At 64.8% G+C, this 56766-nt stretch carries 54 protein-coding genes (1 of these 54 cut by a window edge); 45 read left to right on the top strand and 9 right to left on the bottom strand.

Annotated features, from left to right (window positions below; translation table 11 throughout):
* The 6 genes from NNJEOMEG_RS13695 to NNJEOMEG_RS13670 all read left to right on the top strand — a co-directional run.
* Window positions 1–195 (top strand): 4Fe-4S dicluster domain-containing protein (locus NNJEOMEG_RS13695; RefSeq protein ID WP_173085394.1); only part of this gene is annotated, 195 nt, incomplete at its 5' end.
* A gap of 10 nt (window positions 196–205) precedes the next feature.
* Complete coding sequence (locus NNJEOMEG_RS13690; RefSeq protein ID WP_173085392.1) at window positions 206–1039, top strand: FAD/NAD(P)-binding protein; 834 nt, start codon at window positions 206–208, stop codon at window positions 1037–1039.
* A 233-nt stretch (window positions 1040–1272) separates the two neighbouring features.
* The gene (locus tag NNJEOMEG_RS13685) at window positions 1273–3324 is read left to right on the top strand and encodes a methyl-accepting chemotaxis protein (RefSeq protein WP_173085390.1); all 2052 of its coding nucleotides are present in this window, start codon (window positions 1273–1275) and stop codon (window positions 3322–3324) included.
* 202 nt (window positions 3325–3526) lie between these two features.
* On the top strand, window positions 3527–4282 hold the full coding sequence (locus NNJEOMEG_RS13680) for a hypothetical protein (RefSeq protein ID WP_173085388.1): 756 nt from the start codon (window positions 3527–3529) through the stop codon (window positions 4280–4282).
* A 131-nt stretch (window positions 4283–4413) separates the two neighbouring features.
* Window positions 4414–5916, top strand: a complete 1503-nt coding sequence (locus NNJEOMEG_RS13675) for a hypothetical protein (protein WP_173085386.1) — start codon at window positions 4414–4416, stop codon at window positions 5914–5916.
* A 17-nt stretch (window positions 5917–5933) separates the two neighbouring features.
* Window positions 5934–6953 (top strand): hypothetical protein, encoded by a 1020-nt coding sequence (locus tag NNJEOMEG_RS13670; RefSeq protein WP_173085384.1) that lies wholly within the window; start codon window positions 5934–5936, stop codon window positions 6951–6953.
* Between the two features lie 305 nt (window positions 6954–7258).
* Here NNJEOMEG_RS13670 and NNJEOMEG_RS13665 read toward each other — a convergent pair whose 3' ends face one another.
* From NNJEOMEG_RS13665 to NNJEOMEG_RS13640, 6 genes are all read right to left on the bottom strand, one after another.
* Complete coding sequence (locus NNJEOMEG_RS13665) at window positions 7259–8404, bottom strand: S1C family serine protease (protein ID WP_173085382.1); 1146 nt, start codon at window positions 8402–8404, stop codon at window positions 7259–7261.
* Window positions 8405–8645: 241 nt separating this feature from the next.
* Window positions 8646–9356 (bottom strand): DNA alkylation repair protein, encoded by a 711-nt coding sequence (locus tag NNJEOMEG_RS13660; RefSeq protein WP_173085380.1) that lies wholly within the window; start codon window positions 9354–9356, stop codon window positions 8646–8648.
* A gap of 176 nt (window positions 9357–9532) precedes the next feature.
* Window positions 9533–10483 (bottom strand): hypothetical protein, encoded by a 951-nt coding sequence (locus tag NNJEOMEG_RS13655; protein ID WP_173085378.1) that lies wholly within the window; start codon window positions 10481–10483, stop codon window positions 9533–9535.
* A 187-nt stretch (window positions 10484–10670) separates the two neighbouring features.
* Window positions 10671–11153, bottom strand: a complete 483-nt coding sequence (locus tag NNJEOMEG_RS13650; RefSeq protein WP_173085376.1) for a DUF3124 domain-containing protein — start codon at window positions 11151–11153, stop codon at window positions 10671–10673.
* 16 nt (window positions 11154–11169) lie between these two features.
* Window positions 11170–11760 carry a peptidylprolyl isomerase gene (locus NNJEOMEG_RS13645; protein ID WP_173085374.1) on the bottom strand — a complete coding sequence of 197 codons (591 nt, stop codon included), beginning with the start codon at window positions 11758–11760 and terminating at the stop codon, window positions 11170–11172.
* 92 nt (window positions 11761–11852) lie between these two features.
* The gene (locus NNJEOMEG_RS13640) at window positions 11853–12950 is read right to left on the bottom strand and encodes a glycosyltransferase family 2 protein (protein ID WP_173085358.1); all 1098 of its coding nucleotides are present in this window, start codon (window positions 12948–12950) and stop codon (window positions 11853–11855) included.
* Window positions 12951–13125: 175 nt separating this feature from the next.
* On the opposite strand from NNJEOMEG_RS13640, the gene NNJEOMEG_RS13635 reads away from it, so the two are divergent.
* The 15 genes from NNJEOMEG_RS13635 to hisF all read left to right on the top strand — a co-directional run bounded on the left by NNJEOMEG_RS13635 (window position 13126) and on the right by hisF (window position 29083).
* Window positions 13126–14004 carry a class I SAM-dependent methyltransferase gene (locus NNJEOMEG_RS13635; protein ID WP_173085356.1) on the top strand — a complete coding sequence of 293 codons (879 nt, stop codon included), beginning with the start codon at window positions 13126–13128 and terminating at the stop codon, window positions 14002–14004.
* A gap of 64 nt (window positions 14005–14068) precedes the next feature.
* The gene (locus tag NNJEOMEG_RS13630) at window positions 14069–15166 is read left to right on the top strand and encodes a radical SAM protein (protein WP_173085354.1); all 1098 of its coding nucleotides are present in this window, start codon (window positions 14069–14071) and stop codon (window positions 15164–15166) included.
* On the top strand, window positions 15150–16103 hold the full coding sequence (locus tag NNJEOMEG_RS20995; protein WP_173085352.1) for a hypothetical protein: 954 nt from the start codon (window positions 15150–15152) through the stop codon (window positions 16101–16103). Before NNJEOMEG_RS13630 ends, NNJEOMEG_RS20995 begins: the two co-directional genes overlap by 17 nt.
* A gap of 24 nt (window positions 16104–16127) precedes the next feature.
* Window positions 16128–16346, top strand: a complete 219-nt coding sequence (locus NNJEOMEG_RS13620) for a hypothetical protein (RefSeq protein ID WP_173085350.1) — start codon at window positions 16128–16130, stop codon at window positions 16344–16346.
* Window positions 16339–17808, top strand: coding sequence for a B12-binding domain-containing radical SAM protein (locus NNJEOMEG_RS13615; RefSeq protein WP_173085348.1), 1470 nt, complete (start codon window positions 16339–16341; stop codon window positions 17806–17808). Before NNJEOMEG_RS13620 ends, NNJEOMEG_RS13615 begins: the two co-directional genes overlap by 8 nt.
* 12 nt (window positions 17809–17820) lie before the next feature.
* Window positions 17821–18699: a glycosyltransferase family 2 protein gene (locus NNJEOMEG_RS13610; RefSeq protein ID WP_173085346.1), complete on the top strand. Its 879-nt coding sequence runs from the start codon at window positions 17821–17823 to the stop codon at window positions 18697–18699.
* Between the two features lie 41 nt (window positions 18700–18740).
* Window positions 18741–19721, top strand: a complete 981-nt coding sequence (gene pseB / locus NNJEOMEG_RS13605; RefSeq protein WP_173085344.1) for a UDP-N-acetylglucosamine 4,6-dehydratase (inverting) — start codon at window positions 18741–18743, stop codon at window positions 19719–19721.
* The gene (pseC, locus tag NNJEOMEG_RS13600) at window positions 19718–20842 is read left to right on the top strand and encodes a UDP-4-amino-4,6-dideoxy-N-acetyl-beta-L-altrosamine transaminase (protein WP_173085342.1); all 1125 of its coding nucleotides are present in this window, start codon (window positions 19718–19720) and stop codon (window positions 20840–20842) included. Before pseB ends, pseC begins: the two co-directional genes overlap by 4 nt.
* On the top strand, window positions 20832–22352 hold the full coding sequence (gene pseG, locus NNJEOMEG_RS13595) for a UDP-2,4-diacetamido-2,4,6-trideoxy-beta-L-altropyranose hydrolase (RefSeq protein ID WP_173085341.1): 1521 nt from the start codon (window positions 20832–20834) through the stop codon (window positions 22350–22352). Before pseC ends, pseG begins: the two co-directional genes overlap by 11 nt.
* Window positions 22353–22381: 29 nt before the next feature.
* Complete coding sequence (pseI, locus tag NNJEOMEG_RS13590; protein WP_235956961.1) at window positions 22382–23410, top strand: pseudaminic acid synthase; 1029 nt, start codon at window positions 22382–22384, stop codon at window positions 23408–23410.
* Window positions 23407–24384: a Gfo/Idh/MocA family protein gene (locus NNJEOMEG_RS13585; protein ID WP_173085337.1), complete on the top strand. Its 978-nt coding sequence runs from the start codon at window positions 23407–23409 to the stop codon at window positions 24382–24384. The genes pseI and NNJEOMEG_RS13585 overlap by 4 nt, the downstream gene beginning before the upstream one ends.
* Window positions 24381–26429 (top strand): aminotransferase class III-fold pyridoxal phosphate-dependent enzyme, encoded by a 2049-nt coding sequence (locus NNJEOMEG_RS13580; RefSeq protein ID WP_173085335.1) that lies wholly within the window; start codon window positions 24381–24383, stop codon window positions 26427–26429. Before NNJEOMEG_RS13585 ends, NNJEOMEG_RS13580 begins: the two co-directional genes overlap by 4 nt.
* A gap of 25 nt (window positions 26430–26454) precedes the next feature.
* The gene (locus NNJEOMEG_RS13575) at window positions 26455–27672 is read left to right on the top strand and encodes an N-acetyl sugar amidotransferase (protein WP_217270540.1); all 1218 of its coding nucleotides are present in this window, start codon (window positions 26455–26457) and stop codon (window positions 27670–27672) included.
* A 3-nt stretch (window positions 27673–27675) separates the two neighbouring features.
* Window positions 27676–28293 (top strand): imidazole glycerol phosphate synthase subunit HisH, encoded by a 618-nt coding sequence (hisH, locus tag NNJEOMEG_RS13570; protein ID WP_173085333.1) that lies wholly within the window; start codon window positions 27676–27678, stop codon window positions 28291–28293.
* 1 nt (window position 28294) lies between these two features.
* Window positions 28295–29083 carry an imidazole glycerol phosphate synthase subunit HisF gene (gene hisF, locus NNJEOMEG_RS13565; protein WP_173085331.1) on the top strand — a complete coding sequence of 263 codons (789 nt, stop codon included), beginning with the start codon at window positions 28295–28297 and terminating at the stop codon, window positions 29081–29083.
* Here hisF and NNJEOMEG_RS13560 read toward each other — a convergent pair.
* The 3 genes from NNJEOMEG_RS13560 to NNJEOMEG_RS13550 are packed head-to-tail and all read right to left on the bottom strand — an operon-like array spanning window position 29080 to window position 31985.
* Complete coding sequence (locus NNJEOMEG_RS13560) at window positions 29080–29637, bottom strand: GNAT family N-acetyltransferase (protein WP_173085329.1); 558 nt, start codon at window positions 29635–29637, stop codon at window positions 29080–29082. The genes hisF and NNJEOMEG_RS13560 overlap by 4 nt on opposite strands.
* Before the next feature lie 9 nt (window positions 29638–29646).
* Window positions 29647–30687 (bottom strand): hypothetical protein, encoded by a 1041-nt coding sequence (locus NNJEOMEG_RS13555; protein WP_173085327.1) that lies wholly within the window; start codon window positions 30685–30687, stop codon window positions 29647–29649.
* Window positions 30684–31985 (bottom strand): DUF4910 domain-containing protein, encoded by a 1302-nt coding sequence (locus tag NNJEOMEG_RS13550; RefSeq protein WP_173085325.1) that lies wholly within the window; start codon window positions 31983–31985, stop codon window positions 30684–30686. The genes NNJEOMEG_RS13555 and NNJEOMEG_RS13550 overlap by 4 nt, the downstream gene beginning before the upstream one ends.
* A gap of 207 nt (window positions 31986–32192) precedes the next feature.
* Here NNJEOMEG_RS13550 and NNJEOMEG_RS13545 point away from each other — a divergent pair, with 207 nt between their 5' ends.
* The 24 genes from NNJEOMEG_RS13545 to NNJEOMEG_RS13430 all read left to right on the top strand — a co-directional run.
* Window positions 32193–32954, top strand: coding sequence for a cytidylyltransferase domain-containing protein (locus NNJEOMEG_RS13545; RefSeq protein ID WP_173085323.1), 762 nt, complete (start codon window positions 32193–32195; stop codon window positions 32952–32954).
* Window positions 32869–33924 carry a Gfo/Idh/MocA family protein gene (locus tag NNJEOMEG_RS13540; RefSeq protein ID WP_308464643.1) on the top strand — a complete coding sequence of 352 codons (1056 nt, stop codon included), beginning with the start codon at window positions 32869–32871 and terminating at the stop codon, window positions 33922–33924. The genes NNJEOMEG_RS13545 and NNJEOMEG_RS13540 overlap by 86 nt, the downstream gene beginning before the upstream one ends.
* The gene (locus NNJEOMEG_RS13535; RefSeq protein WP_173085320.1) at window positions 33893–34837 is read left to right on the top strand and encodes a hypothetical protein; all 945 of its coding nucleotides are present in this window, start codon (window positions 33893–33895) and stop codon (window positions 34835–34837) included. The genes NNJEOMEG_RS13540 and NNJEOMEG_RS13535 overlap by 32 nt, the downstream gene beginning before the upstream one ends.
* A gap of 59 nt (window positions 34838–34896) precedes the next feature.
* Window positions 34897–36132 carry a DegT/DnrJ/EryC1/StrS family aminotransferase gene (locus NNJEOMEG_RS13530; RefSeq protein WP_235956959.1) on the top strand — a complete coding sequence of 412 codons (1236 nt, stop codon included), beginning with the start codon at window positions 34897–34899 and terminating at the stop codon, window positions 36130–36132.
* A gap of 55 nt (window positions 36133–36187) precedes the next feature.
* Entirely contained in the window at window positions 36188–37117 is a 930-nt protein-coding gene (locus NNJEOMEG_RS13525) for a GNAT family N-acetyltransferase (protein ID WP_173085318.1), read from the top strand.
* A gap of 19 nt (window positions 37118–37136) precedes the next feature.
* Complete coding sequence (locus NNJEOMEG_RS13520) at window positions 37137–38420, top strand: hypothetical protein (RefSeq protein ID WP_173085316.1); 1284 nt, start codon at window positions 37137–37139, stop codon at window positions 38418–38420.
* Window positions 38421–38803: 383 nt separating this feature from the next.
* Window positions 38804–39454, top strand: a complete 651-nt coding sequence (locus tag NNJEOMEG_RS13515; RefSeq protein WP_173085314.1) for a class I SAM-dependent methyltransferase — start codon at window positions 38804–38806, stop codon at window positions 39452–39454.
* Between the two features lie 140 nt (window positions 39455–39594).
* Entirely contained in the window at window positions 39595–40515 is a 921-nt protein-coding gene (locus tag NNJEOMEG_RS13510; RefSeq protein ID WP_173085312.1) for a sulfotransferase domain-containing protein, read from the top strand.
* The gene (locus NNJEOMEG_RS13505) at window positions 40512–41237 is read left to right on the top strand and encodes an acylneuraminate cytidylyltransferase family protein (protein WP_173085310.1); all 726 of its coding nucleotides are present in this window, start codon (window positions 40512–40514) and stop codon (window positions 41235–41237) included. The genes NNJEOMEG_RS13510 and NNJEOMEG_RS13505 overlap by 4 nt, the downstream gene beginning before the upstream one ends.
* Window positions 41224–42267, top strand: coding sequence for an N-acetylneuraminate synthase family protein (locus NNJEOMEG_RS13500; RefSeq protein ID WP_173085308.1), 1044 nt, complete (start codon window positions 41224–41226; stop codon window positions 42265–42267). The genes NNJEOMEG_RS13505 and NNJEOMEG_RS13500 overlap by 14 nt, the downstream gene beginning before the upstream one ends.
* Complete coding sequence (locus NNJEOMEG_RS13495; RefSeq protein ID WP_173085306.1) at window positions 42260–42988, top strand: PHP domain-containing protein; 729 nt, start codon at window positions 42260–42262, stop codon at window positions 42986–42988. Before NNJEOMEG_RS13500 ends, NNJEOMEG_RS13495 begins: the two co-directional genes overlap by 8 nt.
* 2 nt (window positions 42989–42990) lie before the next feature.
* A complete protein-coding gene (locus NNJEOMEG_RS13490) occupies window positions 42991–43971 on the top strand; it encodes an ATP-grasp domain-containing protein (RefSeq protein ID WP_173085304.1) in 981 nt (326 codons plus the stop codon).
* On the top strand, window positions 43968–44873 hold the full coding sequence (locus tag NNJEOMEG_RS13485; protein WP_173085303.1) for an NAD-dependent epimerase/dehydratase family protein: 906 nt from the start codon (window positions 43968–43970) through the stop codon (window positions 44871–44873). The genes NNJEOMEG_RS13490 and NNJEOMEG_RS13485 overlap by 4 nt, the downstream gene beginning before the upstream one ends.
* On the top strand, window positions 44870–45925 hold the full coding sequence (locus tag NNJEOMEG_RS20710; protein WP_235956958.1) for an acyltransferase: 1056 nt from the start codon (window positions 44870–44872) through the stop codon (window positions 45923–45925). Before NNJEOMEG_RS13485 ends, NNJEOMEG_RS20710 begins: the two co-directional genes overlap by 4 nt.
* Window positions 45926–45949: 24 nt before the next feature.
* Window positions 45950–47020, top strand: a complete 1071-nt coding sequence (locus NNJEOMEG_RS13475; protein WP_173085301.1) for a radical SAM/SPASM domain-containing protein — start codon at window positions 45950–45952, stop codon at window positions 47018–47020.
* Window positions 47004–47969 (top strand): hypothetical protein, encoded by a 966-nt coding sequence (locus NNJEOMEG_RS13470; RefSeq protein ID WP_173085299.1) that lies wholly within the window; start codon window positions 47004–47006, stop codon window positions 47967–47969. The genes NNJEOMEG_RS13475 and NNJEOMEG_RS13470 overlap by 17 nt, the downstream gene beginning before the upstream one ends.
* Before the next feature lie 28 nt (window positions 47970–47997).
* A complete protein-coding gene (locus tag NNJEOMEG_RS13465; RefSeq protein ID WP_173085297.1) occupies window positions 47998–48855 on the top strand; it encodes a sugar phosphate isomerase/epimerase family protein in 858 nt (285 codons plus the stop codon).
* Window positions 48856–48875: 20 nt separating this feature from the next.
* A complete protein-coding gene (locus tag NNJEOMEG_RS13460) occupies window positions 48876–50552 on the top strand; it encodes a nucleotide sugar dehydrogenase (protein ID WP_173085295.1) in 1677 nt (558 codons plus the stop codon).
* Window positions 50553–50562: 10 nt separating this feature from the next.
* Entirely contained in the window at window positions 50563–51540 is a 978-nt protein-coding gene (locus tag NNJEOMEG_RS13455; RefSeq protein WP_173085293.1) for an NAD-dependent epimerase/dehydratase family protein, read from the top strand.
* A 32-nt stretch (window positions 51541–51572) separates the two neighbouring features.
* On the top strand, window positions 51573–53726 hold the full coding sequence (locus NNJEOMEG_RS13450; protein ID WP_173085291.1) for a hypothetical protein: 2154 nt from the start codon (window positions 51573–51575) through the stop codon (window positions 53724–53726).
* Between the two features lie 6 nt (window positions 53727–53732).
* A complete protein-coding gene (locus NNJEOMEG_RS13445; protein WP_173085289.1) occupies window positions 53733–54836 on the top strand; it encodes a class I SAM-dependent methyltransferase in 1104 nt (367 codons plus the stop codon).
* A 42-nt stretch (window positions 54837–54878) separates the two neighbouring features.
* Complete coding sequence (locus NNJEOMEG_RS13440; protein ID WP_173085287.1) at window positions 54879–55448, top strand: class I SAM-dependent methyltransferase; 570 nt, start codon at window positions 54879–54881, stop codon at window positions 55446–55448.
* A 21-nt stretch (window positions 55449–55469) separates the two neighbouring features.
* Complete coding sequence (locus NNJEOMEG_RS13435; protein ID WP_173085285.1) at window positions 55470–56396, top strand: glycosyltransferase family 2 protein; 927 nt, start codon at window positions 55470–55472, stop codon at window positions 56394–56396.
* A protein-coding gene (locus tag NNJEOMEG_RS13430; RefSeq protein ID WP_173085283.1) for a B12-binding domain-containing radical SAM protein crosses the window boundary here: on the top strand, window positions 56393–56766 show its 5' end (the start). 1147 nt of this gene lie beyond the right edge of the window; 374 of the gene's 1521 nt are visible here — the first part of the coding sequence; its start codon is at window positions 56393–56395; its stop codon lies off the right edge, out of view. Before NNJEOMEG_RS13435 ends, NNJEOMEG_RS13430 begins: the two co-directional genes overlap by 4 nt.

The raw sequence follows: 56766 nt of genomic DNA, 5'->3' as shown, positions 1-56766 counted from the left end.
CCCCGGCCCACCAAGGCCCACCGGCTGAAAAACCGCGTGGGTCACAAGTTCAGCTACTATCCGGACATCCACGGCGGCGTCATCGCCTGCTGCGGCTGCGGGCGCTGCATCAAGTACTGCCCGGCCAGCGTGGACATCCGCGAGATCGTGCGCAAGGGCGTGGAACTCCCCGCCGCCAAGCCGGAAACCAAGTAGGGAGCCCTCCATGACCGCAAGCAATCCCTATCTGCCCGAGATCGCCACCGTGGTGGAGACCGTCCAGGAAACCCCCACCATCAAGACCTTCCGCGTGCGCCTGAACAACCCCGGGCGCATGGCGGCCTTCCGCTACGAACCAGGCCAGGTGGGCCAGCTCTCCGTGTTCGGCGTGGGCGAATCCACCTTCGTGATCAACTCGCCCCCCACGCGCATGGACTACCTCCAGTTCTCCGTGATGATGGCGGGCGAGGTCACGGCCAAGCTGCACACGCTCAAGGCCGGGGACCAGGTGGGCGTGCGCGCCCCCCTGGGCAACGCCTTCCCCTACGAGTCCATGAAGGGCAAGGACATTGTGTTCGTGGGCGGCGGCATCGGCATGGCCCCCCTGCGCACGCTGCTCCTCTTCATGCTGGACAACCGCGAGGACTACGGCAAGATCACCCTGCTCTACGGCGCTCGCAGCCCCGAGGACATGGCCTTCCGCTACGAACTGCCCGAGTGGACCACCCGGAAGGACATGGAAACCGTGCTCACCATCGACCGCGAGGCCCCGGGCTGGGAGCACAAGGTGGGGCTCATCCCCAACGTGCTTCTGGAAATGGCCCCCAAGTCCAAGAACGCCGTGGCCGTCACCTGCGGCCCGCCCATCATGATCAAGTTCACGCTCCAGGCCCTGAAGAAGCTGGGCTTCGAGGACGACCAGATCGTCACCACCCTGGAGAAGCGCATGAAGTGCGGGGTGGGCATCTGCGGGCGCTGCAACATCGGCACCAAGTACGTTTGCATGGACGGGCCGGTTTTCACCTACGCCCAGCTGAAGGAACTGCCCAACGAATTGTAGCGTGCAGGGCGGCCCTTCGGGGCCGCCCTTATCGTCATGATCATGAAATAAGGCAAACTGCTTGAATCCCGGAACATCCTGATCTAGGGTCGATCCGGAATCCACGGGATGCAACGCCTCGGACCGGCAGCCCTCACCCCGGTCAACGCGCGTCCTCAGTTCCGGGGGACAGCCGCTTCGCTGTACAGTCGTACGTCGCCCGTCCACCCCGGGCTCACCATGGAGGTCCCAGCATGAGACTTTCGCTCAAGGCCGCCTTTCTCGCACCGGTTCTATTCGTGGTAACGGCAGGCCTCGGGGGGCTCGTCTGGCTGGGGGCCAGCGCCACGCGCGACTCCGCCGCCACCATGCTGCGCTCCGACATGCCCATCGTGGCCCAGACCATCGTGCGCGACATCGCCTCCTCCATGGCCCTCAAGACCGAGGCCCTGCGCACCTGGACGGACATCGCCGTCACCCGGTCCACGGCCGCCACGGGTGACGGACACGAAGCCTTCCAGAAACGCCTTGCCGCCACGGTGGCCTCCTACAAGAGCCTGGGCATCGACTACGTGAGCCTCTACACCATCAAGGGCGACCTGGCGGGCACGAGCCTCCCCGGCCCGCTGGTCAAGGCCAACATGGCCGACCGCGACTACTTCAAGGCCGTGACCAGCGGCGGCAAGCCCTACTTCATCTCCAAGGCGCTGCTGAGCCGCATCTCCAACAAGAACGTCCTCGTGGTGGCCGTGCCCGTGAAGAACGAGTCCGGCGCGGTCATCGGGGTGCTCACCGCCGCCGTGGGGCTCGACTCCCTCACCGGCGAGGCCTCCGAGATCCGCATCGGCTCCACAGGCCGCGTGCTAATCTTCGAGCCCGACGGCAAGGCCATCGCGCACCCCGACAAGGGGCAGCTCCTCAAGGACGAGGCCGCCAAGGACGAACTCATCCGCAAGGCCCTGGACGTCAAAACCGCCCAGCTCGTCGAGGCCTCCGACGGCCGCCTGGCCGCCGTGCAACGAGACCCCTTCACCGGCTGGGTCTTCGTGGTGGAGGCCCCCATGGATGACCTCAACGCCATGGTGCGCTCCTCCATCAACCAGCAGGCCCTCCTGGCCGCCCTGGTGACCATCGTGCTCACCGGGGCCATTTGGCTGCTCTCCGTGAAGGTGGTCACAAGCCCCCTCACCCGCTGCCTCGACTTCGCCAAGGACGTGGCGGGCGGCAACCTGGACAAACAGCTCGAAACACAGACCAGCTGCGTGGAGCTTCGCGAACTCTCCCAGACCCTCTCCGACATGGTGGCCACACTCAAGGCCAACCTCGCCAGCATCGCCGACAAGGAGGCCCTGGCCCACGCCGAGACGCAACGAGCCCAGGAGGCCCTGCGCCAGGCGGAGGAAGCGGGCTGCCGCGCGGAACGCTCCCGTCTGGAGGGCCTGGCCGAAGCAGCTGGACGCCTGGAAGGCGTGGTCAAGGGCGTCAACGACTCCTCCGGCGTGCTCTCGCGCCAGATGGGCGAGGCCGTCCAGGACGCCCACGCCCAGCAGGACCGCACCATGCAGACCGCCACCGCCATGGAACAGATGACCGCCACCATCCTTGAAGTGGCCAAGGGCGCGCACGACGCCGCCGGTCAGACCGACGCCGCAAGCCAGAAGGCCCTGGAGGGCCGCTCCCTCGTGGACCAGGCCGTCTCCGCCATCGCCGGGGTGGACTCCCTGGCCGGGGAACTCAAACAGGCCATGGACGGCCTCGCCGCGCAGACCAAGGCCGTGGACCAGGTGATGACCACCATCTCCGACATCGCCGACCAGACCAACCTCCTGGCCCTCAACGCCGCCATCGAGGCCGCGCGCGCCGGCGAGCACGGGCGCGGCTTCGCCGTGGTGGCCGACGAGGTGCGCAAGCTCGCCGAAAAGACCATGACCGCCACCAAGGAAGTGGGCTCCACCATCTCCGCCATCCAGAACGGCACCCTGGACAACGCCCGCAAGGTGGTGGGCATGGCCGACGCCGCCACCAAGGCCAGCGAACTGGCCCGCACTTCCGGCGCGGCCCTGGCCGAAATCGTCTCCCTGGTGGAACACGCCCTGGACCAGGTGCGCTCCATCGCCACCGCCAGCGAAGAACAGTCCGCCGCCAGCGAGGAGATCAACCGCTCCGTGGACGAAATCCGCGAACTGGCCGGACGCATCGCCCAGGGCATGACCCGCTCCGAGGAGATCCTCCACGAGCTGGCCCACCAGAGCGACTCTCTGGAAACCATCATCACCTCCCTGCGCGGCAACCAGTTGGAGGCGTAGGCCGACAGAGTAGAGTAGAGAAGAGAAGAGAAGAGAAGAGCCTCCGGCGGCCAGAGAGGGCGCCGCCCTCTCTGGACTCACCCGCCAGGGGGGAGCCCCCCCTGGACCCGGCAATTGCTTCGCGGGTTTCACCGGACGCCCTGGTGCGGCCTGACGCCCCGTGGGCGCGGGGCAACGGCCCGCTACGAGAACAAACACGCCCATGCTGGCCGAAGCCCTCGAACACCTCCTCACGCCCTGCCCCGCCCCGGCCCGCCGGATGGGGCTCCTGCGCGAGTCCGTGGCCATCGGCGCGCGCCACCGCCGCTGCCGCGAGGCCTGGCGGCCCCACCTGGAGCGCTGCCGCGCCCACATCCTCCAGGCCGCCGACGCCTGCCAGGGCGGCGGCACAGCCCTGGTCCTCGGTTCCGGCCGCCTCCTGGACATCCCCCTGGAAGAGCTGGCCGCGCGCTTTCGCCGCGTGGTCCTGGCCGACGCTGTGCATCCGCTCAACGTGCGCTGGCGCGCCCGGTCCCTGCCCGGCGTGCGCCTGGACGCCGTGGACCTCACCGGCACATGGCAGGAGGTCCTCCAGGGACGCCTGCCCCGACCAGCCGACCCCGCCCTCTACCGCGACCTCTCCCCTGACCTGACCGTCTCCGCCAACTGCCTTTCCCAGCTTCCCCTGGCCCCCCTGGCACGCCTGGAAGCCGCTGGGCGTTACGATGCCGACGAGTTGGAAGCCTTCCACCGCGCCGTGCTGGCCGCCCACCTGGACTGGCTGCGCACGCTGCCGGGCGTGCGCCTGCTCCTCACCGACACGGCATGGCCCCCCGGGCCGCGCGGGGATGACCCCCTGCCAGGCCTCCAACTGCCGCCCCCCCTGGACGCCTGGGACTGGACCGTGGCCCCGCGCCCGGAAATCCACGCCGACCGCGACGTGACGCACCGCGTGGCGGCCTTCCTGCTGCGCGGCTGACCCGTCCGCCAGCACATCCCTCCGGCGCGCATCTCCCACGCCATCCCGCACTTTCTGCCCACATAGCGCTATGTGGGTGGATTTCCCAGCGCGTCTGGCGATAATCGCCGCGACCCTGGCAAGGAGCGTCGATGGCGAGATCAAGCGTCAAGCACCGCACCGTGAATTCAACCCCCGTCACCTTCGACGGCGGGCTGGACCTGTCCCAAGGCCCCGAGGCCCTGGCCCCCAACCAGCTCTCGGAAGCCCGCAACATGTACTACGAGGAGACGCGCAACGTCCTCGCCACCCGTCCCGGGCTGGTCTGCGCCGCCGAGCCGCCCCCGGGCGGCCCGGACATCACGGCCCTGCACTGGTACGAAAAGGACACCCTCACCGGTTGCCTCGTGGCCGCCACGGCGGACGGCAAGCTCCACAGCCTGGACGAGTCCGTTTCGCCCCCGGCCTGGAACCACGTGGCCGATCTGGACCAGCAGGGCATCACCCCGGGCTTGTGCACCTTCCACGGCAGGCTGGTGATCGCAGACGGCGGGCCCTGCCTGCGCGCCTGGGACGGGGAGACCGTGGAGGACCTGGAGGGCTCGCCTTCGGCCTCGGCCGTGGCCGAGATCGGCGGACGCCTCGCGGCCAACTCCGCCCAGGACCTGGACGGCGTGGCCCTCTGCGGCCCCTACGACGAAACCGACTGGGACATCGCCGACGGCGGCGCGATCTTCTTGCGCGCGGGCTACGGCGACGGACTGCGGGTGACGGGCTTCGGAGTGATCGGGCAGGACCTGCTGGTCTTCAAGGCCGGGGATTCGGGCAAGCGCATCATGCGCCTCCAGACGGCAGGACCGACCTCGGGCTGGGGCCTCACCCAGCTCTCGCGCAACCTCACGGCCCACTCGGGACACTGCGTGGAGCACGTGGGCAACAACCTGCTCTTCGCCGGGCCCGGCGGCATCTTCGACCTGGCGGGCGTGCAGCAGTACGGCGACCTCCAGGTGGGCGGCGCGGGCCGCCCGGTGAACCCGTCGCTGAACGGCAAGCGCGTGGCCTCCATGCGTTTCCTGCCCCGGCTGGCCGTGCTCCTGGCCTTCGTGGAGGGCGATTCCCAGGTGCTGGTCTACCATCCCCACAACGCGGCCTGGACCCGCCTGGACTTCCAGGGCCTCTTCCTGGGCGCGTGCTGCCAGGCCGGGGAGCGCATCTTCCTGGCGGGCCGAGGCGGACGGCTCTACCGCCTGGGCCTGGGCGAATCGCGCGACGAGGTGCAGCCCGGGGACTTCGCGCCCATCAAGGCCCTGGTGCGCTCCAAGATGTTCACGGCGCCGGGGGGGATGATCCTGCGCTCCGTCCGCCTGGACTTCGAGGCCCTCACGCCAGGCCAGGGCGCGCTCCAGGTGCTGGGCGCGGACCAGGTGAGCCCCGTGACGCTCTACACCTGGCAGGCCGACCCCGGCCTGGGCAGGCTTGCGGACGCCGACGCTCCCCTGGAACAGGCCTCGCAGCCCCTCGGGGCGTCGTCGGAAACCCAGGACGTGGCCCGCGCGCGCGTGCGCGACCGGGCCCTTTCCTTCCAGATCGCCACAACCGCCGGACGCGTCCGGCTCCGGCAGTGCCTGGCCGAGATGGCCCTGGCCGCCGGCTAACCGAAAGGAGAATCCCCATGGACTACAACGGTCCTTCCACCTTCGGCCTCCAGCAGGCCCACATCTTCGCCAACCAGAACAACGTGGACCCCTACGGCAAGGCCTCCTTCCTGAACGACGCCCAATGGTGGGGCAACAAGGCCCAGGCCCCGGCCAACACCCCATGGAGCGCCCCTTCCTACCAGAGCTTCAATTACCAGAAGTACGCTCCCGGCGCCGATCCCTCCTACAAAACCTACGCCCAGGCCGCGCCCGACTACAAGGGTTTCCGGGACGGCGACTACGACCGCTACGAACTCTCGCTCAAGGCCCCCGGCGAGCGCGCGGCCCAGAAGGCCTACGAGACGGCGAAACGCGACCTGGCCGACGCCTACTCCTCCCGGGGCCTCTACGGCTCCAGCCAGTTCACCCGTCAAATGGACGGCCAGGTCACCGAAAGCTACATGGACGCGCTGACCGGCAACGCGGCCAACGCCGCCGCCAAACGCTACGACTTCCAGGCCCAGGACCAGCGCTACGCCCAGGACCAGGCCATGGCCGCCTGGCAGGCGCGCATGCGCGAGAACGACGCGTCCAACCAGATGGCCTACAACGTCTGGCAGAACCGTCTCTCCGAGAACGAGCAGATGCAGAACCTGCTCTTCCAGGACAACTCCCAGGCCAACGACTGGAACTGGAACGCCTCCACCGCCCAGCGCGACTGGAACGACGCCATGGCCCAGCGGCAGGTGAACTACAACAACATGATGGCCCAGAGCCTCCAGGACTGGAACATGCAGCGCCTCTCCTGGGACACGGACCAGAACGAGGCCGCCTGGAACCGCACCTGGGGCATCTGGTCCAACGTGGACCCCGAGGTGGAGCGCTGGCAGAAGAAAATGATGCGCGAGCAGGCCAACCTGTCGTCCCAGAACTCGGCGGGGGGGCTCATCGCCTCGGCGGGCAGCCTGGTGGGCGGCGTGGCGGGCATGTTCAACCCCATCCTGGGCTCGGCCATCACCATTGGCAGCAACTTCGCCGGGCGGCTCATCCGGTAGCCGCGCCGCGAGACGAGGTCCCCGCCGGAGGCCCGCCCCCTTCCCGGGCGGCGCTTCCGCGCGGGAATGCCAAACGCCGTCGCGGACAGGTGTCGCCGCGACGGCGCTTGGCATCTTGATGCATCACCGACAGGGACGCGCCGTTCGGGATGACGGCAAAGAGTTCCGGCCCCGGCAGCGGAGCCGATCCGCTGGACATGGCGAACGCCTCACCCTGCCCGGCCTGGCCGGAGAATCAGCCGGGCGCATGGACCCGGCGTCCGCTTCCTGCCGGAACCGGCCGGACCGGGCCGCACTCCGTCGGACTACTGGGCCGAAAGCCCCATCACCCGCAGGGCGTCGGCGATGGGCACGAAAAAGTTCAAGCCTACCACGTCATCGGCTCTCACACTCCAGGAACACATGCCCACAACACGGCCCTGAGCGTCCACCAGCGGGCCGCCGCTGTTGCCTCCGTTGATGGTCGTGTCGCTTTGCAGCCAGCGCCCTTTCTGGTTGACCCGGTAGTTGCTCACCACGCCCTTGCTCACCGACCCCTGGAGGTTCTTGTCGTACGGCGCGCCTATGGCGTAGACGTCACTCCCCACCGGCAGGTCCTCCAGGCGGACCTTCAAGCCGCCCAGGGACGAAGAATCCACCTGCACGAGGGCCACGTCCTGGCGCGGGTCCGTCTTCAGGACACGCCCCTGAACCCTGGTGCCGTCCGGGTAGACCACCCGGATCTGCTTGCTGTCCTTCACCACGTGGTCGTTGGTCAGGATGAGGCCGGAATCGCCCACCAGGAAGCCCGAACCGTGGCCGCTGCCCTGCTGGAGCATCACCACGCGCTTTTGCACCTCGGGCAGACTCAAAACGCCTCCCTTGGCCAGGGGCACCGTTCCCATGGAAGGGTTGTCGGCGGACACGGGGCCGGGTGAGGCGGACGTGACCGGGCCGGGCACGAAAGTCTCGTCGGCAGGGGTGGCATCGTCGTCGCGCAGCATCAGTTGATGGAATTTCTGGTCGGCCAGCAGCCCCTTGGCGGCGTTGCTGAAGGCCGCCGCGAGGCTCACCTCGGCGTCGTCGCCCGAGAAGTCCACCGAGGCCGCGCCCTTGGTGACCTGGGTGTGGAGCACCTTCTTGTCCAGGGGATCGTAGACCTGCCACTCCACCGTGATGGTGGAGGAGGCGACGCCGTCGGTGTAGATCATGGCCCCGCCCCAGCCCCACATGTTGGGCATGGGGTAGCAGATGTTGTGGGTCACATCCAGGACCTTGGCCCCGAGCACGATCTCGGAGGATTTGCGTTCCTCAAAGAGATTGTCCGGGTCGCCCACCACGGTGTAGTTGGCCGCGCGCATCTCTTCATAGAAGGCGCTGGTCCATTCCTCGTCGCTGATGCCCTTGCGCCCCGCCCGCCAGGTCACGTCGCTCAGCCTGGCGCAGGCCAGGCCGATGCCTTTGCTCCCCACGCGGGTTCCGCGCGAAACTTTGGACACCACCTTGCGCAGGGCGATGGATTTGCTTTTCTTCCCGGCCGGAACGTCGATGGCATGATACTCGATAGGCGAAACTTTTTGAATACCGCATCCACCCAGCAATACGACCAAACAAACCAACAACACGACAAACACTGACCGCCTCATCCTGACACTCCCCTGGAAAACGACGAATGAAACATCGTCTTCCCTCTATCCAAATCACCGTCAGGCGTCAAGAAACAGCGGACACCTTCTTCTCCCGTCGCGAACCGGAGCGCGCGAAGGCAAGCTCGCGCAGGGCGTCCCGGGCAATCCAGCGCGCCGGGGCCGACCCCTGCGCCAGAAGTCGGTCGGCCGTTGCCTCCGCATGCCCGCGAAGAAAGGACGAGCGTTTGCCCAACTGGCGCAGGGCCCAGTTCACGGCCTTCTTCACGAAGTTGCGCGCATCGCACGCGTGGGCCTCGATGAGCGCGAAAAATCGCAGGAACTCCTCGTCCGGGACCTTCTTGTGGTGCACGGCCAGCTGCGCGATCAGCGAAAACCCGGCGCGGCGCACGAACTCCTCCTCCCGAGCTGCCCAGACCGAGGCCAGCTCCCAGGCCAGGGGGGAGCGCGCCACGAGCTTGTTGCAGAGCTGGTCCGTGAGGTCCCAGGAGTCCAAGTCCAGCGCCCAGCGCTCCAGCTGCTCCCTGTCCGCCTGGCGTGGGTCGTCGATCATGCAGGCCAGGATGCGCGCCTCGTGGAGCCCTGCGTCCCAAAGGGCCAGGGCCAGGGCGTGGTCGCCCCGGTGGGCGCGGGCCAGGGGGCGCAGGGGGGCCATGCCCACCCCGGCGGCGCGGGCCGTGTTGATGCCGAAGCGCGCCATGCCCGCGCGATTGCGCTCGCTGCCCATGGACCGGATGCGCCGGGCCAGCTCTTGCGCCTGGATTTCGGCCTGCGTCATCACCGCCTCCCGTTCCCGGGGCAGACTGGCTGCCCGTTGAAAGAGCCATTCTTGCAGCCTGTTCAAAAACTCGCTGGCAAGGCATGGGAAGAAGCCAAGCCCGAAGCGTAACTCACTCGAGTGAGGGTTTGGCTTCCTCCCGGCAACGCAGCCAGAGAGGATTCGCCAACGGGCCGCTAGGCCGCGAGCCAGTAGACCACGCCCACTGCCACCAGGCTCGCGGCCCGGAAGGCCTGGTTGTGCACGATGAGCCGCATGGCCAGGGCCGGGCGGAAGATGCCCGCGTAGTAGGGGAACTGATGGCGGAAGGCCCGCACGGGCGTGGAGAGGATGTTGCCCGCCAGAAGGGCCAGCACCACCTCCTTCACGGGCAGCTCCCCGGCGTTCAGAAGCGCCCCGGCGGCCGCCAGGCCCGCCGTGAACTCCGCCGCCATGCCGAAGACCACGATGGAGGCCGCCTTGGGCGAGAGCCAGTCCAAGAAGGCCAGCCGTTCGCCCACGAAGCGTTCGGCGGCCGCGAAGAAACCCGCCTGGTTGAGCCAGGCCATGGCCGCGTAGATGGGCGCGGTGATCAGGCAGATCTTCACGATGCGCCGCTTGAAACGCCGCCAGCTCTTGGCCAGGGCCTCGCGCCAGGTGGGGCCGCGCTCCGGCAGGCGGCACTCCAGGCAGTCCTCCGGAGGCCTGGGCAGGAGCGCCCGCCCGGCGGCCACGATGCCCGCCGAACGCAACACCGCCGCACCCAGGGTGAGCCCCACGTAGACGAAGGCCGCCGGGCCGATGAACGGCCCCGCCACCAGGAGCATGGTGGGCAGGTGCAGGAAGTAGGTGGGCAGCGAATTGAAGAGGTTGGAGAGAATGAGCTCGCGGTCGCTGAGCGTGCCGTCGCGGTGGGCCTCGGCCAGCATGGTGTTGGCGGCCATGCCCGAGAAGAAGGCCAGGGTGAAGCTGGCCCCGGTCACGTCGCGCATGTGCCCGGCGCGCACCAGGGGGCGGGCGAAGCGGGCCAGGGAGCGGGTCCAGTTGAGGGTTTCCAGGAGGTTGGCCAGGAGAAGGCTCACGCAGAGCCCGGCCAGGAGCTTCGCCAGGGGCCAGGCGTGCTGGGCCGCGAACTGTTCGAGGGTCATGGCCCGGGGAGATACGCCCAAGCGGGCCGCTTGCCAACCCGGGAGCTTGGCCTCCGGTGCGCCGCGGCCGGACCGGACGGCGAGACGCCGGGGCGCAGGGACGCGACGCCCAGGCCCGGACGTGCGGCAGCGGCAGCGTGTGGATTGTTCCGCGCCCGCCCCGGGGCAGGGGCGGCGCGGCGGCCGGTCAGCGCCCGGCCACGGGCAACCCCCGGCTGGTGAAGGAGATGCCCTGCTGGGCCGAGGTGCCGATCATCACGGCCTCCACCAGGAGCGGGCTCACGGGCTCCTCCGCGCTCCAGCGCACCAGGAAGTTGGCCCCCGAGCCGCCGGTCACGTCGGTCTGTCCCACGATGAATTCCGCCGTGGCCAGGGGCTCCAGGACCATGGGCTTCTCCAGGTGGCGTTTCACCAGCTTGCCTGCGGTGTCGTAGTAGTCCACCTCCAGCAGGCGCACGGGGCGCGCGGGGTCGGTGTTGCGCGCGGAGAGGGTGATGGTCAGGTCGATGGGCCGGGTCTTGATGCCGTGGTAGATGTGGGAATAGCACGGCACGTAGAGGGTCTGGCCCTTGGAGGGGCCGCCCGCCAGGGCGGGGGCGGCCAGCAGGGCAAGAGCCAGGACGAGCGCCGCCAGCGCGGCGCGGGGCGCGAAGCCGGAACGCGGGGCCATGGGGCGAGCCTCCGTTTCAGCGTTTGACCGTCTCGGCCTTGAGGATCACCACGGACTCCACGGGCACGTCGGCAAGTCCGGCGCGCATGCCGGTGGGCACGGCCTTGATAGCGTCCACCACCTCGCGGCCCTCCACCACCTTGCCGAACACTGCGTAGCCCCATCCGTTGGGGGTCTTGCCGGAGTGGTCGAGCTGGCGGTTGTCCTTGACGTTGATGAAGAATTGGGAGGTGGCCGAGTCCGGGACCGGAGTGCGGGCCATGGCGATGGTGTAGGCTTCGTTCTTGAGCCCGTTGTCGGCCTCGTTCTTGATGGGCGGGCGTCCCTGCTTGGGCTGGAGGTTCTTGTCCATGCCGCCGCCCTGGATCATGAAGCCATTGATCACGCGGTGGAAGACGAGCCCGTCGTAGAAGCCCTCCTTCACGTAGGACAGGAAGTTGGCCACGGTCTGTGGGGCCTTGTCGGGGTAGAGTTCCAGGACGATGGCGCCCTTGGAGGTGGTCAGGGCCACGTAGTCCCTGTTCTGGGCAGCGGCGGGCCCGGCCCAGGAGAGGGCCAGAAGGGCCGCGAGAAGGATCGTCAGGACCGGAAAGCTCTTGCGCTGCATGATCGAACACCTCGGGAAAGCGGGTTGGGCCGTTCAGGGCGCGACCATAGCCCAGAGCCGACCGGGGCGGAAGCCCCGGAAGGTCTCTCGCGTCATTTGTAGAAGCGGTCGTTGTCCTGCATGTCCATCCACATGGCCGAGAGCAACGACTGGAAGCCGTTGATGGAGAGGAAGGCGAAAATGAGCAGCGACACGCTGGTCCAGGACTGCCCCGCGATGAACTCCCCCAGCAGGCGCATGCCCAGCCCCCCCGCCAGGAAGAGCAGCAGGAAGGAGAGGTGGTAGAGCACGAAGATGGGGTGGAAGTCCTTGAAAAGGTACTTGATCCACAACCGTTTGAAGAAATTCTTGCACAGAAGCCAGGACACGGTGGGGATCACCTTGCCGATCTTCATCTTGGAGCTTTCGCCCACGTCGTACACGGGCTTGATCTCCACCTCGCGCAGGGTGCAGTAGGCGATGTTGAGCTTCACGAGCATGTCGTTGGGCATGCCGTAGCTGGGATAGATCTGGTGGATGCGGATGGCCTCCAGGGCCTTGCGCGAGATGGCGGTGTAGCCCGTCTGGGTGTCGGAGACGCGCCAGTAGCCCGAGGCGATCTTGGTGAGCATGGAGAGCACCGAATTGCCCAGGTAGCGGATCTTGGGGATCACCAGCCAGGCCGAACGGTGGATGAGGCGGTTGCCCTTCACGTAGTCGATGTTCTCGGCCACCACGGGCATGCAGATGCTTTCGAGCTCGTCGGGGTCCATCTGGCCGTCGCCTGCCATGACGGCGGTGCAGTCGATGCGCAGGTCCTTGCAGAACTTGTAGCCGCGTGCGATGGCCGTGCCCACGCCGCCGTTGACCAGGTTGTTGATGAGGATCACCCGGTCGCTCTCCGGGGTCTCGTTGACCACTTCCGAGGGCAGGAAGAAGTTGATCTCCTTCTTGTTCAGGGTGCGCAGAACCTGCTCGGCCTTGTTGTAGGGCGTGGCCGCCAGGGGCTCGCAGCCCTCGCCCTGGCATGCGGTGACCTGGTTGTGCCGGGCCATGTAGTCGCGCACGATCTCCGCCGTACGATCCTTGGAGCAGTCGTTGACCACCACGATGCGGTCCACGAACGCGGGCATGGTCTCCAGGACCTTCAGGATCTGCGTTTCCTCGTTGTAGGCCGGCACGACGACGGCCACGGTCTTGCCGTGCAGCATGGATGCTTCTCCGGATGCCCGCGCGGGCTCAAGGCTGTCCGCGCGCGCCAGGGATTCGATCGACGCGGAAACCTATCCGGTTTCCAGGGCGCTGGCAACGGCGGCCGGTTGACACCGGAGGCCCTTGCCCCTACCTCTGCGCCAGATGCTCGCGCCGATGCGCAGGAGAACAGCCATGGCAGCACAAGCTCAACGGAAGATCAACATCGGAGGAGGCCTCTCCTGGGGCCGCCCCGGCTGGGACGTGCTCGACGGCCAGGCCGGGGTTTACCGCGAACCGTGGCAGCATCACGGCAAGGTCTGGAACACGCGCCTGCCCTCGGGCGTCTACGACGTGGTCTACACCTCCCACACCCTGGAGCACGTCCCCCACTTCAAGATCGAGCAGTCCATGGCCGAGATCAACCGGATCATGCGCCCGGGCGGCCTGCTGCGCATCAGCGTCCCGGACCTGGAGAAGGCCGCCAGGGCCTACCTGGAGAAGGACAAAAGCTACTTCTGCAACGAGGACACCATCCACCCAGCGGACCACCTGGGCTTCGGAAGCATGTTCATGAACCAGGTGATCTCCCCGGGCCACCAGACCCTGGCCTTCGACTCCGCCCTGGAACCTTTGGGCTCCTATGCCCACACCTACAACTACGACTTCGAGATGCTGCGCATCCTCCTGGAAAAGTGGGGCTTCGGCGACGTGGTCCACTCGGCCTACCGGGAATCCTCCCTGGAGGAGTTGCGCGAGCCCTACGCCATCGAGCACGCGGGAACGCGCTACGAAGTCACGGACCCGCACGCCCGGACTCTGACCAAGACCACCCGCGACTTCCGCTTCGTCGGCTTCGACAACAAACCCGCCATCTCGCTCTACGTGGAAGCGCGCAAAGTCCGCGAGGCGCCCTACAGCCTCAAGGCCGAGTTCCCCTACAACCGCAACGCCCGCCTGGACGTCGAACACGCGTGGAAACTCAAGGCCCTGGCCCTGCGCCTGGCGAGCCGCGCCGTGGACGCCCTGCACGAGGCCTACCGCGGGCTCAAGCGCCTGGCCGGCCAAGCCTGAACCGCCGGTTCCGCCGCGCCGCGATTTCCTGCCCGACCCTGGACGCAGCCCGCGACATCACCCCATGCGAAGAAAACACCTCGACGTCCTGAAAAAACGCCTCCTGGCCCTGGACCTGCCCTGGTTCGCCGATCAGGCGCGCAAGCTGCTGGGGGTTCCGGCGTCCTATTACCTGCGCCGCCCCCTGTGCCCTCCGGTGTTCGGCGGCATGGTGGTCACCTACCGCTGCAACGAAACCTGCCCTATGTGCAACGTGCGCAAGAAGGCGGACCCCTCGCGCGAGATGGACACCCCCGCGATGCTCGACCTGGCCGGACAGATGGCCGACCTTGGCGTCTCAGGCGTCTCCATCACCGGCGGCGAGCCCCTGGTGCGCGCCGACGTGTTCGAGATCGTGGAGCGGCTCAAGAACCGGGGCGTGCCCGTGTCCATGTCCACCAACGGCGTGCGCCTGGCCGACCCCGTCACGGCCCGCGCCCTGGTGGAATGCGGCATCGACTCCGTGGCCGTCTCCCTGGACGGCGACACCCCCGAGGAGCACGACCGCTCCCGGGGGCGCAAGGGCGCTTTCGAGAAGACCCTCCAGGGAGTGCGCAATCTCCTGGAGGCCCGCAATGCCCGCCCCGGGGCTCGCCCCCTGCTGGTCACCCTGGCCGTGGTGCTTTCCCGGGCCAACGCCGCGCGCTTCGAAAACATCCTGACCCTGGCCAAGTCCCTGGGCGTGGACAACGTGAGCCTCAACCCCCTCCACGACACCTTCCAAGGTGAGCCCACCGAAGACCCGGGCCTCTACTTCGCCCCCGACGACGCGGACCTGGACGCCCTCCCCGACCGGCTCCTGGAACTGCGCGCACGCCACGGCCTCATGGACAGCTCCCGGGCCTACATCTCCCACCTGGGCCGATTCTTCCGCACCGGGACCATGCCCGGGCGCTGCTACGCCCCCTATTTCTCCCTCTACGTGGACTGCCACGGCGACATCCTGCCCTGCGGCGGCCACTTCTACGAGAACCGAATCGCCTTCAACCTTCAGGGACGCACCCTGGCACAGGCCTGGCGCTCCCCGGAAATGCAGGCCGTCCGTGACCGCCTGCGTAACTGTCGCGCTTGTTACTACTCATGCATGGCGGAATTGAACCTCACCTATGCCCGCTTCCCCTGACCTCCCGGCGCTCCTTCGCGCGCGCTCGCTCATCCTGCTGGAGCGCTTCCTGGGCCTGTGCGACCGCGACCCCGGACGCCCGACCCACGGGCTCTTCGATCGCACGTTCTGGTGCTACAAGCTCCTGGACCTGGCCAACGCCCGCTTCCAGGAGGCCGCCCTGCACCTGGCCCTGGCCGCGCCCCACGCCCGCCCCGGGGCCGCGCCCGCCATCCGGGCCCTGGCCCGCGCCGCCGTGGAGGCCTGGGCGCGCCTGCGCCATCCCGACGGCTCCGTGGACGAGGTCTACCCCTTCGAGCGCTCCTTCTGCGCCACGTCCATGTCCGCCCAGGCGGCGGCCCTGGCCTGGGAGCTGCTGCCCGAAAAGCCCCGCGTGGACTTCGCCCCCACCGCCGACTGGCTCGCCGCGCGCGACAACCCCGAGGTGGCCAACCAGATGGCCGGGGCCTGCGCGGCCCTGGCGCGCATCGGGCGCATCACCGGCCGGGAGCGCTACCTCAAGGCCGCCCGGGACAAGTTCCGGGCCATCGCGGCGCGGCAACTGGCGAGCGGCTGCTACGCCGAATACGGCGGCCCCGACGTGGGCTACGCCACCATCACCATGGCCCTGCTGGCAGGCTACCACGAGATCACGGCCGACCCCGAGGCGCTGGATTCCCTACGCGCCTGCGAGGCCTTCCTCCTGGACGCGGTGGACGAAAACGGCCTCTACGACTGGCGCGCCACCACCCGGCGCACCCAGTTTCTCTATCCCTCGGGCCTGGCCGCCCTGCGAAGCCCCGTGATCGAGCGCCTGGCGTCTGGACTCCGCAAGGATGTTGTCATAAACCCCCTCTGGATGGACGATCGCTACTCCATCCCGCTGGCCGCCGACTACCTGCTCGCCGCGCGTCGGCTGGACGCCCTTTCGACCGATGCCCTCTCACTCGAAGGATGAAGCTCCCCCCGAGGTGACCGCCTAGTGTCTTCCTACGCCCTCATGGCCCTGCGTCTGCTCGCCCTCACCCTGGGCCGCCTTCCGGCGGGCTCGCGGCTCCTGCGCGCCCTGCTCATGACCGCCGTGCGCCGCAAGGGCCGCGTGGCCTACGTGGCCCACGCCGACTTCCTGGACCTGCGGGACTTCCTTCCCGCCCAGGGCGCTCCCGCCGCCCTGGTGGCCCCGGAGCGCCGCCATGGCTGATGCGCGCAGGCTGCGCGCCCTGGTGCTCAATCCCATGACCCAGGCCGCCAAGAACGTGGTGCGCGACGTGCTCTACGGCTGCTGGTGCGCGGGCAAGCGCATCGGAGGGGCCTCGGTGCCGCCGTTCCCGCTCATCCAGCTGGCCACCATCCTCAGGCAGGACGGCCGCGACGCCGTGTTCCTGGACGCCCAGGCCGAGCAGAAAGGCCCCGAGACGGTGGCCGCCCTGGTGCGCGATTTCGACGTGGTGCTCTGCTCCACCTCCACCATGAGCTTCACCGAGGACGCCGCGTACCTCTCGCGCCTCAAGGCCGCCAACCCGGCCCTGACCACCGTGGTCTTCGGCTCGCACCCCACCTTCATGCCCCACTACGCCCTGGCCGCCCCGGGCGTGGACTACATCATCCGCCGCGAGCCCGAATTCGCCGCGCGCGACCTCTGCCGCGCCCTGGCCGGCGAAGGCGACCCCGCCGCCGTCCCCGGCACGGGCCACCGCGACGCCTCCGGCCAACCCGTGGTCAACGAAGACTACCCCTTCATCGAAGACCTGGACGCCCTGCCCTACCCCGACGTGGACTTCCTCCCCCCGGGCATCCACTACTTCAACCCCATCGTGCGCCGCCTGCCCTACATGACGGCCACCACCTCCAAGGGCTGCCCCGGCAAGTGCACCTTCTGCACCGCACCGGTGTTCGACGGCCACAGGGTGCGCTTCCAGTCCGCGGGCTACGTGCTGGGGCTCATGCGCTACCTCGCCTCCAAGGGCTTCCGCGAGGTCTATTTCCGCGACGACACCTTCTTCGTGCACAAGCGCCGCGACCACGAAATCTTCAAGGGCATCCTGGCCGAAAAGCTCGACCTCACCTGGCTGGCCAACGCCCGCGTCTCGGGCATCGACCCCGAAACCATGGAACTGGCCCGCAAGAGCGGCTGCCACACCATCAAGTTCGGCATCGAGTCCGGCAGCCAGGAGATCCTGGACGGCATGCGCAAGGGCTACCGCATCCCCGAGGCCCGGACCATCTTCCAGGCCGCCCGCCGCATGGGCATGAACACCCACGCCCACGTGATGCTCGGCAACCCCGGCGACACCCGCGAAACCATCGAGGCCACCATCGAGTTCGTGAAGGAGCTCTCGCCCACCACGGCCACCTTCGGCATCTGCACGCCCTACCCGGGCACGCCGCTCTTCGAGTCCGTGGCCGCGAAACACCCGGAGATCCGCGACGGCTCCACGTCGGACCTCTCCAAGCTCCACGTGGAGGGCATCTTCAACGAGCTCTACTGCTCCGTGCCCGGCTCGGAGCTCCAGGGTCTGGTGCGCAAGGCCTACAAGCGCTTCTACCTGCGCCCGGGCTACCTGCTGGACCTGACGGCCCGCCAGGTGCGCTCCCTGGACGACCTCAAACGCTGCCTCATCGCCGGAACCCGGGTGCTGGACTTCGTGTTCCGGGGCGCGTAAGGACGGCCAGCCATGCGGGTATCCATCATCATACCGGCCTACAACGAGGCCGAGAACATCGGGGGAGTGGTCTCGCGGATCCTGTCCCTGGAGGCCCTGCGGGGCTACGAGGTCGTGGTCGTGGACGACGGTTCCGCCGACGACACGGCCCGCGCGGCCGAGGCCGCCGGGGCGCGCGTGGTGCGCCACCCCTACAACCTGGGCAACGGCGCCAGCGTGAAGTCCGGCGCGGCCGCCGCCAACGGCGACGTGTTCGTGTTCATGGACGCCGACGGCCAGCACCTGCCCGAGGACATCCCCAAGCTCCTGGAGCACGTGGGCGACTACGACATGGTGGTGGGCGCGCGCACCAGCGAGTCGGACGTGTCGCGCTTCCGGGCCTTCGGCAACCGCGTGCTCATCGCCACGGCGCAGTTTCTCGTGGGGCGCAAGATCGACGACCTCACCAGCGGCTTCCGCGCCGTGAAACGCGCGGCCTTCGAGGACTTCGCGCACCTTTTCCCCCAGGGATATTCCTACCCCACCACCATCACCATGGCCCTGTTCTCGGCCGGGCGCTTCGTGAAGTACGTGCCCCTGCCCACCATCCGCCGCCGCCAGGGGGGAGCGTCCAACATCCAGCCCGTGCGCGACGGCCTGCGTTTTCTTTTCATCATGCTGCGCATGATCATGCTCTTCAATCCCTTCAAGGTGTTCCTGCCCCTGGCCGGACTCTTCCTGACCCTGGGCCTGTTGAACGGACTGCACGACGCCTGGGCGCTCCAGAAGATCACGGCGTCAAGCATGCTCTCGCTGATCCTGGGCTTTTTCCTGCTCTTTTTCGGCATCATGACCGACCAGATCGCGCGGACCAGAAGGGAACTGCACGCCATCCTGCGCAAGATGCGCTGAAGCGCGCCGCATTGCCCCGGAAACCACACAACGGAACCAACATGCTCAACGACAAGACCATCCTCATCACCGGCGGAACCGGCTCTTTCGGGCACAAGTGCACCGAAGTCATCCTTTCCCGCTTCCAGCCGCGCAAGCTCATCATCTTCAGCCGCGACGAATTCAAGCAGTACGAGATGGCGCAGAAGTTCCCCACCGCGAAATATCCCTGCATGCGCTACTTCATCGGAGACGTGCGCGACAAGGAGCGCCTCTACCGCGCCTTCCAGGGCGTGGATTACGTCATCCACGGCGCGGCGCTCAAGCAGGTGCCCACGGCGGAATACAACCCCACCGAGGTCATCAAGACCAACATCTACGGCGCTGAAAACATCATCAACGTCGCCGCCGATCGGGGTGTGAAGAACGTGCTGGCCCTCAGCACGGACAAGGCCGCCAACCCCGTGAACCTCTACGGGGCCACCAAGCTCTGCTCCGACAAGCTCTTCGTGGCCGCCAACGCCTTCATCGCCAACGACACCACCCGCTACAGCGTGGTGCGCTACGGCAACGTGCTGGGCAGCCGCGGCTCCGTGATCCCCTTCTTCCTGCAGCAGAAGCCCACCGGCGTGCTCCCCGTCACCGACCCGCGCATGACCCGCTTCTGGATCACCCTGGAACAGGGCGTGGATTTCGTGCTCAAGTGCCTGGACCGCATGCTCGGCGGCGAAGTCTTCGTGCCCAAGCTGCCCAGCATGAACATCATGGACCTGGCCCGGGCCATCTGCCCCGAGTGCGAGACCCCCATCGTGGGCATCCGCCCGGGCGAGAAGATCCACGAGGTCATGGTCCCCCTTGCCGACGCCCGCAACACCCTGGAATTCAAGAACCACTACATCATCCTGCCCGACCACGACGACATCACGCCCCGTTTCGACGAATCACCCGGCGAGCGCGTGCCCGAGGACTTCGAATACAGCTCCGGCACCAACCCCTGGCTGCTCACCGTGGACGAACTGCGCGACTTCCTGAACGGGCAATGATCCCCTACGGCCGACAGTCCATCGACGAGGACGACATCCGGGCCGTGGCCGAGGTCCTGCGCTCGGACTGGCTCACCACCGGCCCGGCCGTGGACGCCTTCGAGGCCGCCGTGGCCGCTTTCGCCGGAGCGGCCCACGGCGTGGCCCTCTCCAGCGGCACGGCCGCCCTGCACGCCATGATGCACGTGGCGGGCATCGGCCCCGGAGACGAGGTGGTCGTCCCGGCCATGACCTTCGCCGCCACGGCCAACGCCGTGTGCTACCTGGGCGGCACGCCCGTGTTCGCCGACGTGGACCCGCGCACCCTGCTGCTGGACCCCGCCGACGTGGAGCGCAAGCTCACGCCCCGGACCAAGGCCGTGGTGGCCGTGGACTACGCGGGCCAACCCTGCGACTACGAGGCGCTGGCGGCCCTCTGCCGCCAGCGGGGCGTGGCGCTCTTCGCCGACGCCTGCCACGCCCTGGGGGCCACCCAGGACGGCAGGCCCCTCGGCGCGCTGCCTCCCGCCATGACCGCCCTGAGCTTCCACCCCGTGAAGCACATCGCCACGGGCGAAGGCGGCATGGTGCTCACATCCGACGAGCAGACCGCGCGCCTGCTGCGGCGCTTCCGCAACCACGGCATCGACACCGACGCCCGGCAGCGGGAAGCGACCGGAGCCTGGCACTACAACATGGTGGAGCTGGGCTTCAACTACCGCATCTCGGACATCCAATGCGCCCTGGGCCTCTCCCAGTTGCGCAGGCTCCCGGACTTCCTGGCCAGGCGCCGCGCGATAGCCCGGTTCTACGCCCAGGCCCTGCGGGGCATCCCCGTGGCCGAGCCCCTGGCCCAGCGCCCCGGCGCGGAGCACGCCTGGCACCTCTACGTGGTGCGCCTGGCGGAGGGCATCGACCGCCGCGCCGTGTTCACGGCCCTGCGCGAACAGGGCATCGGCGTGAACGTCCACTACATCCCCGTGCACCTGCACCCCTACTACCGCGAGCGCTTCGGGCACGGCCCCGGGCTGTGCCCAGAGGCCGAGGCCGCCTACGAGTCCATCCTCACCCTGCCCATGCACCAGGGCCTGACCGACGAACAGGCCGCACGGGTGATGGAAGCCCTGGCCCATGCCCTTTAGTCCCGCCGCGCCGGAGTCCGCTCCCGGCTGGCTGGTCATCCGCGCCGACGCCGGGCCGGACATCGGCATCGGCCACGTGATGCGCTGCCTGGCCCTGGCCCAGGCCTGGATGCGCGGAGGGGGGCGCGCGCTCCTGGCGGGATGGGTGACGCTTCCGGCCCTGGTTCAGCGTCTTGAGCGAGAAGGCGTGGTCCTGAGCGTCCCCGACTCTGACGACCCCGACGGCATCGGCTCCCTCCTGCGGGCCTTCGAGCCCCTCAGTTCCGACCCCGGGGCGCACTGGATCGTCCTGGACGGCTACGGCTTCAATCCAGAACACCATGCCGCCCTGCGCCGCGACGGACGCCGGCTCTTGGTGCTTGACGATCAGGCCCACCTGCCGCGCTACCACGCCGACGCCATTCTGAACCAGAACATCGGCGCGCAACACCTCGCATACGACGCGGACCCCGGCGCGATCGTCCTGACCGGCCCTGCCTACGCCCTGCTGCGTGAGGAACTGCGCGCCCCCTCCGCCCAACGCCCCGGCGAACCCGACCAGGTCCGCCGCGTGCTCGTCACCATGGGCGGCGCGGACCCGGACAACACGGCTGAAGCCGTTCTGCGCGTCCTCTCGCAAGCCGGAGGCGGGCTGGAGGATGTGGTGGTGGTTGCGGGACCGGCCAACCCACACCTGGAGAACCTGCGCCAGGCCGTGTCCTGCGCGCCCTTTCCCGCCCGCCTGGAGGTGTCTCCGCCGGATATGGCCCCACTCCTGGCCGGAACCGATCTGGCCCTCAGCGCCGCCGGGAGCACCGCCTACGAACTCTGCCTCCTGGGAGTGCCCATGGCCCTGGCCGTGCTCGCGCCCAACCAGCGCGGCGTCGCCCGGGGGCTCGAAGCAGCCGGAGCCGCCGTCCTGCTTGGAGAAACGCCCCTGGACGAAGCAAGCGCGGCAAACGCTCTGGCAGCCCTTCTCCGTTCTAGACAGGTCAGACAGGGGCTCTCCCGGGCGGGGCAACGCCTTGTGGACGGCCAGGGTGCGGACCGCGTTGTCGAGCGTCTGCTCTCTCTGTCCGCCGAAACCCTGCGTCTGCGCCCGGCTTCCCAGGCCGACTCCGCCCTTCTCTTGGCCTGGCGCAACGACCCGGAGACTATCCGCGCAAGCCTGCAGGACCGGCCCGTGTCGCTGGCCGAACACAACGCCTGGTTCGCCAAGTCCCTGGCGGACCCTTCCTTGCGGCTCTACGTGGCCGAACTCGAAGGCCGCCCGGCCGGGACCGTACGCCTCAACAGCGACGCCTCGGGCCATGTGCTTTCCTGGACCGTCGCCCCCTCCATGCGTGGGCAGGGCGTGGGCAAGGCCATGGTCCGCCTCGCCGTCCAGCACGCTCCAAGAGCCGTCCGCGCCGAGATCAGGCAAGGCAACATCGCCTCGGTACGCATCGCTTTGCACGCTGGTCTCTCGCTGCACTCGACGAGTCAGGGCATCCACCTGTATACAGGTCCCGGAAAGGAGCCCGCATCATGACCCGACCCTTCCGAATCCGGAACAGGACCTTGGGCTCGAACGCCCCCGTCTGGCTCGTCGCCGAAATGAGCGCCAACCACGGGGGCGACTTCGCCCGCGCCGTGAGGATCCTCGAAGCCGCCGCCCGCGCCGGGGCCGACGCCGTGAAGCTCCAGACCTACACGGCCGACACCCTGACCATCGCCTGCGACAACGACTATTTCCGCATCAAGGGCACCCTCTGGGAAGGGCGCACCCTCCACGACCTCTACCGCGAGGCCGCCATGCCCATGGAGTGGACGCCGGGCCTCATCCAGGCAGGCAGGGACCTGGGCGTGGCCGTGTTCTCCACGCCTTTCGACCCCTCCGCCGTGGACTACCTGGAATCCCTGGACGTTCCGGCCCACAAGGTGGCCTCCTTCGAGATCGTGGACATCCCCCTGCTGCGCAAGATCGGAGCCACGGGCAAGCCCGTGATCATGTCCACGGGCATGGCCACCCCGGAGGAGATCGACGAGGCCGTGGAGACCCTCAGGGCCTCCGGCTGCCGCGATCTGGCCCTGCTCAAGTGCACCAGCGCCTACCCGAGCCCCCCCGAGGCCATGAACCTGCGCGCCATCCCCCTGCTGGCGCAGCGCTACGGCGTGCCCGCCGGGCTCTCGGACCACACCCTGGGCACGGCGGCGGCCGTGGCGGCCGTGGCCCTGGGGGCCTGCATCATCGAGAAGCACTTCACCCTGGCCCGCGCCGACGGCGGCCCCGATTCCGCCTTCTCCCTGGAGCCCCACGAGTTCGCCGCCATGGTCCGCGACGTCCAAGAGGCCCACGCCGCCCTGGGTCGCCCCGTCCTGGAGCCCTGCGAGAAGGAACTGGCCAGCCGCGTCTTCCGCCGCTCCCTCTTCGTGGTGCGGGACGTGGCCCGGGGCGAGCCCTTCACCCCGGACAACGTGCGCTCCATCCGGCCGGGACACGGCATGCACCCCCGCCACCTTGACGAGGTGCTGGGACGCAGGGCCGCAAAGGATATCCCCAGAGGCACGCCCCTCGCGCCCGAACACATTGAGGGCGACCGCTCATGAGCCTTCCCGCCACGGCCGCCGTGCTGGGCCTGGGGTCCATCGGCATGCGCCACCTGAACAACCTGCGCGCCCTGGGCATCGAACGTCTCGTGGCCTACGACCCGGATCCCAGCCGCCGGGAGGCCGCCGCGGCCGCCGGTGCGAACTTCCACACGGACCTGGAAGATGCCCTTGCCCAAGGGCCCCAGGCGGCCCTGGTCACCGGCCCCAGCAACGTCCACGTTCCCCTGGCGCTTGCCGCAGCGCGTGCCGGGTGCGCCCTCTTCATCGAGAAGCCCCTCTCCCACTCCATGGAAGGGCTGGACGAACTCCAGGCCGAGCTTACATCGCGCGGGCTCGCGGCCATGGTGGGCTGCAACATGCGCTTCCACCCCGGACCAGCCACCGTGAAGCGGCTCCTAGACGAAGGCGCGGCGGGGCGGCCCCTGCACGCGCGGGTGGCCACGGCGTCCTACCTGCCCTCCTGGCGGCCCGCCTCGGACTACCGCCGCTCCTACAGCGCCGATCCGGTCCAGGGCGGCGCGGTGCTCGACTGCATCCACGAACTCGACCTCGCACTTTGGTATCTGGGCCCCGCCCGCCTCAGGGCCTCGGCCGTGCTGCCCGGGACGTCCATCGGCATCGAGGCCGACGGTCTGGCCGAGCTGCTGCTCGCTCACAGCTGCGGCGCGCTCTCCAGCGTCCACCTGAGCTTCATCGAACGCGACTACCACCGCGCCTGCCGCGTGGCCTGCGAGGAGGGCACCATCAGCTGGGACTTCGGCCAGCCCAGGGTGCTCCTGCACGGCCCCGACGGGCGCCTCGCCCGGGAGCTGCCCCTGGATCCCGCCTGGAGCGTCAACGACATGTATCTCGACGAGATGCGCCACTTCTTGGGCTGCCTGGAGACGGGCGAAGCGCCCGCCAACCCCCTGGCCGAGGCCCGGGATTGCCTCGCGATCGCGCTCGAAGCCCGCGCGGGAGGCCCCTCGTGAGCACCGTGGCCGTCGTCCAGGCCCGCATGGGCTCCACGCGCCTGCCCGGCAAGGTCCTGGCGGACATCGAGGGGCGGCCCATGCTCTGGCGCGTGGTCTCGCGCGCGGCCCGGGCGCGGCTGGTGGACAAGGTTGTCGTGGCCACCAGCACCGACGCCTCCGACGATCCCGTGGCCGCCTTCTGCCTTGATGAGGGCATCGCCTGCCACCGCGGCCCCCTGCACGACGTGCTGGCCCGCTTCCACGGCGCGGCCCAGACGCACGCAGCCCACACGGTGGTGCGCATCACCGCCGACTGCCCCCTGCTGGACCCGGACGTGCTCGACGCCGTGGTGGCCCTCTTCAGGGATACAGGCTGCGACTACGCCTCCAACGTGGAGCGCCCCAGCTACCCCGACGGCCTCGACGTGGAGGTGATGAGCGCAAAGGCCCTGGAACGGGCCTTCACCAGCGCGGACAAGCCCAGCGAGCGGGAACACGTCACCCCCTGGCTGCGCACGCGCCCGGACGTGGCGCGCGCCTCGCTCACCCATCCCCAAGACCTTTCCGGCCTGCGCTTCACCGTGGACGACGCCAGGGACCTGGCCTTCGTCCGCGAGGTCTACCGGCGCATGGCCCCCGGCGAAGCTTTCGGGCTCGCCGACATCCTGGAGCTGCTCCGACGCAGCCCCGACATCGCAACGATCAACGAGGGCACCATGTCCAACGAAGGCTACTACCGCTCCCTGTACCAGCAGGCCCCGGTCGGCGCGGCCCCGGCCCTGCGCCTGGAACAGAGCGCGCTCCTCACGGAACGCTCCCGCCGGGTGATCCCCGGCATGGCCCAGACCTTCAGCAAGGGAACCTCCCAGTACGTGCAGGGCGCGTCCCCCACCTTCCTGGCCCGGGGCAAGGGCTGCCGCGTCTGGGACGTGGACGGCAACGAATACGTCGACTTCGTGCAGGGCCTGCTCCCCAACATCCTGGGCTACGCTCACGACGGCGTGAACCAGGCCGTGGCCAAGGCCATGGCCGACGGCGTGAGCTTCACCCTGCCCCACCCCCTGGAGGTGGAGCTTGCCGAAAGGCTCACGCGCCTGATCCCCTGCGCCGAAATGGTGCGCTTCGGCAAGAACGGCTCCGACGCCACCGCCGGCGCGGTGCGCGCCGCCCGCGCCTTCACCGGCCGCGAACTGGTGGCCTGCTGCGGCTACCACGGCTGGCAGGACTGGTACATCGGCACCACCACCCGCAACGCGGGCGTGCCCCAGGCGGTGCGGGAGCTCACCAAGCCCTTCCCCTACAACGACCTCCCGGCCCTGGAGCGCCTGCTGGAAGAGCACCCCGGCCGCTTCGCCGCCGTGATCATGGAGGCCTTCAACTTCACCGAGCCCGCCCCCGGCTTCCTGGAGGGCGTGAAGAAACTGGCCCGCAAGCACGGGGCCCTGCTCATCTTCGACGAGATCTGCACCGGCTTCCATTTCGGCCTGGGCGGCGCGCAGAAGCTCTTCGGGGTCATCCCGGACCTGGCCTGCTTCGGCAAGGCCATGGGCAACGGCTTCCCCATCTCCTGCGTGGTGGGCCGGGCCGACGTGATGCGCATGTACGAGGAGTGCTTCTTCAGCTTCACCTTCGGCGGCGAGACGGCCTCCCTGGCCGCCTCCATGGCCGTGCTGGACGTGCTGGAGCACACCGACGCCCTGGATTCCATCCGGGCCAACGGCCAGATTCTGCAGGACGGCGTGAACGCCCTGGCCCGCGAAGCCGGCCTGGAAAGCCGCATCCGCTGCACCGGACGACCCAACTGGAGCCTTCTGGGTTTCCTGGACGAAAACGGCGGAGGCGACATGCTCCTGCGCAGCCTCTTCCAGCAGGAAATGGCGCGCCGTGGCGTGCTCATCCTCGTCACCCACAACATGTCCGTCTCCCACGACCACGCCACCGTGTCGCGCGCGCTCGAGGCCTACGCCTCCACGTTCAAGACCCTGGCCCAGTGGGTCTCGGACGCCGACCCCGCCAAGCACCTGGCCGGCCCCATGATCCAGCCCGTCTTCCGGGTGCGCTAGGGCCGACCCGATAAAGGAGCGAACCATGTCCCCCGCGACCCTGCGCCGCTGCACGCGCTGCGTGCTGCCCGAAACCCACGAGACCATCACCTTCGACGGCGAAGGCGTCTGCAACATCTGCCGCCAGCAGGAGTTCAAGCGCGAGGCCATCGACTGGACCCAGCGTAAAAGCGACCTCGACGCCATCGTCGAGGCCTACCGGGGCAAAGGCGACTACGACTGCATCGTCCCCTTCAGCGGCGGCAAGGACAGCACTTTCACCGCGCTCTACCTGGTGCGCGAATACGGGCTCAAGCCACTGCTCGTGCGCTTCGACCACGGCTTCCTGCGCGAACGCCTCCACGAGAACACCCTGCGCGTCATCCGCCGCCTGGGCGTGGACCTGCACGTCTTCACCCCCAACTGGAAGACCACCCTGAAGCTCATGCTCCAGAGCTTCCTAGAGAAGGGGGACTTCTGCTGGCACTGCCACACCGGCATCTTCGCCTACCCCATGTGGGTTGCCCTGCACCACAAGACGCCGCTCATCTTCTGGGGCGAGCCTTCCTCGGAATACACCGCCTACTTCGGCTACGACCAGTCCGAGGAGGTGGACGAAAAACGCTTCAACCGCTTCGTGAACCTGGGCATCACGGCGCAGGACATGTTCATCCGACTCCAGGGCAACGTGGACGAACGCGACCTCAAACCCTACACCTACCCCCCCCTGCGCGAACTGCGCGCCCTGGGCTACCGTTCCGTCTGTCTGGGCTCCTACATCCCATGGGACGTGAAGCGCCAGACCGCGCTCATCCAGGAGCAGTTGGGCTGGCAGGGCGACCAGGTGGAAGGAGTCCCCCCGGGCTACGAGTACGAAAAGATAGAGTGCATGTTCCAGGGCGTGCGCGACTACATCAAGCACATCAAGCGCGGCTACTCGCGCACCTCCCACCTCACCTCCCTGGACATCCGCAACGGCCGACTGGACCGCGAGGCCGCCATGGGCATGGTGGAGCGTCACGAGGGCCTGAGGCCCCGCAGCCTGGAGCTCTTCCTGGAGTACATGGGCATCACCCTGGAGGAATTCCTGGACATCGCCATGCGCCACTCCATCTCGCCCTACCGCCACGACCCCGCCCGGGACGTCGCCGGACCGCCCACCCACGACTTCCCGGCCTGGCCGCGCGGCGATGGGCTCGACCCCGAACAGGCCAGGGCCCAGATCGGCCGCTGGCGCGAAACCCAGGGCGGCGGGAAGGGCTGAGCCATGGTGGGCGTGGTGGAATACGGCTCCGGGAACATCCTCTCGGTGCACAACGCCCTCTTCATGGCCGGGGCCGACCCCACGCCCTGCTCCACGCCGGAAGACCTCGCCCGCGCCGAACGCCTCGTGCTGCCGGGCGTGGGGGCCTTCGCCAGCTGCGCGGAGGGCCTGGCCCGCGCCGGGCTGCGCGAGGCCCTCTGCCGGGAGGTGCTGGAGCGCGGCAAGCCCATCCTGGGCATCTGCGTGGGCATGCAGCTCATGGCCCGCGTGAGCCACGAGGACGGACTCCACCAGGGGCTGGGCTGGCTCGATGCCGACGTGGTGCGCCTGACCCCTGCCGACCCCACCCTGCGCATCCCCCAGATCGGCTGGAACGACCTGGCCTGGCGTCCCGGCAGCCCCCTTTTCCGGGGCCTGCCGCCACGCCCGGACTGCTACTTCGTGCACTCCTTCCACCTGCGCTTCGACTCGGACGAGCACGTGGAGGCCACCTGCGACTACGGCGGCCCCGTCACCGCCGCCGCGCGCAAGCGCAACATTTGCGCCACCCAGTTCCACCCGGAGAAAAGCCAGGACGTGGGCTTGGCCATCCTTCGCAACTTCCTTGAATGGACGCCCTGACATGCTCAAGCGCAGGATCATCCCCAAGCTGCAGATGCGCGCCAGCCGCTTCGGATCGAAACCACGCATGGTCCTGGTGACCACCCGGGGCTTCGAGGAGTCCCTGGAGATGGGCGACCCCGTCTCCCAGGCCAAAATTTTCGAGGCCCAGGCCGCCGACGAGCTGATCTTCCTGGACCTGGACGCCCAGGACGCCAACCGCGCCACCATGATCGACGTGGTGCGCCGCGCCGCCGAGGAGATTTTCATGCCCTTCACCGTGGGCGGCGGCGTGCGCTCCACGGAAGACTTCAAGATCCTCCTGGACAACGGCGCGGACAAGGTGAGCGTGAACACCGCCGCCCTGGAGAGCCCCGGCCTCATCACCGCAGCCGCGCGCATCCACGGCGCGCAGTGCGTGGTGCTCTCCATCGACTACCGCGAGGAGAAGGACGGGCGGGGACGGGTCTACTCCCACGGCGGAAAAACCGCCACGGACTGGGACCCCGCGGACTGGGCCGCGCGCGGACAGGAGCTGGGCGCGGGGGAAATCCTGCTCACCTGCATCGGCCGCGACGGCTCGCGCCAAGGCCTGGACACCGCCACCTGCCGCAGGGCGGCCAGGGCCGTGGGCGTCCCCCTGATCGCGGCGGGCGGCTGCGGGCTGGCCAGCCACTTCGTCGAAGGCTTCCAGGACGGCCTGGCCGACGCCGTGGCCGCCGGAACCTACTTCTTCACCAAGGACGAGAACATCATGCAGATCCGCTCCAGGATCCACAACGCCGGCATCCCCATCCGCCTGAACCGCTAGCCCAGGCGGGCGGCCTCCCAATCCTCCCGGAGGAGGGCGAGCACGTACTCGTCCTCGTAGGCCCCCTGGCTGAAGCGCATTTTGGCGAAGTGCGCCTCCTGGCGGTAACCAACCTTCTGAAACGCCTTCATGGAGCCGACGTTTCCGGCATAGCAGCCTGCGAGCAGCTTGTTCAGGTTGAGCTCCAGAAAGGCGTGGTCCGTCACCAAACCGATTGCCTGTGAACCGATGCCCTTGCCCCAGCAGTCGGGCTCTCCGATGAGCAGGCCCACATCGGCGAAGCGGTGGATATGATTGATGGGCCCAAGCTTGATGTTGCCGATGTGCCTTCCGTCCTCCTTGAGACAGATGGCGTAGAGAATACTTGTCTCGCCACCGTCCATGGACTGGACGAAATCCCGGATGTTTTCAAGCGAGCGCGGCACGAACCGCGACTCCAGGAACCGGTTTACCCTTGGGTCGTTAAGCCAGCCTCTGTAACGTTCGCCCACATCGGACAACTCCACACCACGCAGGAAGATGTCCCTGCCTTGCAAGCCGCTGTAGTTTACCATGAGCAGTCCTCAAACATCGGAAGTCAAGACGAGCCCGGCATGGGTGTAATCGACACGGGCCGACATGGCCTCTTCGAGACGTACGGCCGGCGTATACAGACGTGCGCCCGGGACGAGTTCCACGCGAAGACCTGCCTCATCGGTGGCTGACGCCACGAGCAGACCGGCATCGTTGGCGCAGACAAAAGCCCCCCGGTGGTCCACCCGGTAGACAAGTCCGGCCTGGAAGGGATGAAACGCGCCATCTTCCCGGACGACCTGACAACCCTTGAGAAACACCCTTTGGGTCCCCGAGAAAGTCGAAGCTCCGGGATAAGGGTCGTCGAAGGCCCGGATGAAAGCCTCAATCTGTTCCGCGCTCCAGCGCCAGTCCACGTAGCCGTGCAGCTTGGTGTTGAGGCGTGGGAAGAACAGCGAGTATTCATCCTGGAGTTTGGTCAGGCTGAAGGCGCATCCTGCGGCCAGTTCCGTCAGGAACTCCACCAGGAAGGCGAACTCGTGCGAGTGTTGGAACCTGTAGTAGTCGGCGGGGGTCAGCGCGTCGGGAGGCAACTGGTAAGTGGTTTGCTTGTACACCACGCCAGCGTCGGAGACCCCCTGGTGCGTTTGGTCGGTGATGGGCTGGACGGCGCAGCCGCAACGCCTCACCCCGCGCAGTATCTTCCAACTCTGGTGCGCCCCGCCCCGGTACTGGGGCATGTCGATGCTCATGAAGTCCAGCAGGCGGGGGGAGAACGACTCCAGCAGGGTCGGCGCGATGCGCCAGGGCTCCCCGAATCCGAGGCCCACGGCCCCGGGGTGGTCCATGGCGGCTGCAAAGGCCGACTCGCCGTTGATGTCCTCGCTGATCAGGCATGTCACCCCGGAACGCTCCAGGAACTCGGTGAGGTTCGTTCCATCCTTGTCCACTGCCTCGTCGAGGAAACGCTCGGCGGTGAACACAATAACGTCAAGTCCGGCCTTGCCCCAGCAATGCCCGGCCAGTTCGGCCATGAGCCGCCCCCCCCCAAAGAGCACCACGCGGGAGAGCAAATCCAGACGCAGCGTCACGCCCTTCTTCCCTGAGTTGGAGGCTTGGGAGAATACGTCATAAGCCCGTGTTGCACGAATTTATCCAGGTAGTCCTTCACGGCGCTGAAGCGTAGGCCCGTCAAAGAAGCCAATTCCGCAAGGGAGTTGACCCCATCGACACTGAAAAGAAGCTCGTTGTTGAACTTGCCAGCCATGTGTTTTTCCTGGGTCTGGTCGTAGTAGAGGCCCCATTTGGTGAGCCACGGAGGAAGCATTCCCGTGAAAGCCGGTACGGCATCGTCTTCCAATATTCCCACGAAATGTCGACAAACCCTCAGGGCGTTGTCCATCATTTCGGGGGACAGCAGGTCCGGCACATCGTCGCTGGTGTGATATTCCGGGAAGGGAAAGCGCTGCAGGGCGGGACTGGGCACGTTCACGCCGGGCCACATGAAGACGCGTTCGTCGTTGCCGTAGCCCTCGAAAAAGCCCAGCTCGTTCAACGCTGCGTTCTCTTCGCGAAGAGCCAATCGCAGGGCATTGTCCACGTCGCTGTCACCGGACAGAGAGCGTTTCATGCACAGGCGCTCTCCCGCACCGAGGGCCTCCAGGTTGAGCATCCCCACGGTCCGTGCCAGTATGCCGCGATTGTCGTACGCCCAGAAGAGCGCCCCGAAGAGTTCAGGAAAGAGCAACAACTGGTAGGAGTGCTTGCGCTTGCGCCCACTGAGCCACCGAAAGAGTTCAAGGCCCACCACGCAACCTGACAGATCGTCGTTGCACAGCTCGTCGATATGCGCCGAGAAGCAAACCACCGCGTCGGACTCGCCGGGAAGGAACAATTCGCCCACGCGCAGGGTGCCGGGCTCCACCTCGGTCTCGATGAGCACGTGGAAAGGACCCTCGGGCAGGTTGCTCAGGAAGTCGTGAGGCAAGGAGAGCCGCCAGTCCTTCAGGCGATAATTGTAGGCCAGACGGTGCTCAAGGCAGAAGGCGTGGGGCCTATCGGGCCTCGTGGAGGCGTGAGCGGCCAGTTCCTCGCCTGAAACAAGGCCGGAAAAGGGTTGGCTGTAGGGGACCACCAAGAGAGGATGCTCCACCGAGCTGTAGATGAGCCCCCCGTCGACGTGTCGCAACTCACCCCGGACCAGGTTCCAGGACAGCGGTGCAACCCAGTCCTCTCTAGCCTCGCCGGAAGCCCAGGCATGCACCACCATATCCGGAAAGTGTTCCTGGAGGAGTTCGAAGGCGCGGTCCAGCCCCCGTGAGACGAGCAGCCGGGGCAGAGGGGAAAGCTGGCGCGTCAGTTCGATCATGCGGCGAGCGGATTCGGTCATGCACGGCCTCTGGGGGGCGGCGACGGGAGAAAGCGCGGCATCATTTCGCGGTGCTATTCTCAAGCCGCCCCGGCTGTCAAGGACACCCCGATGGCGAGCACCGCCGCCGGGGACGCCGGGCACGGCGGCGTCCGCCATGGCGAACTTGACCCCCTTCAAGCTTGTCTGCTATTTTTCTAGGGCTTGATCAAACCGCTTGAGGATCCAATGCCTGACACATCCCTCCCCAGGATCGTCTCCACAATCGAATGCAGGATGACCTCCAGCAGGCTCCCCGGCAAGGTGATGATGACCTCGGCTGGTAAAACCATGCTCGAACACCACGTGGAGCGCCTGTCGCGCGTTGCCAAAATCGACGAGATCCTCTTCGCCACGACCACCAATCCCCAGGACGACTGCATCGCATCGCTTGCCCAGCGCCTGGGCATCGGCTGCCACAGAGGCTCCGAGGAAGACGTGCTCGCCCGGGTGCTCGGGGCCGCGGAGTCCGTCGGGGGCGACGTGATCGTTGAGATCACGGGCGACTGCCCGCTCATCGACCCCTCCGTGGTCGCCCAGACCCTGGACCTCTACTTGGCCAACCCCTGCGACTACGCATGCAACGACAACCCGCTCTCCTATCCCATAGGCATGGACGTGGAAGTCTTCTCCACCAGGCTCTTGCGCGTGGCCCACGAGGAGGGCCTCACCCCCGAGGACAGAGAGCACGTCAGCTGGTTCTTCCTGCGCAACCCGGAGCGCTTCCGGTTGCTCACCCTTCCAGCGCCCCCTGAACTCCACTGGCCCGACCTGCGCCTGACCCTGGACGAACAGGCCGACTATCAACTCATCGACGCCGTTTTCCGCGCCCTCTACCCTGCCAACCCCGCCTTTTCCTTGGCGGATGTCCTTACGCTGCTGCGCGCCCACCCCGAGCTGCTCCAACTCAATGCCCACGTCATCCAGCGCTTCGTTGCCCAGTCCGCCTGAGTTCACCGTCCTCGTGGCAGGCCTGGGCGGCATCGGACTTGGCTACGATCTCGACCGCCCTCCCGGCGACGTGTTCACCCACACGAGGGCTTTCATGGCCGATCCGGGCTTTCGCCTGGTCGGCGGTCTGGACCCGTCCCCCGCTCGCCGGGAACTGTTCACGGGCGCGTGCGGCCGCCCCGCCTGGACAAGTTTTGAAGAGGCTTCCCGACACATGGGTCAAGTCGACGTGGTGGTCCTGGCGACTCCCACCATCTTGCGCCTGGACGTCGTGCGACGCTGCCTGGAGCTTCGACCGAAAATCGTGCTTCTGGAAAAGCCACTGGCAGCCAGCCTGGCCGAGGGGCGGCAAGTGACAGACTTGTGCCGCGACCACGGCGTATTGCTTGCCGTAAACTATTTCCGGCGCTTCGACCCCGTATTGCGCGATGCCGTGCACACGACCCAAGCCGGAGCACTTGTGCAGGCAACCTGCCGCTACACGGGAGGATTGCTCCAGAGCGCCTCCCACTACGTAGATCTCTTCCTATACTGGCATGGCATGCCCCTGGACGCCCGACTGCTCTACGACGACGGTCCCTGCGGCCAAGCCGGGGAAGACAGGCGTCTGGGTTTTCTGCTTGAATACCCAGAGGCCCGCATCGCTTTCCACCCCGTCCAGGCCCCCTACGGCTTCGGAGAGATGGACCTGCTTTTCAAAGAGGGCCGCCTGCGCCTGGAAGATCAGGGCGAACGCGTGGCAGTGTTCCGGGCAGGCCCGGACCCATTGTATCCAGGCTACCGTCGGCTGCTCCCGGAACGAATCGATGAGGCCCAGGCGTTGCGCTATCTCTGCCCGGTCACTCAGGCCCTTTACGGCTGCCTTTCCTCGGGGGATTCCCTGCCCTCCACCGGGGACACGGCTCTGCAAACCCTCACCGTCTGCGACGGATTGCTCCATGACGCGAAAAACATTGCTCGTCGCCCATGACGCCGGAGGCGCTGAACTCCTGAGCGCCTGGCAGGCGGAGCACGCTGGACAGGGCGTATTCCTGCATGTTGTCGACGGCCCCGCGCGTCGCATCTTCGAACGCGACTTCGGCCCCATGCCCCCTGCGGACTTGACGGTCATGGATCGCCTGGAACCTGGCGACCTGGTGCTCACCGGGTCCAGCCTGGGAGCGGACCTGGAACGTCGCGCAATCGCGCGCGCGCGCGAACGGGGCCTGCCCTGCGCCTGCTTCCTGGACCATTGGGACTATTACGCCGAGCGCTTCGGGCCTCCCGGATCATGGCTCGAAGCTCTCCCGGACGAAATATGGACCCCCGACACCTATGCCCGGGACCTGGCCCTGCGAACCGGCTTTCCTTCCGCCCGGGTGCTGCTCCAGCCCAATCCCCTCCAAGCGCGCCTGCGCCGCCAGAGAGCCGCCGAAGCGCCCCTCCCGCCGGACAGCGAGGGCAGGCTCAGCCTCCTCTACGTGTGTGAACCTATCGGGCTCAAGCTCGCCTTGCTCTTCGGCGACAAGGCAGGACTCTACGACGACGAAATGATCCTGGTTTCAAAGTTCCTGGAATGTCTGGCGCGGCACGCCCCCCGGGTGGCCCGGGCGACATTGCGCTTGCACCCGACGGAACCCTCTGATAAATATGATATGCTTCTCCAAGGACATGCCAAGCTGTTTCCGCTGGAACGCTCCAACGAGCCGATCCTGGCGCGGGACATCCTTCGCCATTCGGTTGTCGTGGGCGTGGAAAGCGCGGCCCTGGTAGCGGGCCTCATGCTGGAGAAGAACGTCTTCAGCTGCCTCACCGGCAGACCGTGGAACATCGCCCTGCCTCACAAAGAAATCAAACATATCAGCGATTTCAACGACATCTTCCGGGAGTCGATCACATCATGAGCTTGGCATTATTTGGCGGCGCCCCTGTCCGTACGAGACCGTTCCCCGCATACCGCATCATGGGCGAGGAAGAAAAAGAGGCTCTGGCCCGCGTCATCGACTCGGGCATTCTCTCGCGTTACCTGGGCTGCTGGCATGAGGACTTCTATGGCGGACCCGAGGTCCAAGCCCTTGAGCGCGAATGGGCCGCACGCTTCGGCGTGAAGCATGCCATTGCCGTGAACTCCTGCACCTCGGGGCTTTATGCCGCGGTAGGCGCGGTGGGCACCGAACCCGGCGATGAGATCATCGTGCCTCCCTACACCATGGCCGCCACGACGACCGCTCCACTGGTGTACGGCGCCATACCCGTTTTCGCCGACGTGGAGCCCGATTGCTTCTGCATCGACCCCGCTGCGGTCGAAGCCGCCATCACGCCGCGCACCCGTGCCATCATGGCCGTTGACCTCTTCGGCTTGCCTTACAACGCCCTGGCCATCAACGCCATTGCCCGCAAACACGGGATCAGGGTCATCGAGGACAACGCCCAGGCCCCCGGCGCGCTCCATTTCGGGCGCGAAGCGGGGAGCCTCGCCGACATTGGCGTTTTCTCTCTCAACTATCACAAGCACATACATACCGGCGAAGGCGGCATGGTGGTCACCAACGACGATGAGTTGGCCGACAAGGTACGGCTCATCCGCAACCACGCCGAAGCCGTGGTGGAAGCAAAAGGCACCACGGACCTGGTGAACATGGTGGGCTTCAACTACCGCCTCACCGAGCTCCAGGCCGCCGTGGGCCGCTGCCAGCTGGCAAAGTTCGACACACTCCTCGCCGCTCGCCAGGAAAACAGCACCTACCTCTCCAGCCGTCTGGCCGAAATCGACTGCATCACCCCCCCAAAGGTCCGCGAGGGCTGCACACACGTTTACTACGTGCATGCCTGCCTCTACGACGCCGAGTGTGCCGGCCTACCCCGCCAGCGTTTTCTGGAGGCCGTCAGCGCCGAACTGGCGCCCACCGAACTGCGCGAGGGCGAGGGCGTGCTCCTGAGCGGCGGTTACGTGCGCCCGCTCTATCTCCAGCCAATCTTTCAGAGGCGCATTGCCTTCGGATCCCAAGGGTTCCCCTTCGTCAACCCCTGGAACCCCGCCTCCCCCCGCTATGACGCAGGCCTGTGCCCCACGTGCGAACGTTTGCACACGGCTGAACTCATCGAGCACGAACTCATGCGTCCGCCCATGACCCGTGCGGACCTTGACGACGTGGCCGACGCCTTCACCAAAGTATGGGAACTGCGCCACACCCTATGACGCACCTTTGCCATGACGTCGCTGCCGGGGCAGTCGCCCGGGACCGAGTGAGCCAATGAAAATCGTCCAGGGCGACCCCCGGCGCTGGGATGAGTTGATTGATCACTCCACCCAGGGCACGGCCTTCCAGCGGCGGTCCTTTCTCGAGGCCTGCGGCCAGCAGGTTGTTTACCTGCTTTGCGTCAAGGGAGACAATGTATTGGCTGGCATGAGTTTCTTCCTCGAGGGCGCGAACGCCGTCCCGGGATACTTCCAGCAGTACAGCGGGCTTGTTTTCTCCCGGTCTCTTCAGGGAAACTCCTTCACACCTCAAGACAAACGTTTCAAGGTCTCCCAGATCTTCGCGGAATACCTGGCCGGGAATTACGCCTCCGTCTGGTTCCAGAACCATTGGTCCGTACCGGACATACGCCCTTTTGACTGGCACAACTACCACACCCCCGAGTTGGGCCGCTACGCCATCACCGTGCGTTATACGAGCATCCTGACATTGGAGGCGGGCGTGGAAAACGGTGACGGTTTTGCTTCGGTACGACGACGCATCGCTCGCAACACCCGCACAAAAAACCAGGAAACCCAGCCCTCCGCGGACCTGGACATCCTGCTGGCGCTCTACCGCAAAACCTTTTCCCGCCAGGGCATCGACGTGCCCAGTCGGGAATTGGAGACGATCCAATCTGTTGGCATGCGCTGCCTGCAAGAAGGCACGGGCGCGCTCTACCTGACGACCGACGCTGGCAGGCCCGGCACTTCCAGCTTTTTCCTGCTGGACCGACACGGCGCCTACTACCTTTTCGGCGCTTCGGACCCCGACATGCGCGACCTGGAGACCGGCACCCGCAACATGGTGGACGCCATGACCCACCTGCGAGACGTACACCACTGTCCAACGTTGGACTTCGTAGGCGTCAACAGTCCTGGAAGGGGCTGGTTCAAGGCGAGCTTCGGCGGCACGACAGTACCTTATTACGGCATTTCCCGTTAACTTCAACACAGGAATCGTCATGCCTCCTCGCATCCTGTTATTCTGCACCAATTTCTACAGGGACATAGGCATCCTCTACGTCTTATCGCGCATCGCCGAGGCCATCGGATGCAAATGCTTCATAGCATGCCCCGAAACAGTGGGGAGCGACCACGTCCGCAAATGGGACCCGCAGGCCGTTTTTTTCATGACTGCAGGACGGCTTCAGCCACTCTCAAAGCTGTTTCCCAAGGCAAAACTTTTCTATTGCGCCGCCGAAGGAGGCGAGGAATACATTCACTGTGATGAACTGAAGATCATTCGAGACAAGCCAAACTACGACAGGTTGGAGCGCATCTACGTCTGGGGCAACAACTCCCTGGATCACTTCCGACGTTGCATTGCGGATGACAACCTTTCGCACATAGACGAATCCCACTGGACCCCCGGGGGCAAGATCCGCCTCAACGGCACCCCTAAAAGCGACCTTATTCGCTTCATGCCCCGCCCGCCCCGGAAATCCGGCTCGCGAAAAATCAACATGGGGCTCGTGGGGGCATACTCTTTCATCAACAACAAACGAGGCGACCACCCCCTCGTGCGCCTCTTCGACTACCCCTGCCGGGTCGAGAACGTGAAGGGGCTCTTGAACATCTTGCAGGCCCAGGCCACGCTTCTCAAGGAACTACCCGCCGAGTCCTACAATTTCAGCCTGCGCCCCTATCCAATGGAGAACAGGAAGGTCTACGCCAAAGTCAAACACGTTGCCGAGGGCAAGCTAACCATCGACAATTCGCTCGATTTCGCCACATGGTGCCTCCAGCAGGACATCATCGTCGGCGTACTCTCCAGCACCGCCCTGACCATCCATCTGAGCGGAGCATCCTACCTCAACCTGACCGATCTTTGTTTTCCCGGAAATCCCGCCTATTCCACGCAATATTTTCAGGAATTCGACTCGCTCTACAGGGACGCGACACCTCTGTCCCTTGACCGGCTCCTGGAACTGGCTCAAGCCCCGCCCGCCAAGGTTGAACCCGGCAAGCGACTCAAAGACTACCTGAACTTTATTTATAACCTGGAAACCCCCGGCTCGGCGATCCGACGCATCGCGGAAGACATGGCAGAGACGGTTCGCGCCCAGAGCCAGGTCACGCCCCCGGGCTTTCCCCTGCCGCTGTTGCGTGTGCTGAGCGAATGCCACCTTACCCACCTGCGCGGAGACAGCTACACCTACTTCTCGCACTTCTTCAATCGCAAGCGGCTCCACGCCGAATACAACCAGGTGGTGGAGAACATCCTCAACGACAGACCCCAGCGATGATTCCGCCACCCGGTGACCGCCAGCGCCCGGGTTTGCGGCCCCCAACCCGCCCTTGCACCGCTCGGAACTCTCTGATAACCGGATTTCGTGTCAGGGATTGGCCACGGTTGCCGCTCTCCGCGGACACGACGCCACGACCACACGGACAAGAGTGTACCCAATGCCATAGCGCCTCGTCCATGCCTTGTCGGCCTTCCGCGTCGGGTTCACACGAGTCTTTTCGTGTACCACAAATTGGTGGATGTCGCATTCAGACGATCGTCCCCCCCCTTTTGGAGGGAACGCCCAACGCGTCGCGCACGACTCCAGGCCGTGCTCCGACTGATTGAACGGCTTCCGGCAGGCGAGCGCCGCGCCCAAATCCTTCAACCCCGGGCGACTCCATGCACCAACCGCTGCTAGACCGTTCCAACGTGTTGTTCGACAAGTCCTTCACCGGAGGCGGCCCAAGACATTCTCGAGTCCAATGGGACGACGCGAACCGCCAATATCTCCGCTTCGCCGAAATCTACCGCAGCATTCCATCACATCAATGCTCGATTCTCGATATCGGATGCGGAAACGGTGAGTTTCTCCTCTTCCTCAACTACATGGGATTCACGGGAAGCTACACAGGCGTGGACATTCACGAGCCTCTTCTCCAGGAGGCGCGCGCGACATACCCTGGCTACGAGTTCCTCCACAGGGACATGCTCACGCAGCACATAGAACAGCATGATATCGTCATCATGAGCGGCGTATTCAATTTGAACATCGGACAGGACATGGACTTCGTGAAGTCTTTCATCTCCAAAATGTACGACTTGTGCAAGTTCAAAACCATCTTTAACGCCATCTCAACGCACGTCAATCTCCAGGAGGAAACAATGTACTACATTGATCCTGCCGAGATCATGAACTTCGCCATCCAGACGCTCTCGCCGAAAGTGGAACTCCGTCACGGATACCTCCCGTTCAACTTCACCGTCGCCATCGAGAAAAGTCCGGTCTGGTGCTCTCTGCCGCGGACAAACCAAGCCGACAGCCAAGGCTGATCTGGAACCCCCGATCATCGGTTCCTTACCACGGCGTTCCTGCTCACGACGCGGTGCACTACCTTCATTCATGATTCACTGAGAGCATTCGACACGACCACTCATCCAGCGAACATTCAACGCCATTCCAGAACCTAGCCATGGCTCCCTACATACAGACCAATCCAGACCCAGCCCAGCGCGTCTACCACGTGGGCTACCACAAAACAGCCACCACTTGGCTCCAGAAGCACTACTTCCCCACACTGGCTGATGATCTTACCCGCCAGGGCACGGCCCTGTTTTCCCAGGAAGGCCTCTCCGGCGATTTCCTGTTCGACGCCCCGGAAACGGCAGCCCGACTCGCCCAACTCGGACTTCCCGCCAAGGCCATCATCTGCCTTCGCAACCAACGCACTGCGGTGCCTTCCCTCTATTGGACCTACGTCAAATGCAGGGGGCGTCTTTCCTACAGGAATTACATGCAGACCCTCGTGCGTAACGGCAAATTCCGCTACGCCACCATGGTGGAGGCCTACTTCCGGGCCTTCGGCCCCGAGAACGTGCTCGTGCTGCTTTATGAAGACTTTCAGGCAACACCTCAGGCTTTCCTTGCCTCCATTCTCGCATTCCTCAATCTTGATCCCGAACGCGCCAAGGAGTCCCCGCCCTTTTGCGTCGTCAACAAGTCCATGAGCACCCTCTCCAAGGTGGCGCAGTTCTGGCTCAACCGCCTCACCCCCCCCGCACCGTGCGATCCGGACAACGCATGCCTCCGCTCGCCGATCAAGGTCGTTCGCGGGGAGTCCCTCACCCTGGATGACCTAGGCATCCATCCCGACAAACAAACCGCCCCTCCGCGTGCGCCTAACGTCTTGCGGGCAACCGCGCAAAACATCCTAACCCGTCTGGAGCCGCTCTTCGCAACCATGGAGCCTCTCCTGAGGCACGGAAACCATGCCGCTTCCAGCCAGGCCATAGCCGATGCCTACGCTGCCGAGAACATACGCCTGCAAGCGCTGACCGGCCTCCCCCTGGCCCGCCACGCTTACCCAGGGTTCGATAACAGAGAGGCCCCATGAGCTGCTCCGCGACCGCCATCGCCGTCATCCCCGCGCGCGGCGGCTCCAAGTCCATCCCGCGCAAGAACCTGGCCGACCTGGGCGGCAGGCCGCTCATCGCCTGGGCCATCCGGGCCGGGCTCGACTGCCCGGACGTCCAGCGCGTGATCGTGAGCACCGACGACCCCGAAATCGCGGATGCGGCCCGCGAGCACGGAGCCGAGGTCCCCTTCCTGCGCCCGGCAGAACTGGCCCAGGACGACACCCCGGACGCCCCGGTCTTCGTCCATCTGCTGCAGTGGCTCGAAGAGAACGAGGGCTTCCGGCCAGACGCCCTGGTGAACCTTCGCTGCACCACGCCGCTCAAGCGCCCGGAGCACGTCAGCGCGGTCCTGAAGCTCCTCTTCGAGAGCGGCTGCGACTCCGTGCGCACCGTGGACCGCATCCAGGGCAAGCACCACCCCTACTGGATGTTCAAGCAGGACGAGCAGGGCTATGCCGCCACCTTCGTTGACGGCATCGACCTCAAGCGCTTCCACCGCCGCCAGCTCCTGCCCCCGGCCTGGTCCATCAACGCTCTGGTGGACGCCATGACCGCGAGCGCCGTGCTCGGCCCCAAGCCGCCCTACGGCGAGCGCATGCGCCTGCTGGAAACCGACCCCCTCTACTCCATCGACATCGACGCGCCCAAGGACCTCCTGGTCTGCCGGGCGCTCCTGGAGGCGCTCCATGAACTGGTTTGAACGCCACATCGTCCGCCGCAAGGGCTGCTTCGTCATCGCCGAGGCCGGCATCAACCACAACGGAGCCTTCGACTTGGCCCTGGAGCTGGTGCGCCGCGCCAAAGAGGCCGGGGCCGACTGCGTGAAGTTCCAGACGCACCGGACTTCCGCCAGCGAATCCCGCCATTCCAGCAAGCCGGGCTACTTCTCCGGGCGCATCGGCGAGATGTCCAAGATCGAGTGGTCGCGCTCCCTGGAATTTTCCACCGGGCAGTTCGCCATGCTCCGGGACGAATGCGAGGAGCAGGGCATCGCCTTCCTCTCCACCGCCTGCGACATCGAGGGCCTGCGCATCCTCACGGACATCAGGGCCGAGGCCGTGAAGATCGCCTCGGCGGACTTGAACAACGACTACCTCCTCAGCGCCCTGGCCGACACCGGGCTGCCGGTGCTGCTCTCGGTGGGCATGTCCACCCTGGAGCAGGTGGACCACGCCGTGGAATTGCTCGCGCAGCGCAACTCTGGCCCGCTGGCCCTCTTCCAGTGCACCTCCCAGTACCCCGCGCCCTACGCCCAGCTGCACCTGCGCGTCATGGAGACCCTCAAGGCCCGCTACGGCGTGCCCGTGGGCTTCTCCGACCACTCCCAGGGCATCCACGTGCCCGTGGCCGCCGCGGCGCTGGGCGCGGCCATGGTGGAGAAGCACTTCACCCTCTCGCGCAACCTCCCCGGCGTGGACCATGCCGCCTCCATCGAGCCCCACGAGCTGGCCGAGATGGTGCGCCAGATCCGCGACGTGGAGGCCGCCCTGGGCAGCGCGGAGAAAACCGTGCAGCCCGAGGAGCTGGCCAACGCCGCCAACATGCGCCGCTCGCTCATGGCCGCGCGGCCGCTCAAGGCGGGCGCGTTGCTCACCCTGGACGACGTGACCGCCAAGCGCCCCGGCACGGGCCTGCCCCCCAGCGAACTGCACCGCCTCCTGGGCAGGCGGCTCAAGGTGGACATGGCCGAGGAAGACCTCTTCGACCTCTCCCAGGTGGACGATGCCTGATCCCGCGGCCCTCTTCCCCCGCTTCTCGCGCCTGACGCGGGCCGACCTCCTGGTGGAGCAGCACCTGCACACCACCTGGACCGACGGCCACGCCGCCCCCGAAGCCTGCCTGGAGCGGGCCCGGGAGCTGGGCCTCTCCCGGGTGCTCTTCACCGACCACGTGCGCGCCGCCTCCGACTACTGCCCCCGCTACCTGGACGAGATGGGCCGTCTCGCGCGCAAGGAGGAAACCCTCCGGGTGCTGGCCGGGTTCGAGGCCAAGGCGACGGACCTTCGGGGCGGCCTGGACATTCCCCCCGCCGCCCTGGAACGCGCCGACGCGGTGATCGTGAGCGTGCACTCCATCCCCCTGCCGGGCGGCGGCCTCGCGCCCCCCTCCTCCCTGGACGCCCCCACCCTGGCCCGCGCCGAGCGCGACCTGGCCGTGGCCGCCGCCGAGGCGGGCCGTGCCACGCTCCTGGGCCACGCGGGAGGCATGTCGCTCGCCTACCACGGACAGTTCCCCCTGGCCTTCCTGGAAGACATCGTGCGCGCCTGCGCGGCCCACGGCTTCCCCATGGAGGTGAACAGCCGCTACCACCGCCCGTTGCTGCGGCCGCTCCTGGAGCTCATGTCCCGCTTCGACCCGCCGGTCTCCATCGGCTCCGATTCGCACCACATCGACACGCTGGGCGAGTGCTCGCGGCTTCTCGCTCGCGAACTCTTCGGCGAGGAGGCCTGAGCATGGCCGATTTCAGGGTGGGCATCACCTGCGTGAACTCCCTGGTGGGCCAGGGCATCGTCAAATCCCTGCGCGCCTGCGACCTGGACGGCCGCGTGGAGCTCACGGGCTTCGACTATGTGCCCGGCACGGTGGGCGCGCAGTGGGTCAAGCCCACGTTCCTGCTGCCCGACATCCTGCGCCCCGGGGTCACCGAGGAAGAATGGCTGGAGGCCCTCATGGCGCGCATCCTCGAGCGCGGCCTAGCCATCCTCCTGGTGGGCATCGGCTTCGAGCTGCCGCTTCTGGCCAAATACCGCGAGGTGATCCGGGAGCGCACCGGCTGCACCGTGCTGGTGAGCCCCCCCGAAACCGTGGCGCGCTGCGAGGACAAATACCTCACGTATCTCTTCCTGCGCGATCACGGCCTGGACCCGCCCGCCACCTGGCTGCCCGAGGAGGCCGACGCCGTGACCTATCCGGCGGTGGTCAAGCCGCGCACGGGCACGGGGAGCAAGGGCCTGCGCGTGGTGCGTTCCCGCGCCGAGCTGGACGCCGCCCTGTCCGTCGGCCAGGGGCTGATGATCCAGGAGGAGGTGGGCTCGCGCGAGACCGAATACACCTGCGGCGTGCTGGTGTTCGGGGGGGAGGCGCGCTCCATCATCTGCCTGCGCCGCACCCTGCGCGACGGCAACACCAACGCCGCCTGGCACGACCGCGCCACCCCGCCCGCCGTGGAGGACTTCGTGCGCCGCACGGCCCTGTCCCTGGACCCCTTCGGCCCGGCCAACCTCCAGCTGCGCCTGGACGCGGCGGGCCGGCCCCGGCTCTTCGAGATCAACCTGCGTTTCTCGGGCTCAACGGCCATGCGCACGCAGTTCGGGGTCAACGAGCCCGAGATGGCGCTCAAGTCCCTGCTGGGCCTGCCCCTGCCCGCGTTCACGCCCCGCTTCGGGCGCGTGCTGCGCTTCTGGGAAGAACTCTACGTGCCGGAGGGCGCGTGAAGCCCGCCCTGCTGGTCACCGGAGCCGGGGGGTTCCTGGGGCGAAGCGTGCTCCCCGCCCTGGAGGAGCACTACCGCGTCCTGCGCATCGCCTCACCGCGCGGCGCCCTGGAGGGGCCGGACGTGTTCCGGGCCGACCTGGCGGACCCCGCCGCCGCGCAAAGCCTGGCCGAAGCCGTGGCGGAGGCCCTGGGCGGAGCGAGGGTCGAGGCCCTGGTCCACCTCGCAGCCGCGCTTTGCCCCCCGGGCGGCGCGCGCGACATGGGCGTCTACCACGCCAACCAGGCTCTCACCCTGGGCGCGTTGCGTCTCACCCAGACCCTGGCGCCCGCGCACGTGGTCAATTTCTCCAGCCTGGCCGTGTACCCGGTGCGCGACGGCCTCTTCACCGAGGATTCGCCCGTGGACCCCTCGGGCAACACCGAAGGGCTCTATGGGCTGGCCAAGTTCGACTCGGAGGCGCTCTTCAATTTCCACCTGGGCCGCTCCAGCACCGTAACCAACCTGCGCCTCACCCAGGCCTACGGCCCGGGCATGCAGCCCGACCGGCTGGTGGCCCTGCTGGCCGGGGAATGGCGCGAGACGGGGCGCGTCACGCTCTTTGGGCGCGGCGAACGCGTGAGCAACTTCGTGCACGCCCGCGACGTGGCCCGGGGCCTGGCGGCGGTGCTCGATGCGCCGCGCGCGGGCACGTTCAACATGGGCTGCGCCCGCAACCTCTCCTACCTGGAGGTGGGCCGCCTGGTGCTTTCGGCCCTGGGCGCGGGCGAAGAGGCGCTGGTGCTGGAGGAACGCGGCATCCGGGCGCGCGCGGCCATCTCCACGGCGCGCTTCGAGGAGGCCTTCGCCACGCGCTTGGAAGAGGTGGACTTCTCCTATCTGGCCGACGAGGCGCTCCCGTGAACGCCGTGCGTACGATCACGGTGCTGCGCTCGGCCGACCTGGCCCTGACGCGCGCGGGCCTGGAGGCCCTGGCCGGACGCTTCCCCGGGGCGCGCATCACCCTGCTGGCCCAGCCCGGGGTGTTCGAGCACTGCCGCGAGACCCTCTCCCGCCTGTGCAGCGTGACCCCCTACCCCTTCCGCGATTTCAACCTGGCCGTCCCGGCCACGGCCCTGGCGGAGCTGCCCCGCGCCGACTTGGCCGTGGCCCTCTACAAGAACCAGGGCCAGGGCTACCAGGAGGTGGACGCCTTCCTCCTGGCCCGGGTGCCGGCCGCCGCCCACGCGGGGCTCACGGGAGCCATGGAGTTCAGGCCCTTCCCGGCGGGGCGCGTCGCGCGCCTGCGCGCCCTGTGGGAGGGCTGGCGCAGGCTCCACGGATCGAGCTTGACAGCGGCGCTCAGAAGTTGTTCTTTTTCGCGCGCCCACGGGGGGGGCCGCTCGGCCGTGGTCTTCTGCGGCGATTCGCGCATCGTGGTGGACCCGGGCGGCCGCGTGGAGCTGGCCCCGCACGCCTTGGTGCGCGTGGGCTACATGCCCCCCGAGTGGGAGCACGTGCGCGACCCCGGCCGGGCCGTGGTCCGCGTGCAGGCGGGCGGCACGCTCTCGTTCGGGGGCAGCGTGAACCTCTTCGCGGGGGTGCGCGTCAACGTGTTCCCCGGAGCGCGCGTGCACATCGGCGAGGGCAGCTACGTGGCCTTCAACTCGCGCGTCTTCGCCGAAACCGAGGTGCACATCGGAGCCAACTGCGCCATCTCCTGGGACGTGGAAATCTTCGACACCAACTTCCACCGCACCACCATGGACCCCAACGAGGCCGTCGGCGCGGGCGTCCACGTGGACGACCAGTGCTGGATCGGCGCGGGCGCGCGGATCCTGCGCGGCGTGCGCCTGGGACGGGGCGTGGTGGTGGGGGCGCAGTCCGTTGTGAAGGGTTCCTTCCCGGACGGGGCGGTGGCGGCGGGCAATCCCGCCGTGCAAAAATCCATCAAGCAGCCCGGCGTGCGCATCTGACGCCGGGCTCCAAGGACCGATCACATGGCCATCAGACTTCAGGACCTCCTGGAAGACACCCTCAAGGAAGAAATGCGGCGCCGCCAGGCCATCCTGGACCGGCAGGCCTTCTGCCCCGTGCCGCCCAACCACATCTATGTGGAACCCACCAACAAGTGCTTCCTCAAGTGCGCCATGTGCACCGACAAGGCCCTGCGCGGCGACCAGGGCTACATGCCCATGGAGCGCTGGCGCGTGATCCTGGACTCCCTGGCCAAATACCACGTGAAGGCCCCCATCAACCTCATCGGGCGCGGCGAACCCCTCATGAACCGCCAGCTCCCGGATTTCGTGGAATACGCCTCCAGCAAGGGCATGAGCTGCGCCATCATTTCCAACGGCGGCCTGCTCGACGAGGCTTACGCCCGCAAGCTCCTCAAGGCGGGCATCCGCAAGATCCAGTTCTCCCTGCACGCCCACTCCCGCGAGACCTACAAACAGATCACCGGCGTGGACCTCTACGACAAGGTGAAGGCCAACCTCCTGGGGCTGGTGGAGCTCAACAAGGAGTATGGCTCGCGCTGCTACATCAACGTCATGAGCGTGGAGTCGAGCATCAACCGCCACGAGAGCGCGGAGTTCGTGAAGTTCTGGACCCCCAGGGTGGACCGGGCCTTCGTCACCCCCCTCTACTCCATCCAGGGCGACTCCCGCATGGCCGACGAGTCCCTCGATTCCATCAAGGCCAAGCTTGGCGGCAAGGACTTCACCCGCCACTCGGGCTGCGCCTTCCCCTGGTTCTTCCTGTCCTACCGGCTCGACGGCACCATCAACCCCTGCCCCTACGACTTCAAGACCAACTTCAACGTGGGCAACGCCGACGACCCCGACTACGACCTCATGAACGTCTGGAACTCCGAGGCCATGCTGCGCTTCCGCCAGTCCCACCTGGACCGCGAGTTCTCCTACTGCCGCAGCGTGGACTACCCCTGCGAGACCTGCGAGATCCCCTCCGCGCCCGACACCTACAAAGGCCTGGACTCCTTCACGCAGGACTTCCACGTGGTCTTTTCCCGGGAGTTCGCGGCCATCCTCAAGAATGTCCAGGCAGGCTGAGCACGGAAACGACTCCGAGCGCGCCTTCGCGGGCGTGGACCACGCCGTGCTCCTGTGCTGCGACCCCGGCGGCTGGGCCGTGCTCTCGCGCCTGGGCCGCAGGCTCCTGGACCTGGGCGTCCGCGTGGACTGCCTGCTGGAAGGCTGGTGCGCGGCCAACGCCGCGCCCCCCATGGGCGCGGCGCGCATCGACAGCCTGGAGCAGGCCGCCGGGGCGCGGCTTCTGCTCTACGCGGCGCGCAGCGAATTCCACCGCAACCGGGCCATGCTCCCGGCCTGCCGGGCCATGGGCCTGCCCACGCTCTTCGCCTTCGACTCCTGGAAGAACCACCGCGTGAACTTCGTGGACCCGGACACCGGCGAGACCGCCCTGCCCGGGCGCATCGGCGTCATCGACGCCTACCAGAAGGGCTTGGTCCTGGAGGCCCTGGCCGACGTGGCCCCGCCGGACCTGGCGGAGCGTGTGTTCGTGCTGGGCCACCCCGCTCTGGAGGAGCAGGCTCTGGCCGTGCGCGCCGTGAGCGCCGAGCGCCGCCGGGAGCTGCGCCGCGTCCTGGGGGCCGAGGGCCGCACCCTGCGCCTTTTCCTCACCGAGCCCGTGCGCCAGGACTATTACCGCACCAACCGCCTGGACCCGGGCTACGACGAGTTCACGGCCCTGGAGGTCTTTCTCGCCTGCCACACGGCCCCGGGAGAGGCTGCCGCCGTGAAACTCCACCCCAGGCAAAACCGCGCCGAGATGGAAGCCTTCCTGGCCGGGCGCGCCGTGCTGGCCGAGGGACCCCTGGAAGAGCTTTTGGCCGCCGCCGACCACGTCTACGGCATGACCTCCACGGCCCTCCACGCGGCCCTGGCAGCGGGAAAACCCGTCACGTCCCTCCAGCCAGGACGCACCCCCTACGGAAAAACCCTCTCCCACCCGGCCCTTGAGGCCAGGCTCGCCCGCTAGACGCGCCTCGCCCCGCAAGGAGCTTACCATGACGATTGCCGTCTCCACCACCGTCTTTCCCGAGCCCCTCGTGGACCCCGCCCGTCTCCCGGACCTGGAGGGCATCGAGGCCGTGGAGTTCAGCGGAGGCCCGCCCATGGACCTGGAGGGCTTCTCCGCCCTGGCCCGGGCCGTGCACGTCGCCGGAGTGCGCCATGTGCTCGTGCACAACTACTATCCGCCCCCGCCCGCGCCCTTCGTGCTCAACTTCGCAACGGCCGATCCCGCGATCCTGGAGCGCTGCCTTGACCTGGCCCGCGACGCCCTGGCCGCCTGCGCCCTGGCCGGAGCCCCCCACTGGTCGTTCCACCCGGGCTACCGCCGCGACGGCCGCGAGCTGCCCGACGGCCACTTCGCCTTCGACGGCGAGCAGGCCTCCATGGAAAAAACCCTTTCGCGGTTCCTGGCCAATTTCCCCAGGCTCCAGGCCCTGGCCGACGTCGCGGGCATCCCCCTGGTTGTGGAGAACCTCTTCCCCAAGCCCGGCGAGGTGACCAGCCTGTGCAACACCCGCCGGGAACTCCTGGAGACCTTCGACGCCCTGCCCGCCGGGACGGGCTTCCTGCTGGACCTGGGGCACTGGAACGTCTCGGCCCGGGTGCTGGGCTTCGACCGCGACCGGGAGCTGGACCGCCTGCTGGACACGCTGGCCCCCCGCCTGCGCGAGGTGCACCTCTCGGCCAACACCGGCCTCGCCGACGACCACCTGCCCCTGGAGCGCGGCGACTGGCAGCTGGACGTGCTGCCCAGGCTGCGGGGCACGAGGGCCGTGTTCACCCTGGAGTCGCGCAGGCTCCCTCCTGCGGTGTTGCGTCGGACGCTCGAAGTCATTAAGGACGCCCTGTGACAAAGGACGGCACCCACACCATGGACCCATCGCTTCGCAAGATGATGTTCGGCCCCGCCGGAACCCTGGCCGAGGCCATCGACCGCATACTGGCCGGCGGACGCCGCGTGGCCTTCTGCCTGGACGACAACGACCGCCTCATGGGCATCCTTACCCAGGGCGACGTGCTACGCCTCGTGCGCGCCGGCGTCCCCCTGGACGCGCCCGCGCGCGGACACCTCAACGCCGACCCCGTCACCGTGGGGCACGACGTGGACGTGCACGAGGCCAAGAAGCTCATCGGGCGCAAGATCAACCTGATCCCGCAGGTGGACGCCCACGGCAGGCTCACCGGCCTCATCGACCTGGCCAGCTCCGAATACGGCTTCCTGAACATTCGGCAGAAGTCCGTGGCCATCCTGGGCCTGGGCTACGTGGGCCTCACCCTGGCCCTGGTGCTGGCCGAGCACGGCTTCACCGTGGCCGGGTTCGACGTGAACCGCCCCCTGCTGGACAAGCTGGCCGCCAAGGAGCCCCCCTTCTTCGAGACCGGCATCCAGGGCTTCCTGGACCGGCACGTGGGCAAACGCCTGCGCCTGGTGGACAGCCTGGCCCAGGTGAACGCCGACATCTTCATCATCACCGTGGGCACCCCCGTGGACCCCGCCACCAAGAAGCCCGGGCTGGACTACATCCGCAAGGCCGCCACGGCCGTGGGCCGCTCCCTCTCCCGCGACGCCCTGGTGATCCTGCGCTCCACCGTGCAGGTGGGCACCACGCGCCGGGTGGTCATCCCCGAACTGGAGGCCGTGAGCGGCCTCAAGGCCGGACAGGACTTCCACGTGGCCTACTGCCCCGAGCGAACCGCCGAGGGCCGCGCGCTCAAGGAGCTCACCCACCTGCCCCAGATCGTGGGCGGGCTCGACGAACGCAGCGCCGAGCTGGCCAGCCGCCTCTTCAACGAATACACGCCCACCATCGTGCGCGTGGACGGCCTGGAGGCGGCCGAGATGTGCAAGCTCATGGACAACGTCTACCGCGACGTGCGCTTCGCCTTCGCCAACCAGGTGGCCCAGGTGGCCGAACCCCTCGGCCTGGACATCCACGCCATCATCGACGCGGTGAACCTCAACTACGACCGCAACGACATCCCGCGCCCCTCCCCCGGCGTGGGCGGCCCCTGCCTCACCAAGGACCCCTACATCCTGAGCGCCGTTTTCCAGGAACACGGCCTGGAGGCCCCGCTCATCGCCTCGGCCCGCCGGGTCAACGAGGCCGGGCCCGCGGACATCGTGGGCAGGGCCGGGACCATGCTGGCGGCCCAGGGCAAGGACCTGGCCTCCTGCAAGGCCTTCGTGGCCGGGTTCGCCTTCAAGGGACACCCCGAGACCAGCGACACCCGCGACTCCACCACCCTTTTCTTCCTGCGCGAACTCCTGGCCCGCTGCCCCAACGTGCAGGGCTACGATCCCCTTGTGCCGCCGGAGGAGATCGCCGCGCTGGGAGCCGGTCCCGTGTCGATCGAGGAGGGGTTCAAGGACGCCGACGTAGTGTTCGTGATGAACAACCACCCCTCCTACCTTCGCTGGGACCTCCCCAGACTCTTCGGCCTCGCCGCCCGGCCCACCGTGTTCTACGACGCCTGGCGCATGTTTCCCCATCTCAAGTCCCAGGCTCCCCACGGCATCCTCTACGCCGCCGTGGGCGTGGGCCGCTAGGAGCGCCTTTATGACGCGTCCCCTGCAACTCGTCACCGGCGGCACGGGCTTCATCGGCTCGGCCCTCACCCTGGCCCTCCTGGACCGTGGCCACGCCGTGCGCGTCTTCGACAACAACTTCCGGGGGCGCAACCACCGCCTCGCCACGGCCAAGGGCGCGCTGGAAATGGTGGAGGGCGACATCCGCGACGAGGCCCAGGTGGCCCGTGCCACCGAGGGCGTGCACACCGTGCACCATCTGGCCTTCATCAACGGCACGCGACACTTCTACGAAATACCCGACCAGGTGCTGGACGTGGGAACGCGCGGCGCGCTCTCCACGCTCAAGGCCGCCCTGGAGAAGGGCGTGAAGCGCTACGTGCTGGCCTCCTCCTCCGAGGTCTACCAGACCCCCGAGCGCGTGCCCACCGACGAGACCGAGCGCATCCTCCTGCCCGACGTGACCAACCCCCGCTACTCCTACGCGGGCGGCAAGATCATCAGCGAGCTGCTCACGCTCAACTACCTGCGGGCCTCCTCCGTGGAGGGCGTGATCTTCAGGCCCCACAACGTCTTCGGCCCGGACATGGGCTTCGAGCACGTGGTCCCCGAGCTGGCCCGCAAGATGTTCGACCTCTCGGCGGGCTTCACGAAGAAGGCTATCGACCTGCCCATCCAGGGCCAGGGCACCGAGACGCGCGCCTTCTGCTTCGTGGACGACGCCGTGGAGCAGATCATCGCGTGCGCCGAGAAGGGTGGGGCCGGGGAGATCTACCACATAGGCGACACGGCCGAGCGCTCCATCCTGGACCTTGTGGAGGCCATGGCCCGCGTGTACGGGATCAAGGTCACGGTGGTTCCCGGGCCCCTGCGCCCCGGCGGTACACCCCGGCGCTGCCCGGACATCGCCAAGGTGAGGGCCCTGGGCGCCTCCCCTAAGGTGGGCTTCGAGGCGGGCCTGGAGCGCACCCTGGCCTGGTATGCCGATCACTTCACCAACAACTTTTGAAATCCATTTAGCATCCATGATGTTGTACTAAAATGCTCAACATAAACGATCAACCGCGGCCCTCATCTTGCTCTAAAGTAACTGGCCACAACAACTATCCCACCAAAACAACAACAAAAGGCAAGAACACACAAACAACTCACCGAAAGCCGATCCTTTTCGCCCTCTCCATATTATGCACATTCGAGATTTATGCGTACATTTTCAAAATTCCAGCGAACACACTACTCTTTGGACTCGGTTATTACATCATCTTTTGGTTGGTGCCTGGCCTTGCGATTCTCTCGACAAGCCCCAGGCAATCCGGAAACCATTTCATATGCACATTCAAGGCTTCAGCAATTGGCTACACACTTAACCTTGGAGCCTACTTTTTAGGAATATACACCACTAAAGAACTCTACTTTACACCGCTTGCATTTTGCACAATCTTTCTATTTCGTGAAAAACGAAAACTCATTGCGTCACTCTTAAAAAAAATTGAAACAGACCTTTCATCCATAAGCACATCACAAGGAATTATTTTCATCATTTTCGTTTGTGCATTCTTATTTTCAACAACAGGATACTCTTACACCACGATCCCCATTGGCTTTGACGAACACTATCTAACAGCCTCTAGTTTCACCCATGAACTTGCGAGCAAATTCCCTTTATATATCAGATATTCTGAAACCGCCTCACAACTTTTATCATACCACATTGGCGCAAATTTAATAGGAGTAGTTTTCTGCCATATATTCAACCAGCCCACACACTATTACACCATCTACTCAATCTATGCTATCGGCTTTTTACCTCTCATCATAGCTATCGGGTGCCTTTGCAAAACAGCCTCCATCCCTAAAAGATACTATCTCCTTACTTTATACATATTTCTATTCGCTCGAGAACCTCTAACCGGGGCTGAATTCATAACTACAGCCTATTTCTCCCAGTTTTTCGCTGAAATTTTAGTGCTGGGCGGAATAGCATTATTAAATAACGAGGACAACAAAGCATCAAACATAATAACACACATTGTTATACCGGCGGCAACAATTTGCACGCGCCTCCCCACGGGAGCATACTATTGCACCATACTAGTTGTCCACAAGATACTCTCGTCTAGCCAAACAAACAAGACGAAACTAGGCCTGCTGACAACTGCAGGCATATTCTCGATTGCGACATACTACACATTCTATGTATGGGGATCAAATGTAGCACTCTCTAACTTTAACCCAGAAAAAACATTCACTCCTTACCACTGGATATTAAATACTGTCTCAAAAAATCATTACCTCATCGATCTAATCAACAATACAAAGCTTTCCTTTTCAGCGGTGAATCCATCAACCTCAACCTACATCTACCTCTTTGTAATTTTTACACCCTTGTGCCTCTTTCTCTTTTACACCTACAACATCTTAAGCATCCTCCTCGGGAGGATTTACCACATCAAACAACAGCCAAACAACAGACTGCTGCTTGCATATTCCGCTACAGGCTTTATTTTGGCGAGCATTATACCAGAAGTACGCGCCATTACCATATCCATAGTTGCGTTCCATGTCTCTTTAATTCCATTTATATCAACAATCTACATCGTCAAGCGCAAAGCCAAAAACTACGCAGCTAACATCAAGCCAAAATTAACAACTGCCGCAAACATACTCCTAGCACTTCCATTTGTTATATACCTCATGATGCCCGCTTCTAAAGAGCCAGTATCGTCATACGTAGGCCAAGCGAAATATAAATACCTCACAAGCACAATCCCTGAACTTTTTAAGCAATTTTCACCTGAACTTCACGACAGCATCAAGAGACTTTTTAAAGAAAACCCACCTGCAAACATGTCTCCAGAATTGTACGACATTCTCAACCAGGCTAGACACTTAGTTCCTGCAGACTCTATTGTGATCCATCCAGAACATTATCGTACAAGAACCCTCATCGCAGGAATTGCCCAGAAAAAACCATATTTTGAAGCATCATACTATTCAGATCCTGACGCTGTAACATTTCAAGAATATACGTCAAAGCTTAACTCTATTGCAAACAATGGACACGTCGAAAAAACCTTGACATCAAACAAATACTATTATATATTAAGCAATAATCTTTATAACAAGATTGCAAAGTTGTATAATTTAAGGCTTGTCGCAGTGAACACACGCTATGCTATACTTCAGATTGACTAAATTATCATGATAATAGAAGACATATCACTGCTCCAATGCATACATTGCAATGCCGATTTAGAACTAGAAGAGCACTTCACTGACGAAGATGAATCAATAGTTGAGGGCGTTTCTACATGCAATCAATGCCATGCCAGGTACCCAATTATAAAGCATGTAATGATACTGGCACCAATAGAATCTGCAAAAAATTTATTACAGCCCGACGATTTTAAAACATACCTGAAATACAAATCATCGGCATCCGCCAGCTCGGAAGAATATCACATTGACATTATCAAGTCTGGTTCGAATTGGAACCAACAATTTAGCAAGGCATTTCCAATAACAACCAACCTTGTCGAGAGCGATGGGTTTTGGGGGAAGGAAGCATTTTGGAACTTCTGCGGACTTCATCCTTCACTAGTATCTGGCAAAACAGTATGCGTATATTGTGGAGGTTCTGGCAGGGAATCATACCACCTACTCAATTCGGATGCCAGACGTGTAGTTGTGATCGACATTGGTTCACACATTTTTAACATACAAAAGCTATGCAAGCAGTGGAATAACAAACTTATACTCTTAATGGCAGACTTTTATCAGAACCCTGTCAGAAGCTCTGACATTGACATTTCAATTTGTGACCATGCCCTGCAACACATATCCAACAACAGACAGGCCTTCTCGTACATGTCAAGCAAAACAAAAGACAATGGCATAATTTCCGTATGCGTATACAGCCACGAGAACAATTTCATCATGACAAAAATTGTCGAACCCTTCAAAAGATACACTCGTCGCGTACCAAGCAAAGTCTTATTGTCTTTTTCATATTTGCCCGCAATAATACTTTACGCACTCGCACTTACTTACCAAGGCTTGTCCAAATATTTTCCTGAGCAGTTAAATAATTTGCCATATTACGACTTGTTGACGTTATGGTACAGGGGCGGCTTCGAAAAGTTCCATGAAGCATCCTTTGACCTACTTCACGCCCCAATATCTTATCACTTTTACAGAGACGAACTGGTCAATATGGCAAATGAAAATAACCTTGAATTATTAACTTTATCCATGGTGAACAGGACCATGTGGTCAATGGTAGCCTCTAAACCTCCAGCCAACTAAAATCATATCAATTTTAATTTTGACAACGAGGACAATCATAACATGTCGCGAAATCAAGTGCTAGGAAATTTTGGATGCGGACAGTACCCTAAAAAAGGGTACATCAATGTCGACGTAGACCAAAGAGCTAAAGCCGATATATTTCATGATCTTGCCCAAACACCTTATCCCTTTGATTCTGAGTATTTTTCACAAATCGAAATGCACCACGTATTGGAGCACATTCCAAACACCATAAAAGTCATGAAAGAATTACATAGAATTCTCATACCCAGGGGAAAATTAATCATAACAGTACCTCATTTTTCTCGTGGCTTTATGCACTATGACCATAAAATAGGGTTTGACGTGACATTTCCCCTGTACTTCAACCGAACTTTCACCGGCGGCTACACAGGCATAGATTTTAACTGTAACTCTACACACTTAACATGGTTTGCACAAAAGGAGCTAAAAATAAGACACCTGTCAAAATCAACATTCACAATCGCATCTACACTAGGAATGATTATTGATAAACTAGCGAACCTCAATCCTTACGTTGCCAGCAGAATATTTTGCTTTTATGTCGGCGGATTTGAACAAATAGCTTTTGAATTTGAAAAATGTTAATTCAAAGAAAGGGGCATTGCTGTGAATGGCTTTTGTGATGAAACACTACTTTTCGACAACCATGTTCCTGATGGGATCTCTGTCATAATTCCGGCCTACAACGAGGAAGAGGGTATAGGCTCAAGCCTAGACCTGCTTTTGACCACCTTGCGCACTCTATCTATCCCCTGGGAAGTTATCGTTGTCAACGATGGATCTAGAGATTCAACTCGCTCCATTGTATCAAAATATTCTGAAGTTAAACTTCTAAACCATCCCATCAACATTGGCTACGGGAATTCTCTCAAAACTGGAATCTACAATTCACAGTTTGAATGGATCTGCATTTGCGATGCCGACGCCTCTTACCCATCTGACCAGATACCTTTGCTCATTTCTGAGATGTGCAAAGGATACGACATGGTTACAGGCTACCGCCAAAATGTATCCGACCACGACAGTCAGACAAAAAAAATATTCCGCAAACTTTTCATCAAGTTCATATCTTTTTTAACAGGCGACAACATACCTGACCCCAACAGCGGCCTTCGTATTTTTAAAAAATCCCTCGTTATGGAGTTCATCAACTTCTTGTGTGGAGGATTTTCATTCACGACGAGTCTTACTGTCTTAGCCGCTGAAAAACCGTCATTCATAAAATTCATCCCGATACAATACTTTAACAGAAAAGGAAAAAGCAAAGTTCAACACTTCAGGGACACCTTAAGGACTTTGCAGCTCATCGCACAGGGAGTCACTTACTACAACCCAATCAAATTCTTCGTCTTCTTATCTGCTTTGCTCATTATCTTTATTGCAATACCCGCTATGGCCCTAGCTATGTTTCACATGTTTACGCTTTCAAGCTACTACATGCTCTTCGGCTGTGTTGTCTCCCTTCTCCTTGGCATCGGCGTACTAGGAGATATCGTTCGCATCTCTGCCACAAAGTCATTGGCAAAAAAATGAAGTCCAAAATACTATTAATTTATCCCCCGCTTGGTCTCTCTGGAGTGTTCGTTCGGCACCCCCCTACAAGCTTAATACATGCTGCTAGCTATGTTAATGGAGCAGGATATAATGTTGATATATTTGACGCCCGCATCCATCCCAACAACTGGAAGTACATACTACAACAATATGACATAAAAGACTATTTGTTGTGCGGCATCAGTGTAATGTCCGGCCCCCCTGTGAAACATGCTGCAGAAATCAGTTCCCTCATTAAATCAATAGCTCCTGACTCACATGTCGTACTGGGTGGTCCTGCAGCTTCCTTCACACCCGAAAGTTTACTTCATTTCGATCCTAACGCAGATTTCGTTATCAGTGGATATGG

This window comes from Fundidesulfovibrio magnetotacticus (assembly GCF_013019105.1).
GTDB lineage: Bacteria > Desulfobacterota > Desulfovibrionia > Desulfovibrionales > Desulfovibrionaceae > Fundidesulfovibrio > Fundidesulfovibrio magnetotacticus.
This window is presented reverse-complemented; position numbering and strand designations above follow the sequence as displayed.

Coding starts and splice junctions, on each gene's coding strand:
- NNJEOMEG_RS13440 (WP_173085287.1), top strand. CDS start 54,879: ATGTCGCGAAATCAAGTGCTAGGAAATTTTGGATGCGGACAGTACCCT.
- NNJEOMEG_RS13635 (WP_173085356.1), top strand. CDS start 13,126: ATGGCAGCACAAGCTCAACGGAAGATCAACATCGGAGGAGGCCTCTCC.
- pseB (WP_173085344.1), top strand. CDS start 18,741: ATGCTCAACGACAAGACCATCCTCATCACCGGCGGAACCGGCTCTTTC.
- hisH (WP_173085333.1), top strand. CDS start 27,676: ATGGTGGGCGTGGTGGAATACGGCTCCGGGAACATCCTCTCGGTGCAC.
- NNJEOMEG_RS13575 (WP_217270540.1), top strand. CDS start 26,455: ATGTCCCCCGCGACCCTGCGCCGCTGCACGCGCTGCGTGCTGCCCGAA.
- NNJEOMEG_RS13490 (WP_173085304.1), top strand. CDS start 42,991: ATGGCCGATTTCAGGGTGGGCATCACCTGCGTGAACTCCCTGGTGGGC.
- NNJEOMEG_RS13460 (WP_173085295.1), top strand. CDS start 48,876: ATGGACCCATCGCTTCGCAAGATGATGTTCGGCCCCGCCGGAACCCTG.
- NNJEOMEG_RS13470 (WP_173085299.1), top strand. CDS start 47,004: ATGTCCAGGCAGGCTGAGCACGGAAACGACTCCGAGCGCGCCTTCGCG.
- NNJEOMEG_RS13690 (WP_173085392.1), top strand. CDS start 206: ATGACCGCAAGCAATCCCTATCTGCCCGAGATCGCCACCGTGGTGGAG.
- NNJEOMEG_RS13670 (WP_173085384.1), top strand. CDS start 5,934: ATGGACTACAACGGTCCTTCCACCTTCGGCCTCCAGCAGGCCCACATC.
- pseG (WP_173085341.1), top strand. CDS start 20,832: ATGCCCTTTAGTCCCGCCGCGCCGGAGTCCGCTCCCGGCTGGCTGGTC.
- NNJEOMEG_RS13475 (WP_173085301.1), top strand. CDS start 45,950: ATGGCCATCAGACTTCAGGACCTCCTGGAAGACACCCTCAAGGAAGAA.
- NNJEOMEG_RS13660 (WP_173085380.1), bottom strand. CDS start 9,356: ATGACGCAGGCCGAAATCCAGGCGCAAGAGCTGGCCCGGCGCATCCGG.
- NNJEOMEG_RS13610 (WP_173085346.1), top strand. CDS start 17,821: ATGCGGGTATCCATCATCATACCGGCCTACAACGAGGCCGAGAACATC.
- hisF (WP_173085331.1), top strand. CDS start 28,295: ATGCTCAAGCGCAGGATCATCCCCAAGCTGCAGATGCGCGCCAGCCGC.
- NNJEOMEG_RS13515 (WP_173085314.1), top strand. CDS start 38,804: ATGCACCAACCGCTGCTAGACCGTTCCAACGTGTTGTTCGACAAGTCC.
- NNJEOMEG_RS13535 (WP_173085320.1), top strand. CDS start 33,893: ATGACGCGAAAAACATTGCTCGTCGCCCATGACGCCGGAGGCGCTGAA.
- NNJEOMEG_RS13550 (WP_173085325.1), bottom strand. CDS start 31,985: ATGACCGAATCCGCTCGCCGCATGATCGAACTGACGCGCCAGCTTTCC.
- NNJEOMEG_RS13645 (WP_173085374.1), bottom strand. CDS start 11,760: ATGCAGCGCAAGAGCTTTCCGGTCCTGACGATCCTTCTCGCGGCCCTT.
- NNJEOMEG_RS13505 (WP_173085310.1), top strand. CDS start 40,512: ATGAGCTGCTCCGCGACCGCCATCGCCGTCATCCCCGCGCGCGGCGGC.
- NNJEOMEG_RS13650 (WP_173085376.1), bottom strand. CDS start 11,153: ATGGCCCCGCGTTCCGGCTTCGCGCCCCGCGCCGCGCTGGCGGCGCTC.
- NNJEOMEG_RS13630 (WP_173085354.1), top strand. CDS start 14,069: ATGCGAAGAAAACACCTCGACGTCCTGAAAAAACGCCTCCTGGCCCTG.
- NNJEOMEG_RS13655 (WP_173085378.1), bottom strand. CDS start 10,483: ATGACCCTCGAACAGTTCGCGGCCCAGCACGCCTGGCCCCTGGCGAAG.
- NNJEOMEG_RS13585 (WP_173085337.1), top strand. CDS start 23,407: ATGAGCCTTCCCGCCACGGCCGCCGTGCTGGGCCTGGGGTCCATCGGC.
- NNJEOMEG_RS13530 (WP_235956959.1), top strand. CDS start 34,897: ATGGGCGAGGAAGAAAAAGAGGCTCTGGCCCGCGTCATCGACTCGGGC.
- NNJEOMEG_RS13680 (WP_173085388.1), top strand. CDS start 3,527: ATGCTGGCCGAAGCCCTCGAACACCTCCTCACGCCCTGCCCCGCCCCG.
- NNJEOMEG_RS13500 (WP_173085308.1), top strand. CDS start 41,224: ATGAACTGGTTTGAACGCCACATCGTCCGCCGCAAGGGCTGCTTCGTC.
- NNJEOMEG_RS20995 (WP_173085352.1), top strand. CDS start 15,150: ATGCCCGCTTCCCCTGACCTCCCGGCGCTCCTTCGCGCGCGCTCGCTC.
- NNJEOMEG_RS13445 (WP_173085289.1), top strand. CDS start 53,733: ATGATAATAGAAGACATATCACTGCTCCAATGCATACATTGCAATGCC.
- pseC (WP_173085342.1), top strand. CDS start 19,718: ATGATCCCCTACGGCCGACAGTCCATCGACGAGGACGACATCCGGGCC.
- NNJEOMEG_RS13465 (WP_173085297.1), top strand. CDS start 47,998: ATGACGATTGCCGTCTCCACCACCGTCTTTCCCGAGCCCCTCGTGGAC.
- NNJEOMEG_RS13455 (WP_173085293.1), top strand. CDS start 50,563: ATGACGCGTCCCCTGCAACTCGTCACCGGCGGCACGGGCTTCATCGGC.
- NNJEOMEG_RS13560 (WP_173085329.1), bottom strand. CDS start 29,637: ATGGTAAACTACAGCGGCTTGCAAGGCAGGGACATCTTCCTGCGTGGT.
- NNJEOMEG_RS13685 (WP_173085390.1), top strand. CDS start 1,273: ATGAGACTTTCGCTCAAGGCCGCCTTTCTCGCACCGGTTCTATTCGTG.
- NNJEOMEG_RS13540 (WP_308464643.1), top strand. CDS start 32,869: ATGTCCTTACGCTGCTGCGCGCCCACCCCGAGCTGCTCCAACTCAATG.
- NNJEOMEG_RS13545 (WP_173085323.1), top strand. CDS start 32,193: ATGCCTGACACATCCCTCCCCAGGATCGTCTCCACAATCGAATGCAGG.
- NNJEOMEG_RS13675 (WP_173085386.1), top strand. CDS start 4,414: ATGGCGAGATCAAGCGTCAAGCACCGCACCGTGAATTCAACCCCCGTC.
- NNJEOMEG_RS13640 (WP_173085358.1), bottom strand. CDS start 12,950: ATGCTGCACGGCAAGACCGTGGCCGTCGTCGTGCCGGCCTACAACGAG.
- NNJEOMEG_RS13495 (WP_173085306.1), top strand. CDS start 42,260: ATGCCTGATCCCGCGGCCCTCTTCCCCCGCTTCTCGCGCCTGACGCGG.
- NNJEOMEG_RS13510 (WP_173085312.1), top strand. CDS start 39,595: ATGGCTCCCTACATACAGACCAATCCAGACCCAGCCCAGCGCGTCTAC.
- NNJEOMEG_RS13525 (WP_173085318.1), top strand. CDS start 36,188: ATGAAAATCGTCCAGGGCGACCCCCGGCGCTGGGATGAGTTGATTGAT.
- NNJEOMEG_RS13520 (WP_173085316.1), top strand. CDS start 37,137: ATGCCTCCTCGCATCCTGTTATTCTGCACCAATTTCTACAGGGACATA.
- NNJEOMEG_RS13450 (WP_173085291.1), top strand. CDS start 51,573: ATGCTCAACATAAACGATCAACCGCGGCCCTCATCTTGCTCTAAAGTA.
- NNJEOMEG_RS13615 (WP_173085348.1), top strand. CDS start 16,339: ATGGCTGATGCGCGCAGGCTGCGCGCCCTGGTGCTCAATCCCATGACC.